The organism is Klebsiella sp. WP4-W18-ESBL-05, from assembly GCF_014169075.1.
Lineage (GTDB): Bacteria > Pseudomonadota > Gammaproteobacteria > Enterobacterales > Enterobacteriaceae > Kluyvera > Kluyvera ascorbata_B.
Map to the genome: position 1 here is coordinate 1,428,644 of NZ_AP022057.1, position 57,671 is coordinate 1,486,314.

Consider the following 57,671-nt stretch of genomic DNA (forward strand, 5'->3'; position numbering starts at 1 on the left):
GTGTGGCATTCGCCTTCGTTGAGATAAAAAATGCCGCAAAGGGGGGCGCGGTGCAAGCGTTTTAGCCGCTGTGGGATAAAAAGTGCAACAGGAGTTATTGGATGTTGAAAAATGGTGATTCTATAAGCGAAGTTTTTGACGATTATTCAATAATTCGTGCTTTTTATTAGATGGTGTGATTTTAATGGCGGGTAAATGCAAAAAACCACGTCCGGGGACGTGGTTTTGTTTAGATAATATCGATTTCCGCGACTGACGGATAAATCCAGGATGGCCTGAATGGCATATTGTCGATGTCATCAACGGTAGAGACGCCAGAGAGGACCAGAATCGTTTCCAGCCCGGCCTGGAATCCGGCCAGAATATCGGTGCGTAGATTATCGCCAACGATCACCGTTTGCTCTGAGTGCGCCTGCATCTTGTTAAGCGCGGCGCGAATGATCCACGGACTTGGCTTGCCCACGACGAAGGGTTTGCGGCCAGAGATTTTTTCAATGCCTGCGCAAAGCGCGCCGCATGCCGGATAGTATCCGCGCCCGTGCGTGTCGGGGTTCGTGGCGATGAAGCGTGCACCATTGGCCACGAAGAACGCCGCTTTGTGCATCATTTCCCAGTTAAACGAGCGGGTTTCGCCAACGATAACGAAGTCCGGGTTGACGTCAGTAATGGTGAATCCGGCTTTATACAGTTCATGAATCAGTGCGCCTTCGCCCACCACATAGGCTTTTTTCCCTTCCTGACGACGCAGAAAATCGGCCGTGGCCATGGCGGAGGTATAAAACACGCTGTCAGGAACGTCGATGCCGGCGGTCGCGAAACGGTTTGCTAAATCCTGGCCCGTCTGTGAAGGGTAGTTGGTCAGGCAGAGAAACGGCATACCTTTATCCAGCACGCGCGCGACGAACTCTGCCGCGCCCGGCACCGCAACGTTATCGTGCATCAGCACGCCGTCAATATCACAGATTACATTCTGAATGGTCATGGACTACCTGGCGTTTGTTTTAAAGAGGCGTAATTATACACGTTATCCTTCAGGCTGCCTTGTCGTTGGCCTGTTCTCTCATTCTTTACGCTTGTTTTCTCAGCTCTTCGAACCATTCAGGATGTTTTTCTAAGGTCTTAAACAGCAGAATGAGTGGCTTGGGGGGCGCAATTCGCCCCGTTTCATAACGGCTAAAGGCGTTTGCGCCGCCGCCAAATATTTCTGCTGCCTGGCGCTGATCGAGTTCCAGACTTTTTCGTACGCGGGCGATGAACGCAGGGTCAACCTCACGAGCATTGACCTGGCGGTTAAATTCCACCATGCCAGCCATATACGCATCGCCTTCACCTTTGCCAAAGATAATTTCACCGCAGGCGTCACAGTACTGGCCTTTTACGCCGTAAAAAGTTGTTTTATTCCCTTTGTATTCATAGGGGATATTGCGACATTCATGCTTGAGTTCCGCACCACCACAAAGAGGACATTTCATGCTATAGCTCCTTAAATGACACTATCAGGAGGTTGCCTGATACGATGAATTTTATGTATAGAGGCTGCCCTCTGTAGATCGGGCGATAGACCTCATGCCAGATGGTGTGGTCATGATGCGCCGTCATGCTTTTGTAAAAATCGCTGGTGTTCAGTGCCATAACAACCTCAAGGAGGTCCTGTTTTGACCGAAATCCGATTTGAGACGCGCTGATTAACGCTGTATTTGTGATGCTGACAAGACCATTACGGGCCATGTTTTTTAGGATGCTTAATCGGGTATGCGGCGTTCTCTTTTCCATAAGATTAACCTAAATGCCAAATTTGGCAAATAGGTTAATGGAGGCGAGCGGTGTGTCCAGATACGCTGATATAAAGATTTGCGCCACATCAACAGTTGCAACGCATTACTTGCCGGTTTGCGACTACCCTTCCAGCAAATGCTGTAGCAGGATACCGTTCAACATCGCGCGTTTGACCAGCGCAAAAGCGCCGATAGCCGAGCGGTGGTCGAGGGTTGAACGCACAACCGGTAGATTCTTGCGAAAGGCCTTTAAAACCTGCGTGTTGATGCAGCCTTCAATGGCGGGCAACAGTACGCGGTCGGCCTCGATGATTTCACCGGCAATCACCACTTTCTGCGGGTTAAACAGGTTGATGGCAATGGCGATGGTTTTTCCCAGATGGCGACCAACGTGTTCAATGACTTCGGTCGCTAGCGGGTCGCCTTTATTGGCGGCTTTGCAGATGGTTTTGATATGGCAGTCATCAAGCGTAACCCGGCTCTGATAGCCCTGTTCGAGCAGATGACGTACGCGTTGTTCGATAGCGGCGTTGGCGGCAACGGTCTCCAGACAGCCGAAGTTGCCGCAGTGACAGCGTTCACCGAGCGGGTCGACCTGAATATGACCAATTTCACCGACGTTACCATTACGGCCGATAAAAATGCGCCCGTTGGAGATAATGCCCGCACCGGTGCCGCGATGCACGCGCACCAGAATGGAGTCTTCACAGTCCTGGCTTGCACCAAAGTAGTGCTCGGCCAGCGCCAGGCTGCGGATATCGTGGCCGACAAAGCAGGTCACTTTAAAACGTTTTTCCAGCGCTTCAACCAGCCGCCAGTTCTCTACCGGAATATGCGGCATATAGCGAATCACGCCGCTCTCCGGGTCAACCAGACCGGGTAAAATGACGGAAATCGCAATCAGCTCGCGGATTTTACGCTGGCACGATTCAATAAAGGTGGCGATGGTATTAAGCAGCGCATGTTCCAGCGTCTCCTGGGTGCGCTCCGGCAGCGGATAATGTTCTTCTGCGACGGCTTTACTGCTCAGATCGTACAGCGTCAGCGTCGTGTCGTGACGGCCCAGGCGCACACCAATCGCGTGGAAGTTGCGGGTTTCGGTGATGATAGAGATAGCGCGGCGGCCTCCGGTGGAGGCCTGCTGATCGACTTCTTTGATCAGCCCGCGTTCAATAAGCTGACGCGTGATTTTGGTCACGCTGGCGGGAGCAAGCTGGCTTTGCTCGGCAATCTGAATACGCGAGATTGGCCCATGCTGGTCAATCAGGCGGTAAACGGCCGCGCTGTTTAGCTGTTTTACGAGGTCAACATTACCAATTTGAGCTTGTCCGCCTGATGTCATACTTTCTCTTACTTAGTAACGACCTCGTTGCCATTAACGATGGTCTTGATGATGTTAAAGTCGTGCGTAAATGCGGTCAGGTTCGCGACTTTGCCTGGCCCAATGCTGCCAAGGCGTTTGTCGACGCCAATGGCGCGGGCAGGGTAGAGCGTCGCCATGCGCAGCACTTCGTCCAGCGCGATATTCGCGTGCTCGACCAGATTGCGTACACCTTCGATCATCGTCAACGATGAGCCGCTGAGGGTACCGTTCTCATCTACGCAGAGCCCATTGCGGTAGTATATTGTTTTACCGGCAAAAATGAACTGCTCAATATTGGCACCTGCCGGCGCGGTGGCGTCGGTGACCAGGCACAGCTTATCGCCTTTCAGGCGCTTGGCGTTACGGATATTAATAAAGTCGACGTGCAGACCGTCGGCGATAATTCCGCAGTAAATTTCGTTGGCATCGAGAATGGCGCCGGTCAGGCCTGGTTCACGGCCGGACATATACGGCATCGCGTTAAACAGATGCGTAGCAAAGGTAATACCCGCGCGGAAACCGATGCGCGCTTCTTTCGCCGTGGCGTTAGAGTGACCGGCAGAAACCACGATACCGGCATTTGCCAGCGCGGTAATGACTTCCGGTTCTACCATTTCGGGTGCCAGGGTGACTTTGGTGATGACGTCGGCGTTATCGCAAAGGAATTTCACCAGCTCAGCATCCGGCTTGCGCACGAAGTCCGGATTGTGGGTGCCTTTTTTCACCAGGTTCAGCCACGGGCCTTCAAGGTGCAGGCCCAGCGCCTGGTTCGGGTGTTTAGCGAGATACTCACGCATCACGCGCACGCCCTGTTTCATCAGATCGTCGCTGGTGGTGATAAGCGTCGGCAGGAAGTTTGTGCAGCCCGACTTTTCGTTGGCTTTTTGCATAATTTCCAGCGTTTCAACGGTAACCGCCTCGGCGGTATCGTTGAACTGTACGCCGCCGCAGCCGTTAAGCTGAACGTCGATAAAGCCCGGGGCGATAATGGCGCCATTAACGGAACGCTGTTCGACGTTCGCGGGTACATCAGCCAGTGGGCAAACACGTTCAATAAGGCCATTGGCGATGATAATCGCATGGTCATCCAGAATTTCGTGACCGGTAAAGATCCGGCCATGGGTTAATGCATACATTACGACCCCCGGTATTCAAAAATGTTGTCCCGCGACGGAGCGCGGGACGATAATACATTACAGACCTTTAATATTTTCAGCTTCTAATTCAGTGAAATATTTCAGGGTCTTCACCTTCAGTTCCATCGTGGACGGTTCGTCACAGACGATCAGTGATTTCGGGTGCAGCTGCAGACAGGTAATGGTCCACATGTGGTTAACGTTGCCTTCTACCGCCTGCTGCAGCGCCAGCGCTTTCGTTGCGCCCTGCACCAGAATCATCACTTCTTCGGCATCCAGCAGAGTACCCACGCCCACGGTCAGCGCATATTTAGGCACCAGCGCTACGTCGCCATCGAAGAAGCGAGAGTTGGCTACGCGCGTTTCGTGAGTCAGCGTTTTGATACGGGTACGCGAAGAGAGCGAAGACGCTGGCTCGTTGAACGCGATGTGACCGTCGTTACCCACGCCGCCCATAAACAGGTGGATTTTACCGTAAGAGCGGATTTTTTCTTCGTAGCGGCGGCATTCGGCATCCACGTCCGGCGCGTTACCGTTCAGCAGGTTGATATTTTCTTCAGGAATATCGATGTGATCGAAGAAGTTACGGTGCATGAAGCTGTAGTAGCTTTCCGGATGCTCTTTCGGCAGGCCAACATATTCGTCCATGTTGAAGGTGACGACGTGCTTGAAGCTAACCTGGCCCGCTTTATGCATTTCGACTAAGACTTTATAAGTCGCCAGCGGGGTACCGCCGGTTGGCAGGCCGAGGACAAACGGGCGGTCGGCGGTGGGTTTAAACGCATTGATGCGGTTAACGATGTGGCGAGCAGCCCATTTGCCGACTTGTTCAGCGTTAACGAGAGGAATCAGTCTCATTCTTCACCTCAAAATGTAAAATGTAAGAAGTTGGCGGATGGCGTCTCCGTGCACTCTCTAAGCGTAACCTGTTTGCATCGATAGGGAGCAATCCGTTTTGATTTTTTGAATGATAAAATAAGTTTTCAGTGTTAGCCAGTAAAAGGGAGTGGTGATAACAATATTTGGTGACTGTAGTCACAAAAAACACGTGTTTAATTTGCGATACGAATTAAACTTTCACACACTCTGATGCCTGAACAGGTGTGTATGCAGTTTACAAGACATCACAGTGTCATGCTTTTTTACACAATAAAAAATGGCTTAAATGAGCCGTGTCGGGGTCTCGTAGGGGGAATAAGATGAATATTTTAGGTTTTTTCCAGCGACTAGGTAGGGCCTTACAGCTCCCTATCGCCGTGCTGCCGGTGGCGGCGCTGTTGCTGCGATTCGGTCAGCCAGATTTACTGAACGTTGCGTTTATTGCGCAGGCCGGTGGGTCTATCTTTGATAACCTGGCGCTAATCTTCGCTATCGGTGTGGCATCCAGCTGGTCGAAAGACAACGCGGGTTCGGCAGCGCTGGCGGGCGCAGTAGGTTATTTCGTATTGACCAAAGCAATGGTTACCATCAACCCAGCGATTAACATGGGGGTACTGGCCGGTATCATCACCGGTCTGGTTGCGGGTGCGACGTACAACCGTTGGGCGGGCATCAAACTGCCTGACTTCCTGAGCTTCTTCGGCGGTAAACGTTTCGTGCCGATCGCCACCGGTTTCTTCTGCCTGGTACTGGCTGCTATCTTCGGCTACGTGTGGCCGCCGGTGCAGAACGCCATCCACGCAGGTGGTGAATGGATCGTGGGCGCTGGCGCGCTGGGCTCCGGTATCTTTGGTTTCATTAACCGTCTGCTGATCCCAACCGGTCTGCATCAGGTGCTGAACACTATCGCCTGGTTCCAGATTGGTGAATTCACCAACGCGGCGGGTGCGGTCTTCCACGGTGACATCAACCGCTTCTATGCGGGTGACGGCACTGCGGGGATGTTCATGTCCGGCTTCTTCCCGATCATGATGTTCGGTCTGCCGGGTGCGGCGCTGGCGATGTACTTCGCAGCACCGAAAGCACGTCGTCCGATGGTTGGCGGTATGCTGCTGTCCGTCGCGGTCACCGCGTTCCTGACCGGTGTGACCGAGCCGCTGGAATTCCTGTTCATGTTCCTGGCACCGGTACTGTACCTCCTGCATGCGATTCTGACCGGCGTAAGCCTGTTTATCGCTACGCTGCTGGGTATCCACGCGGGCTTCTCCTTCTCCGCTGGCGCCATCGACTACGTGTTGATGTACAGCCTGCCGGCAGCAAGTAAGAACGTCTGGATGCTGGTGGTAATGGGTCTGGTGTTCTTCGTTATCTACTTCGTACTGTTCAGCGTGGTTATCCGCATGTTTAACCTGAAAACGCCGGGCCGTGAAGATAAAGACGACAGCGTGGTAACTGAAGAAGCAAACAGCAACACCGAAGAAGGCTTGAACCAGCTGGCCACTAACTACATTGCCGCCGTAGGGGGCACTGACAACCTGAAAGCGATTGACGCCTGCATTACCCGTCTGCGCTTGACCGTTGCTGACTCTGCGAAAGTGAACGATGCCGTATGTAAACGTCTCGGCGCCTCCGGCGTAGTGAAACTGAACAAGCAAACCATCCAGGTTATCGTGGGTGCGAAAGCGGAATCTATCGGCGACGCCATGAAGAAAGTGGTTGCGCGTGGCCCGGTTGCCGCAGCGGCAGCGGACAGCGCTACACCGGCAGCACCGGCGGCGGCAAAACCGCAGGCTGTGGCGAATGCCGCAACCGTAGAAACCCTGGTTTCTCCGATTACCGGTGATGTGGTGGCGCTGGAGCAGGTACCTGATGAAGCGTTCGCCAGCAAAGCGGTTGGTGACGGCGTCGCGGTGAAACCGACGGACAAAATTGTCGTTTCCCCGGCTGCGGGCACCATTGTGAAAATCTTCAACACTAACCATGCGTTCTGTCTGGAAACAGACAAAGGTGCGGAAATCGTTGTCCATATGGGTATCGATACCGTTGCGCTGGAAGGGAAAGGCTTTAAACGCCTGGTTGAAGAAGGTGCGGAAGTGACGGCAGGCCAGCCTATCCTGGAAATGGATCTGGACTTCCTGAACGCGAACGCGCGTTCAATGATTAGCCCGGTGGTGTGCAGCAACAGCGATGATTTCGGCGGCCTGGTGATTAAGGCTGAAGGTCACGTCGTTGCAGGGCAAACGCCGCTGTATGAGATTAAAGGTAAGTAATCGCTCCTGAGTAAAGTAGATTAATGCCTTAAGCGGCGGGGGGAGATCCTCCGCCGCTTTTTTTTGTCGTAAATCCCCCCATATACACCAGAGAGACGCCATTTTTGTGCAACTAATAGTTGTCTCTTAGCGCCGCTTATAAGATCATGTGCCGTTATACGTTGTTTACGCTTTGAGGAATCCAAGATGAGTGAGGCTGAAGCCCGCCCGACTAACTTTATTCGTCAGATCATTGATGAAGATCTGGCTACCGGTAGGCACACCACGGTGCATACTCGTTTTCCGCCAGAGCCGAATGGTTATCTGCACATCGGCCATGCGAAATCCATCTGCCTGAACTTCGGCATTGCGCAAGACTACCAGGGCCAGTGCAACCTGCGTTTCGATGACACCAACCCGGTCAAAGAAGACATCGAATACGTTGACTCCATCAAAAATGACGTCGAGTGGTTAGGTTTTCACTGGTCTGGCAACGTTCGCTATTCCTCGGATTACTTCGATCAGCTGCACGCATACGCGGTAGAGCTCATCAATAAAGGCCTGGCCTACGTTGACGAACTGACCCCAGAACAGATCCGCGAGTACCGCGGCACGCTAACCGCACCGGGTAAAAACAGCCCGTTCCGCGATCGCAGCGTGGAAGAGAACCTGGCGCTGTTCGAAAAAATGCGTACCGGCGGCTTTGCGGAAGGTACCGCCTGTCTGCGCGCGAAAATCGATATGGCGTCGCCGTTTATCGTCATGCGCGATCCGGTGCTGTACCGCATTAAATTTGCCGATCACCACCAGACCGGCACCAAGTGGTGCATCTACCCGATGTACGACTTTACCCACTGCATCAGCGATGCCCTGGAAGGCATTACCCACTCGCTGTGTACGCTGGAATTCCAGGACAACCGTCGTCTGTACGACTGGGTACTGGACAACATTTCCATTCCGGTTCACCCGCGTCAGTATGAATTCTCGCGCCTGAATCTGGAATACACCGTGATGTCCAAGCGCAAGCTGAACCAGCTGGTCATGGAAAAACACGTAGAAGGTTGGGACGACCCGCGTATGCCGACCATCTCCGGTCTGCGTCGTCGTGGCTACACCGCCGCGTCCATCCGTGAGTTCTGTAAACGCATCGGCGTGACCAAGCAGGACAACACCATTGAGATGGCATCGCTGGAATCCTGCATTCGCGAAGATCTGAACGAAAATGCGCCGCGCGCGATGGCGGTTATCGATCCGGTTAAGCTGGTTATCGAAAACTACCCGCAGGGCGAAAGCGAAATGGTCGCCATGCCTAACCATCCGAATAAGCCGGAGATGGGCAGCCGCGACGTGCCGTTCAGTGCGGAAATCTGGATCGATCGCGCCGACTTCCGTGAAGAAGCGAACAAACAGTACAAGCGTCTGGTGATGGGCAAAGAAGTTCGCCTGCGTAACGCCTACGTCGTGAAAGCAGAACGCGTGGAGAAAGATGCTGAAGGCAATATCACCACCATCTTCTGCACCTACGATGCCGATACCCTGAGCAAAGATCCGGCCGATGGTCGCAAGGTGAAGGGCGTGATTCACTGGGTGAGCGCCGCGCATGCGCTACCGGTAGAAATTCGTCTGTATGACCGTCTGTTCAGCGTGCCGAATCCGGGCGCTGCGGAAGACTTCCTCGCGGTGATGAACCCTGAGTCGCTGGTCATCAAGCAGGGCTATGCCGAACCGTCTCTGCAGGCCGCAGAGGCCGGTAAAGCGTATCAGTTTGAGCGTGAGGGGTACTTCTGTCTCGACAGCCGCTACACCACCGCGGATAAGCTGGTCTTTAACCGTACCGTCGGTTTACGTGATACCTGGGCGGGCTAAGCTCAGTCAGCAGAATAAAAAACGCCGCTTTTGCGGCGTTTTTTTTACGCCAGAATCAGGAGGGCAATTTTGTCCCCGTATCGTTCATGATGACTTATCATTTCGCAGAGCGAATTAATAGTAATATCCTGGGTCTGATACGTTCGTTTTTTTTCACAACTCCCATCACACATTCTGAATGTAAACGGTCTCATTAACATTCCACTCAGGCCCCGCAAGGGTTGGCGTAGATAAATGTTAATAACGCATTACGTTACACATTGAAACCAAATATGTGCGCTTTGTCATAATCCTGCACTCTTGTTGCGGAAAAGGATTGATAATTCGCGTCGCGAAAAATAGTCTATCCGTGTACTAAATATCTTTTTCCAGAAGTTCATTTTTTTTAAGTTTTATTTTTTGCCTCTGCTTTGCGGCGGCATTTTAAAAGTCAAAGAGGATATAACTATGCGTACGTTTAGTGGCAAACGTAGTACGCTGGCGCTGGCTATCGCCGGTGTGACAGCTCTCTCAGGTTTTGCAATGACCCCGGAAGCCAAAGCGGAAGGGTTTATTGATGATTCAACATTGACCGGTGGCGTCTATTACTGGCAGCGTGAACGTGACCGTAAAGATGTGACCGACCACGACAAATATAAAACCAACCTTTCCCACTCCACCTGGAACGCTAACCTTGATTTCCAGTCTGGCTATGCGGCTGACATGTTCGGTATTGATATTGCGGCGTTTACCGCAATTGAAATGGCGGAAAGCAGCGAAAGTGGCCACCCGAACGAAATTGCCTTCTCGTCGAAAAACAAAGGTTACAGCGAAGATTACAGCGGCGATAAGAGCGGTATCAGCCTGTATAAAGCGGCAGCTAAATTTAAACTGGGCCCAACCTGGGCACGTGCCGGTTACATTCAGCCAACCGGTCAAACCCTGCTGGCGCCGCACTGGAGCTTTATGCCGGGTACCTATCAGGGTGCTGAAGCCGGGGCGAATTTCGACTACGGCGACAACGGTGCGCTGAGCTTCTCGTACATGTGGACCAACGAGTATAAAGCGCCGTGGCACCTGGAGATGGACGACTTCTATCAGGCCGATAAGAAGACCAAGGTTGATTATCTGCACTCCGTTGGTGCGAAATATGATTTCAAAAACAACCTGGTGCTGGAAGCGGCATTCGGTCAGGCGGAAGGGTATGTTGATCAGTACTTCGCCAAAGCCAGCTACAAGTTTGATATTCCTGGCGGCCCGCTGACCACCAGCTACCAGTTCTACGGTACGCGCGACAAGGTTAACGACGGCAGCGTAAACGATATCTATGATGGCACCGCCTGGCTGCAGGCGCTGACATTCGGCTACAAGCTGAACGAAGTCTTTGACTTCCGCCTGGAAGGGACCTGGGTTAAGGCCGACGGTCAGCAGGGTTACTTCCTGCAACGTATGACCCCGACCTACGCATCGTCCAACGGTCGTCTGGATATCTGGTGGGATAACCGTTCTGACTTCAACGCCAACGGCGAAAAGGCGGTCTTCTTCGGTACCATGTATGACCTGAAGAACTGGAACCTGCCGGGCTGGGCAGTAGGGGCTTCCTATGTCTATGCATGGGATGCGAAGCCAGCGACCTGGCAGAGCAACCCGGATGCTTACTACAACAAAAACAACACTATCAGAGAGTCTGCATACAGTCTGGATGCGATGTACACCGTACAGGAAGGCCGCGCGAAGGGTACGCTCTTCAAACTGCACTTCACTCAGTATGACAACCACTCCGATATCCCGAGCTGGGGCGGTGGTTACGGCAACATCTTCCAGGATGAGCGCGACGTGAAATTCATGGTTATCGCTCCGTTCACTATTTTCTGATGCATGATGCGGCAGGGGGAGACCTCTGCCGCCGCTAAGAGGCTCATCGTATGAAAAAACTGATTATGGTTGCTCTGATGGCCGCAGGGCTGACCGCCTGTGTTCAGCCGCCAGCGCCAAAAGAAGACAGCAAACTGAAGGATGCCTACAGCGCCTGTATCAACACCGCGCAGGGTAATCCGGATAAAATCGAAGCCTGCCAAAGCGTGCTGAACGTGCTGAAACAAGAGAAGCAGCACCAGCAGTTTGCTAACCAGGAAAGCGTGCGCGTGCTGGATTATCAGCAGTGCATTCAGGCAACCCGTACCGGTAACGACCAGGCGGTAAAAGCCAAATGCGATAAAATGTGGCAGGAAATTCGCAGCAACAATACTCCTGCGCAAAAATAAATATTCCGCCACGCTAATCAATGAAAAAACCGCTGCTTGCAGCGGTTTTTTTATGGCCAATATCTGACGGCAGGCGAAAAAAAACCAGCGGATAGCGCTGGTTTTTAACGAAGACGACGCGTTATTTTTCTACGGCGTCGTGAGCGTGTTCATCTTCACGGCAGTCGCCTTCAGCGCAGTGGCCGTACAGATAAAGACTATGGTTAGTCAGGCGAATACCGTGCTTCGCGGCGATTTCACGCTGGCGAGCTTCAATGGAATCATCGCTGAACTCGATCACTTTCCCGCAATCAAGGCAGATCAGGTGATCGTGGTGATGCTGCTGGGTCAGTTCGAAAACGGATTTGCCGCCTTCAAAGTTATGACGGGTAACGATGCCAGCATCGTCAAACTGGTTCAGGACGCGGTAAACCGTCGCCAGACCAATTTCTTCACCCATGTCGATCAGGCGTTTGTATAAGTCTTCCGCACTGACATGGTGGTTGTCCGGCCCCTGAAGCACTTCCAGGATCTTTAACCGTGGAAGTGTGACTTTCAGGCCAGCCTTCTTTAATGCGGTATTATTGTCAGTCATGCGGAATCTGTCCTGTTGCTAAACGATTAACTTCCATCAGCGAAAGTATCACAGAGAATTCACCCGTTTTAATGCGTCTCATTATAGAATGACCCTATTGAAATGAAAACAGCAAGACTTGGGTAAACTAAGCTTTCAAAAACGAGGCTTCATCGACAAACTCCCGATGAGACCGCGCTAAATCAGAAGATATTGTACAGGTATGCGCTAAAAAGTTAAAAAAATGTAGCTATTATTTTGATTGCTTTTACCTATTAATGAGGCGCAATTTCATAATTGCGCCTCATTATCATCAGGCGTTTTTAATTTCGTCCAGGTGCAGTTCTTCCGCGACCTGTTTAACCCATTTTTCAACGCGCTCTGCGGTCAGCTCCGGCTGACGATCTTCGTCAATGGCCAGACCGACAAAGTGGTCGTCATCGGCCAGACCTTTAGAGGCTTCAAAATGGTAGCCCGCGGTCGGCCAGTGGCCGACGATGGTGGCGCCGTTTGGTTCAATGATGTCACGGATGGTGCCCAGCGCATCGCAGAAGTATTCCGCATAATCTTCCTGATCGCCGCAGCCGAACAGCGCAACCAGCTTACCGTTGAAGTCCACTTCTTCCAGTGATGGGAAGAAATCATCCCAGTCGCACTGTGCTTCACCGTAGTACCAGGTCGGGATACCCAGCAGCAGGATATCGTAGCCCGCCAGGTCTTCTTTGCTGCTCTTGGCAATGTCGTGAACGTCTGCGACATCTTTACCAAGCTGTTTTTGAATCATTTTTGCGATATTTTCGGTGTTCCCGGTGTCGCTACCGAAGAAGATGCCAACGATTGCCATGAGTAAAATAACCTCTTGAAACTTAATGATATGGTGGTGGCTTATTGCCCACAGATAAGGGCAATCATAGCAGAACAGAGAAGCGTGCGGAAACAGCTATCGTGCCGGACTGCACACTCTGCTACATGAAAGTGTGTTCTGGGGGATTTTTCAGACGTTCCCCTGTCCGTGCAACAGGGCTAACTGGCTCATCAGAATTTCTTCGATGAGTTCGCTACGGCTCATGTCACGGGCAGTTGCCAGCTCGTTAAGCGCATCAACGGCGTCGCTGTTCAGTTTGAGCTCGACGCGCTTAAGCCCGCGAACTTTATCGCGTTTGAGCTGATTGCGCTTATTAATGCGGAGCTGTTCGTCACGCGAAAGCGGATTGGTTTTGGGTCTTCCCGGCCGACGCTCATTTGCGAACAAATCTAATGTCGTACGGTCCGTTTGTTCTTTTGCCATGGTTCAGAGTGACTTCGGGGAAACAAGCTACCGGGCGGTGCCCGATGCAGACAGCGCGCAATCATACAACAGTGGGGCCCGCACGCCAACGACCACGGCCATTCTGACGCGCGGTCGATGCATTTTTAATCACTCTGCGAGGTAGCGGCGGATGGCACGCAGTACCGCATCCGGTTTTTCCGCGTGCACCCAGTGCCCTGCACCGGCAATGACGTGCGCTCTGGCCTGCGGGAACTGGGCGAGCAGATCGGCGCGGTAGGCTTCCGTAACGTACGGCGAGTTGCCGCCGGGAATAAACAGTGCCGGATGATCCCAGGCCGGAATGGCCTCCCAGCCCACGATATGCGGGTATTGTTCCCACAGCACCGGTACGTTAAAGCGCCAACCGCCGTCAACGAACGACTTCAGCAGGAATTGAATGACGCCTTCTTCATGCAAATACTCGCGCATGACCGTTGCCGCTTGTTGGCGAGTGGCAACTCCGGCGCTGGTGACGGCGTTAATGGCGGCAAAAATCTCATCGTGACGGCGCACGTGGTAGTCCACCGGCGCAATATCGATCGCGACCAGGCGGTCAATCCGCTCCGGAGCCAGCGCGGTCATCGCCATGACGGCTTTACCGCCCATGGAATGGCCAATCAGCGTGGCTTTTTCAATCTGGTTGGCGTCCAGGGTATCCAGCAGATCCTGCGCCATGGCCGGATAGTTCATCTCGTCGGCGCGAGGCGACAATCCGTGGTTACGCATATCGACCTGAATGATGTCGTGGTCAGAAACCAGGTCACGCGCCAGGATGCCCAGGTTATCCAGGCTGCCGAACAGGCCGTGAACCAGAACGATGGGGGAATTATTGTGCAGGTTTTGTGCAGTTTGCGCTCGGAAATTCAATTTCATAGCAAAGTTCTTTTTTTCGCATTGTCGGGTTAGGGTATCATGTTGAGCATTCTAACGCGCAGGGGGAAGTGAGGAACTCATCCGAATTTTGCCGTCCCCCTGGTTTGGCGCTACCCGCTGTTGGGTTTTGACTTTATAATCCCAATAAACTGTATACAGAAAAATAATTGCACCGGATTAAGATGAAAACGATCGAAGTTGATGACGAGCTCTATCGCTATATTGCAGCCCACACTCTGCGCATTGGCGAGAGCGCGTCCGACATTTTACGGCGTATGCTGAAATTCTCCGCCGCTTCCCAGCCGGCAGCCGCTGCTGTCGCGCCGGTCGTCAAAGCCGAACCCGTTGCCGCTCCGGCTCCGGCGGCTACCCCCGTTGCTGAGGTAAAAGCGGTCAAAACCGCCAAAGATAAAGTTCGCGCCATGCGCGAGCTGCTGCTTTCTGACGAATACGCTGAGCAGAAAAAGGCGGTAAATCGCTTTATGCTGGTGCTGACCACGCTCTATTCGCTGGACAACCAGGCGTTCGCCGAAGCCACCGAATCCCTTCACGGCCGTACCCGCGTCTACTTTGCCGAAAATGAGCAAACGCTGCTGAAAAACGGCAGCCAGACCAAACCGAAACAGGTTCCGGATACGCCATACTGGGTTATCACTAATACCAATACGGGCCGTAAATGCAGCATGGTCGAACACATCATGCAGTCAATGCAATTCCCGGCGGAATTGATTGAAAAGGTTTGCGGTACCATCTAATACTGACAATCTAACCCTTGCATAAGAAGGACCAGGCAATGGCAAACCATACCCGTGCGGGTCAACCCGCACAGCAGAGTGATTTGATCAACGTCGCTCAACTGACTGCGCAGTACTACGTGCTGCAGCCGGACGTGAGCAATGCGGAACATGCGGTGAAATTCGGGACCTCCGGTCACCGCGGTAGTGCAGGTCGTCACAGCTTCAATGAAAAGCATATTTTGGCCATTGCCCAGGCGATTGCTGAAGAGCGCGCGAAAAACGGAATTTCGGGCCCATGCTTCGTCGGGAAGGATACGCACGCGCTCTCTGAGCCGGCGTTTATCTCCGTTCTTGAAGTGTTAGCCGCCAATGGGGTGGATGTTATTGTGCAGGAAGACAATGGTTTCACGCCGACACCGGCGGTTTCCAACGCTATCCTGGTACACAATAAAAAAGGCGGCCCGCTGGCTGACGGCATTGTGATTACGCCGTCCCACAACCCGCCGGAAGACGGTGGCATCAAGTACAACCCGCCAAACGGTGGTCCGGCTGATACCAACGTCACTAAAGTGGTTGAAGACCGCGCCAATGCGCTGCTCGCCGCCGATCTGGCTGGCGTTAAGCGTATTTCTTATGATGCCGCGCTGGCCTCGGGTCACGTGAAAGAAGTGGATCTGGTGCAGCCGTTTGTTGAAGGGCTGGCGGATATCGTCGATATGGCGGCTATCCAGAAAGCCGGTCTGACGCTGGGCGTCGATCCTCTCGGCGGCTCCGGTATTGAATACTGGAAACGTATCGCGAAGCACTACAACCTGAACCTGACTATCGTCAACGATCACGTTGACCAGACGTTCCGCTTTATGCACCTCGACAAAGACGGCGCTATCCGTATGGACTGTTCCTCCGAGTGTGCGATGGCTGGCCTGCTGGCGCTGCGCGATAAGTTTGATCTGGCGTTCGCCAATGACCCGGACTACGACCGTCACGGTATCGTGACTCCGGCAGGGCTGATGAACCCGAACCACTACCTGGCGGTGGCCATCAACTACCTGTTCCAGCACCGTCCTCAGTGGGGCAAAGAGGTCGCGGTCGGTAAAACGCTGGTCTCTTCCGCTATGATTGACCGCGTGGTGAACGACCTGGGGCGTAAGCTGGTAGAAGTACCGGTGGGCTTCAAATGGTTTGTTGACGGTCTGTTTGACGGTAGCTTCGGCTTTGGCGGTGAAGAGAGCGCGGGCGCGTCTTTCCTGCGTTTCGACGGCACGCCGTGGTCAACCGATAAAGACGGCATCATCATGTGCCTGCTGGCGGCAGAAATTACCGCCGTTACCGGTAAGAATCCGCAGGAGCACTACAACGAGCTGGCCGCACGCTTCGGTGCGCCGAGCTACAACCGTTTGCAGGCTAGCGCAACGTCCGCACAGAAAGCGGCGCTGTCTAAGCTCTCTCCGGAAATGGTAAGCGCCAGCACGCTGGCGGGCGATCCGATCACCGCTCGTCTGACGGCTGCGCCGGGTAACGGTGCGTCAATCGGCGGTCTGAAAGTCATGACTGACAACGGCTGGTTCGCTGCGCGTCCGTCCGGTACGGAAGATGCCTACAAAATTTACTGCGAAAGCTTCCTTGGCGCTGAGCATCGTCAGCAGATCGAGAAAGAAGCGGTTGAAATTGTTAGCGAAGTACTGAAAAACGCCTGATGGCGCTTCGCTTATCTGGCCTACGTCTCCTGTAGGCCTGTACTCTGAGGAGCCGAAAGGCTCCTTTTTTGATCACGCGGTGTGCTGATGGCAGGTTAAGGTCTGGCAATCGAGACGCACGACGCAAACAGCCTTCATCATGTCCTCCCGATAGTCAAAGGATTGCCCCGGCGCCGACTGACGCATGATCGCGTCCAGCCCGCGTATCATCTCTTCACGGTCATGTAAGATAGTCGCCCGGCCGCTGGCGATGATACTGGAATACGCGAAGCTAAAATCACAGGCCTCTGGTGCCGGAATTAACCCGTGATCGCCATCGATTTCAAGGCTGATGTGCGGGTCTTTACGCAGTAAACGCATCTTTTTTCCGGTGCGGGCACCGTGGAAAAAGAACGTCCAGCGTTCGTCCTCATAGGTATAACCAAAGTTGACCGGCACAATATACGGGCTGCGCTCGTCGTTAAGCGCGATGCGGCAAATTTGCTGGCGTTGAATCAGGGGAATGATTTTTTCTGCGGTGCTGATGATGCGTTCGGGATTGCTCATGATGGCTGTCTTATCACAAAGAAGGGGCCGGGCTGCAGGGGGACTACAGCCCGGCCGGATGATTAACCGTGTTTGTTTTTCAATTCAAAGCGCGGTGATACCAGACCGTACAGCGTCCAGCCGAGGAAGGTCACGATGGAACCGTACAGCATCGCTTCTTCGCCGGAAGAGAACAGGGCGTAGAAGCTGTACATCGCGCCGATAAACGCCACGATGTTAGCCATACGCGCTTTGCCCGCCGGTACGTTTGCCATCCGCTGGATAATCGCCAGCGCCGCCATCGACAGGATGTACGGAATGATGTTGGTCACCACCGCCAGGTTAACCAGTACGTTAAACTGGTTGTTCAGCGACGGGCTGATGGTCATCAGCGATAGGCCAGACTGAATAATCACAATCACCAGCATGCCTTTCACCGGTGCATCTGCATGGCTGACCTGTGAAAAGACTTTCGGGAAGTAGCCTTCGTCCGCAGAGGATTTGAAGACCTGGGCGATGGTGAACTGCCAGCCGAGCAGCGAACCGCAGCAGGACATCACCATCAGCGCCATGATCACTTTACCGACTTCCGGCGTGAACATCTGCGCAAAGGCCAGGCCAAACGGTGCGGTTGAGTTGGCCAGATCCATGTTTGGCACAATCCCGGCAATCACGTTGGTGGAAATGATGTAAATCACCGCAGCCCCCAGCGTCCCGCCGAGTACGGCGATCGGGACGTTACGTTCCGGGTTTTCAACCACGTCGGCGTTGGCGCAGGCCGATTCCAGACCGAGGAAGGCCCACAGCGTCATGGCGATAGACGAGCCAACGGCGCTAAAGAACGGTACATGGTGCGGGTTCCAGGATTCGACATACATGGTCGGGCTGAACCAGAACCAGCCGATGACGCACAGGCCGACAACCGGGATAATCACCCCCCAGACGGTAATGCTGCTGATCTGCCCGGTAATACGTGCACCGCCAAAGTTGGCGACCGTACAGATCCACAGGACACCGATGGTGGCCAGCCCGATTTGCACCGGGCTCAGCGTGGCACCGAAGAGCTCGGTGCCGTAACCCACAGCGGAGATAGCAATCGCCACGTTGGCAATCAGCAGTGAAACCCCGTAGGTATAGTTGGCCATAAAGTTGCCAGACTTACCAAAGGCATGCTCGGCGTAGCCGCCCATGCCCCCGGATTTCTTACTGAACATCCCGCACTTAGCGAAGGCCCAGGCCAGCGCCATCGAACCGACGGCGGTGACCAGCCAGGAGATAATGGAGATGGTGCCGACTTCAGCGAGTTTGGTGGGCAGCATAATGATACCGGAGCCCATCATGTTCACCATCGTCAGGATGGTGAGCTGAACAACACCCATCTTATTTTTGGCTGTGCTCATAATTTCTCCCCTTTCAGCAGCGCCGGTTGCGGCTGCTGAGTCTTAATCACGTTGCACCACACTTCTTTGCGGCCATCATGTTCCTGGATATATACCCCTTGCAGTTCTGGCGCGAAGCCCGGCAGCAGGTTGATCCCTTCTTCCAGCGCTTTGAAGTAGCGCAGTACGGAATCACCCCAGATTTCGCCCGGGACAACGCACAGCACGCCAGGAGGATACGGCAGAGCACCTTCTGCGGCGATTTTGCCTTCCGCCATGGACAGCGGCACCAAATCGACTTCGCCACGGATATAAGCGAAGTTGGCCTCCTGCGGGTTCATGCTGACGCGCGGGAAGTGTGATTTACGGAACATCTCTTTCTGCAGTTGTTTCACGTTATGGCGGGCGTACAGGTTATGCATTTCCTGGCACAGTTGGCGCAGAGTGTAGCCTTCGTAACGATCTTTATGCTGCCCGTACAGCGACGGCAGAACGTCTTTCAGCGGCGCATCGGCTTCCAGCAGCGTTTCAAAGCGCACCAACAGCGCAACCAGCTGCTGCAGTTTGGCCATATCTTCGGCCGGTGTCAGCAGGAACAGGATAGAGTTGAGGTCGCATTTTTCCGGCACTACGCCGTGTTCGCGCAGGTAGTTCGCCAGAATGGTTGCCGGTACGCCGAAGGTGTCGTATTCGCCGTTGCCGTCAATCCCCGGCGTGGTCAGCAGGAGTTTGCAAGGGTCGACGAAATACTGATGTTCGGCGTAGCCTTCAAAACCATGCCAGCGTTCGCCCGGTACGAAGTGGAAGAAGCGCAGATCGTTAGCAATCTGCTCGGTCGGCCAGGACTGCCACGGTTTGCCGTCAACGTCGTTAGGCACAAACGGGCGAATATGGCGGCAGTTGTCGAGAATCAGCTTACGTGCTTCGATACCGTTCGCGACGCAGTCCATCCACATATTGCGGCCGGCCTGGCCTTCATGCATTTTGGCGTTCACGTCCAGCGCGGCAAACAGCGGGTAGAACGGGCTGGTGGACGCGTGCATCATAAAGGCGTTGTTCAGACGTTTGTGCGGAACATAACGCTGCTGGCCTTTAATATGGCTGTCTTTTTTATGAATTTGCGAGGTCTGGGAGAAACCAGCCTGCTGTTTATGCACCGACTGGGTGACCAGAATACCCGGATCGTTCTCGTTGAGTTCAAGCAGCAGCGGCGAGCAGTCGGCCATCATCGGAATAAACTGTTCGTAGCCTACCCACGCGGAGTCGAACAGGATGTAATCGCACAGGTGACCAATTTTATCAACGACCTGACGTGCGTTGTAAATGGTGCCGTCGTAGGTCCCTAACTGAATGACCGCCAGACGGAACGGGCGCTCGTTGCGCGCGCGGTTCGGTGCAACTTCGGCAACCAGCTCACGCAGGTAGCGTTCTTCGAAGCAATGGGCATCAATACCGCCGATAAAGCCGTACGGGTTACGTGCGGTTTCCAGATACACCGGCGTTGCACCAGCCTGCAGCAGCGCGCCGTGGTGGTTTGATTTGTGGTTATTACGGTCAAACAGCACCAAATCGCCCGGGGTCAGCAGCGCATTCAGCACCACTTTGTTAGACGAAGAGGTCCCGTTCAGTACGAAGTAGGTTTTATCCGCGTTAAAGACTTTGGCTGCGTGCTGTTGGGCAATGCACGGTGCGCCTTCGTGGATCAGCAGGTCACCCATCGCGACGTCGGCGTTGCACAGGTCAGAGCGGAAAAGCGTTTCACCAAAGTATTCAACGAATTGGTTACCGGCAGGGTGACGGCGGAAGAATTCACCGCCCTGGTGCCCCGGGCAGTCAAATGCGCTGTTGCCCTGTGCTACGTAGTCGACCAGTGCGCTGAAGAACGGCGGGCGCAGATTCACTTCATATTTGTGCGCAGCGGCTTCCAGCTGGCGGCCGTAGAAGTCGTTACGGGTTTCATCGTGCTCAAATACCCCTTGAATACGTGAGAGATATTCAGAAGGAACGATTTGATCTTTATTAATAGCAATGAAGACGGGCAGGTTATAACCCGTGGCATCTATTTCATCGAGTTTACCGCACTCAACGTCTTCAATTGATAATACGGCGGCCGCGACATCAATAAAGTGGGTGTCACAGGTGTTGATAATACTGCGCTGGGTAGTAAAGCAGTCCGGGCATGAACGACTTACGGCAATTTTTAATTCAGACATTTTTCGACTCTTCATTTTAGGTAATAGCAGTCCGTCAATTACTCGAAAGAGAAATTGATATCGCCGGAAAAAAAGCAAGACGATCCCGCTGACAATAAAATCAGGGCGTTGCTTTTTTCAGAATATGGCAAACCCTACCGGTCCGGTGGCCGGAAGAAACAGGTTTGTCAGAGCGAGCGCTGGCAGCAGGCGGTATGCCTGTATTTACAAGGAAATACTGCGAGGCGCCCGAAGTCGGAAGACTTATCGGGCGTTAAAGAAGTGAAAGTCGAAGCTATTACGGTGGGCAAACATCATAATATGTGTTGTCCGCCGGATATGGGGCATTTGTCGGTTATTGTTTTCCATTTCGTATCCCTCCGATGAATATCTTAAGGCGGAGTCATTTTATCTCTGATAAGGCGCAAAACTGTGAGGTTGATCAACAATAGGAGATCATTCATAAAATAATCAATTATTGGTAGGTGGTGTGCCAGGATAAAATGCTGTTTTGTTGAGATGTTGTAAACAACTTGTATTTTATTTATTTAAAGTAGAATTAAGCCACGCCATTTAAATATGCGGGTGGCTTACGTTAATTCTTAATAAAATAAGTATGTGATAGTAGGGTTATTATGAATAATTATTCATAACATAAAACGATAGCCAATACCGGTTTCGGTTAATAAATGCTGAGGGCGCGCGGGATCGATTTCCAACTTCTGGCGAAGGTGCCCCATATAAATGCGCAAATAATGACTATGTTCCACCGCATTCGGCCCCCACACCTGGCTCAGTAGCTGCCGTTGAGTGAGCACTTTTCCAGCATTGTTGAGTAACACCGCCAGCAGGCGGAACTCAATAGGGGTGAGGTGAATTTCTTCACTGCCGCGGGTTATGCGTCGTGAAGCCAGGTCCACGGTGATATCAGAGAAGGTCACTTGTGGATCGTGCGGCTGCGTGCTGGCATGGCGGCGCAGGGCCACGCGCAGTCGTGCCTGAAGCTCGCCGATGCCAAATGGTTTACTCAGATAGTCGTCGGCGCCGGCGTCCAGTGCGGCAATTTTATCGTGCTCTTCGCTGCGTGCGGACAGCACAATAATCGGCACCGGGCTCCACTGGCGAATATCGCGGATAAAATCGAGACCGTCACCGTCGGGCAGGCCAAGGTCAAGGATCACTAAATCCGGCTTACGCGTCGCCGCTTCCAGCAGACCGCGTTGCAGGGTATCGGCATCGAACACGCGCAGGTCTTCTGCTTCCAGCGCGGTGCGCAGAAAACGGCGGATAGCCTGTTCATCTTCAACAATCAGAACGCTGGTCACAGCTCCTCGGGTCCCTCTTCAAGTTCAGGTGGTTTTTCTAGTGGAAGTGTAACACGAAAACAGGCTCCCCCTTCCGGGCGGTTGCTGGCCGACAGCGTGCCGCCGTGGATCTCAACGATTGCCTGGCAAATGGCCAGACCTAGCCCGACGCCGGGAATCGCCGACTCTTTGTTGCCGCGGGCAAATTTGGCGAAAATTAGCTGCTCCTGGCCGAGAGGAATACCCGGCCCGCTGTCCCAGACGTCGAGCAGCAGACGGTTATTCTCAGTGGTGGCGCGAATGCCGATTTGTGCCTCGCTGCCTGCGTACTTCACGGCGTTTTCCAGCAGATTGTTCAGCACCCGCTCGAATAACGGGCCATCGAGGTGGACCAGCATGAGCGGGTCGGGTAGGGCGAGCGCGATCCGGCGGCCGCCGAGCGTGGGCTCTAGCGTGCGCAGCGCGCTGCCGACGACCTCTTCCAGCGTCAGCCATTCCTTATGAAGATTAAACCCGCCGGACTGAATGCGCGCCATATCCAGCAGGTTATTGACCAGCCGCGTGGTGTTCAGCACGTGCTGGCGAATTTCGTTTGCCTGTGGCGCGTAGGGCGAGCCGCTGCTGGCCAGATCGAGCGTCAAAATTTCCGCCTGTCCGAACAGCACGGTTAGCGGCGTGCGCAGATCGTGCGACAGAGCGGCCAGTAGGGAGTTGCGCAGGCTTTCACGTTCGCTGATAAGCCTGGACTGCTCCTCGCTTGCCGTCAGCGCCAGCCGCTCCAGCGCGCTGGCGACCAGCAGGGTGAACGTTTCCAGCAGCCGCTGTTGTTCCGGCACCATTAACTGGCGCAGATTATTGGGTTCCACCACCACCAGCCCGTGGGTTTTATCGGCGCTGCGCAGCGGCAGAATCAGATAAGGTACGCCGGGGAGGGTATCGGTTCCGGCCCCGGCGGGCAGCCCTTTGTCAAAACTCCAGTGGGCAATGGCTTCATCCCACGGCGTCATGCCCTCCTGATGGTTAAGCGCCGCCAGCTTACCGTGCTCATCCGGCAGCAGTACCTGGCTGCGGGCGTGGAACGTCGAGCGGATATACTGCTCGCAGGTCACGGCGATATCGCGGGCATTACGCCCGACCGCCAGCGTTTTGGACATCTCGTAGAGGTGTCGCGTTCGCTGCTCGCGGTAGCGGGCAACGCGTGCCTGGTAACGTACTCCAGCGGTCAGATTACCGATCACCAGCCCCACCGTCAGCATGACCCCGAAGGTCAACAGATACTGTACGTCGGACACGGCCAGGGTGCCGCGCGGCGCCACGAACACTAAGTCAAAGCTCACGACGTTGATGACCGTGGCCAGTACCGAGGGCCAGCGGCCGTAGAACAGGGCCACGATCACCACGCCGAGCAGGTAGAGCATGACGAGGTTAGCGGCTTCAAAGGCCACCAGCCACTGCGCGGCAATAAAGGTAATGGCCGCGCACAGCGCGAGCGCCACCGCGCAGCCGCGAATCTGTACGCGCCATTTATCCCGCCATGGCCGCCGATCGTGCGGGCGATCCGGCAGAGGCAGCGGCGTTTCATCCACGCCGATAACCAGCAGATCCAACTCTGGAGCATGGCGTGAGAGGCGATCGCCGAAGCGTTCGCCGCGCCACCATTGACGCTTTTGTTGGCGACCAATCACAATTTTGCCGAGATTATGCTCGCGGGCGTAGCGAATCACCGCGGCTTCTTCGGAGGGATCGGAGAGCGTAGCGGTTTCAGCTCCCAGCTCCTGCGCCAGGCGCAGCGATTTAAGGATTGCCCGTCGCTGAGGTTCCGGCAAACGGTGCAGCGCAGGGGTCTCGACGTAAACCGCGTGCCAGGCGCTGCCCAGACGAGCAGCCAGGCGGGCAGCGGTACGTACCAGCTTCTCGCTACCGGCATGGTGGCCGATGCACAGCAGAATGGCATCGTGGGTATGCCAGACTTTTTCCTGTCCCTGCGCGTCACGCCAGGCGCGCATTTGTTCGTCCACGCGTTCGGCGGTGCGGCGCAGCGCCAGTTCGCGCAGGGCAATCAGGTTCCCTTTACGGAAGAAATTTTCGATGGCCCGCTCGGCCTGGCCGGCAAGATAGACCTTGCCTTCATTCAGCCGCTGGCGCAGATCGTCGGGCGGTAGATCCACCAGCACCACTTCATCTGCGGCGTCAAAGAAGGGATCGGGTACCGTTTCCCGCACCTGAATCCCGGTTACCCCACTGACCACGTCGTTGAGGCTCTCAAGGTGCTGAACATTGACGGTGGTAAACACATCAATTCCGGCGTCCAGCAGTTCATCGATATCCTGCCAGCGTTTAGGGTGACGTGAACCGGGGGCATTGCTGTGGGCCAGCTCATCCATCAGCACCAGCGCCGGGCGACGGGCGAGGGCTGCGTCGAGGTCAAACTCGCTGACGTAGCGGCCGCGATAGGCGGTGCGCTTTGGTGGCAGCATGCTCAGGCCGTTGAGCATCGCGGCGGTTTCTTTACGTCCGTGGGTTTCGACCACGCCCGCCAGCACGTCCAGCCCCTGTGCGCGCAGCCGCTGCGCCTCAGCCAGCATGGCCCAGGTTTTACCGACCCCGGCGCAGGCGCCGAAGAAAATCTTCAGCTTGCCGCGGTGCGCATCGGCGGTTTGTTCCAGCAGGCGATCCGGGTCAGGACGCAGCGGCTCATCGGTCATCATTAATTATCCTTGTGGGCATCCAGCGCCATATTCAGCTCAACAATATTTACCACAGGTTGACCGAGAAAGCCGAGCAGCGGCTTATGGGTTGCGGCCTGAACCTGCTGCATGAGCCACTGCGGCGAAAGGTGGCGCGCTTTGGCAATGCGCGGTACCTGCCATAACGCAGCGGCGGGCGTCAGGTGTGGGTCTAGTCCGCTGGCGGATGCGGTCACCAGTTCAACCGGAACCCGGCTGCTGGCGTCCGGATTGGCAGCACGTAGCGCGGCAATTCGGTCGGTAAACAGCTTATCCAGCGCCGGGTTACTGCCCGCCAGGTTACTACCGCCGGAGGCCATCGGGTTATCCGGCGTATCGGCGGTGGCGGAAGGGCGGCCCTGGAAATAACCAGGATCGGTAAAGGACTGGCCGGTAAGCCGCGAGCCGCGAATATCGGTATGGTCAAAAATCAGCGAGCCGTTAGCCTGAGTATGGAACAACCACTGCCCCAGCGCGGTGGTCACGAGCGGATAAATACCGCCGGTGATAACCGCGAGGAACAGGAAGATAACAACGGCAGGACGCAATGCAGACATGGTTTTTTCCTCACACCAGACCCAGCAGGGTTAACAGTAAATCAATGAGTTTGATGCCGATAAACGGCACTACCAGCCCGCCGGCGCCGTAAATCCACAGGTTGCGGCGTAGCATTGCTGATGCCGACAGCGGGCGGTAGCTCACCCCTTTTAGCGCCAGCGGCAGCAGGAACACGATGATCAGCGCGTTAAAAATGACGGCGCTGAGAATCGCAGAGTCCGGCGAGTGCAGACGCATAATGTTCAGCACTCCCAGCTGCGGCCAACTGGCGGCAAAGGCGGCGGGAATAATGGCGAAGTATTTCGCCACGTCGTTGGCGATACTGAACGTGGTCAGCGAGCCGCGGGTCATCAGCATTTGCTTGCCAATGTGCACCACCTCAATCAATTTGGTCGGGTTAGAGTCCAGGTCGACCATATTGCCCGCCTCTTTGGCCGCCTGAGTCCCGGAATTCATTGCCACCGCAACGTCGGCCTGGGCTAACGCCGGGGCGTCGTTGGTGCCGTCGCCGGTCATTGCCACCATGCGGCCTTCGGACTGGTACTGGCGAATCAATGCCAGCTTGGCTTCTGGCGTGGCTTCAGCAAGGAAGTCGTCAACGCCCGCTTCGGCGGCGATGGCCGCGGCGGTCAGCCGGTTGTCGCCGGTGATCATCACCGTTTTAATGCCCATCTTACGCAGTTGAGCGAAGCGTTCTTTAATACCGCCTTTGACAATATCCTTCAGCGCTATGACCCCAAGCACGCGCGCGCCTTCGGCGACGACCAGCGGCGTGGCACCAAGGCTCGCGACGCTTTCCACTTTCTGTTCGACATCAAGCGGGAAGCGGCCGCCGTTGCTTTCAATATGACGGCGAATAGCATCAACGGAACCTTTGCGAATCATACGGTTGTCGATGTTTATCCCGCTCATCCGGCTCTGTGCGGTAAACGGGACGAAGGTCGCGTGCAGCGCCTGCACGTCGCGTTCGCGCAGGTTGAAGCGCTGTTTTGCCAGCACCACGATGCTGCGTCCTTCCGGGGTTTCATCCGCCAGCGATGACAGCTGAGCGGCATCGGCCAGCGTTTTTTCGTCTACGCCTTGTGCTGGAAGGAACTGCGATGCCTGGCGGTTGCCCAGCGTAATAGTGCCGGTTTTATCCAGCAGCAGCACGTCGACATCGCCCGCCGCTTCCACGGCGCGACCGCTGGTGGCGATAACGTTAGCGCCCAGCATGCGACTCATCCCGGCAACGCCGATAGCCGATAGCAGACCACCAATGGTGGTGGGGATCAGGCATACCAACAGCGCGACCAGCACGGTGACGCTTATTGGCGTACCGCTCCAGGCGGAGAACGGCCAGATGGTGGCGGTCGCCAGCAGGAAGACGATAGTCAGCGCCACCAGCAAAATGGTCAGGGCAATTTCGTTCGGCGTCTTACGACGCTGCGCACCTTCCACCATCGCAATCATGCGATCGAGGAACGTCTCCCCCGGGTTGACGCTACAGCGCACCACCAGCCAGTCGGAGAGGATGCGCGTCCCGCCGGTGACCGAGGCGAAGTCGCCACCGGATTCACGAATAACCGGTGCGGATTCGCCGGTAATGGCGCTTTCGTCTACCGATGCGCCACCCTCGATGACTTCGCCGTCGCAGGGAATAATGTCGCCTGCTTCAACCAGCACCACGTCGCCTTTGCGCAGATCGTCGGCCGGGATGTGATCCATTGCGGCACCGTAGCGAGCCTCACGCAATTTGCGGGCAAAAGCCGTTTTTTTGACCCCTTTCAGGCTGTTGGCCTGCGCCTTACTGCGGCCTTCGGCCATGGCTTCGGCAAAGTTGGCAAACAGTACGGTAAACCACAGCCACAGGGCGATGGCGCTACTAAAGCCCACGTTGCCAGGCAGGGCACCCAGCGCCATGGCGGCGGCCAGCGCGCTGGTCAGCACGCTGCCAATCCAGACGATAAACATGACCGGATTACGCCACTGCACGGTGGGGCTGAGTTTTTTCACGGCGTCGATCAACGCCTGGCGAACCAGAGACGGTTCAAACAGGCCCAGTTGTTTGCGACTCATAACCAATTGCTCCGCATGACTCAAAACAGGGAAAGATGTTCCGCTACCGGGCCAATCGCCAGGGCGGGAATAAAGGTCAGTGCGCCCACCAGCAGCACGGTGCCGATCAGCAGGCCAATAAACAGGGCATCGTGTGTCGCCAGCGTGCCTGGCGTAGCGGGCTGGATTTTTTTATTCACCAGCGAACCGGCAATTGCCAGCACCGGGAGAATCACGCCGAAGCGGCCAACAAACATGCACACCGCCAGCAGGCAGTTCCAGAATGGCGTGTTGGCGCTTAAGCCCGCGAAGGCGCTGCCGTTGTTATTCGCGGCCGACGAAACGGCATACAGCACCTCGCTAAAGCCGTGCGAACCGGGGTTGGCCATGGCGCTACGTCCGGCATCGGTCATCATCGCCAGCGCGGTGCCGAGCAGCACCAGCGTTGGGGTGACCAGAATCGCCAGCGCGGTCATTTTCATCTCCGGTACGTCGATTTTTTTGCCGAGGTATTCGGGGGTGCGACCAATCATCAGCCCGGCGATAAACACCGCCAGCAGGACGAACAGCAGCATGCCGTACAGACCGGAGCCCACGCCGCCGAAGACCACTTCACCAATCTGCATCAGCCACAGCGGGATCATGCCGCCCAGCGCGGTAAAGGAGTCATGCATCGCGTTTACCGCACCGCAGGAGGCTGCGGTTGTCACCACCGCGTACAGGCTGCTGGCAAGGATGCCGAAGCGGCTCTCTTTCCCTTCCATATTGATACTGCTGTCGGCACCGAACGCGAGCAGGTGTGGGTTACCGCGGGTTTCCGCCCACATCACCACCGCCACGCAGACCACGAAAATAATCGTCATCGCCCACAGAATCGCCCGGCCCTGGCGGTTGTCGCCTACCGACTCGCCGAAAGCAAAGCACAGCGCCGCCGGGATCAGGAAGATCGCCAGCATCTGCACGAAGTTGGTCAGCGCCGTCGGGTTTTCAAAGGGGTGTGAAGAGTTAGCGTTAAAGAACCCGCCGCCGTTGGTGCCCAGCATTTTAATGGCCTCCTGTGAGGCGACGGGGCCCATCGGCAGCAGCTGATGCGCACCTTCCAGCGTGGTAAACGGCTGGTAGGGCAGGAAGTTCTGTAACGTGCCTTGCTGAATAAAGAACAGCGCTAACAGCAGTGAAATGGGCAGCAGCAGCCACAGGGTAATACGGGTGATATCGACCCACGCGTTACCCAGCGTACTGACGCTATGGCGGGCAAAAGCGCGCACCAACGCAAACAGCACGGCGATGCCGGTGGCGGCAGAGAGGAAATTCTGTACCGTCAGACCAGCCATCTGGCTGAAATAGCTTAGCGTGGTTTCACCGCTGTACGACTGCCAGTTGGTGTTGCTGACGAAGCTCACGGCGGTGTTCAGCGCCAGGTGCCATGACAGGCCCGGCAGCTGCTGTGGGTTAAGCGGCAGATAGCCTTGCAGCATTAGCATGGCAAACAACGCCGCCAGACCGCAAAGGTTCAGCAGTACGATGGCCATGGCATAGCGTCGCCAGCTCATTTCCTGGCCGGAAATGCCGAGGATGCGCCACAGAACGCTTTCCGTCCGGGCCAGACCCGGCAGCGGCGCATTGCCGATCATCGTCGCCAGCATCTTGCCGAGCGGGCGAGCGAGAATAAACAGCACCAGCAGGAAGCTGGCAACGAGTAGAAATCCCTGAGCAGCCATCACAGCGCCTCCGCCTTCAAAAGGGCATAAACCAGATACGCCAGTAACAGGAACACCAGCACCACGCCGGCTATTACGCCTGTAGTCACAATCCACCTCCGGACGATTGAGTTATTGCGCTAAGCGTAGGTTTTCAGGTGCAAAGATTTCGCAAAAATTGCCGGGCGGGGTGTAAAAAAAGTATAAAAATAACAAATCCACAATTTAACTAATGGTTAGTATTAATTTAACAACCACGTAACTAAGTTACGCGGTGAATGTAAATAAACACAAAACAAACCGAAATTAGTGGTCGGATGAGTAGTAAAATTACACAAAAAGCGGTACGATTTTAAACAGATTACCAAGCATGATTTTCCGGCGAAGATTGCCGGCCAACTTAGGGGAGAGAATATGGAACTGTACAAAAAATATCCTGCACACGTCGTGTTAATGCGCCGTACTTTCGCCGTGGTGGCGGGGATTCTGGCGCTGCCGGTGATGCTGTTCTGGAAAGACCGCGCCCGTTTTTACAGCTATCTGCACCGCGTCTGGTCGAAAACCAGTGAGAAACCGGTATGGATGGAACAGGCTGAAGAGGCCGCCTGCGACTTTTATTAATCGTGTCGCAGCGAAAAAAAACACGCAAGCCGCTCCTGCAAAGGGGCGGCTTTTTGCATTTGCAGTGATGCAGGCCTGATAAGTGCAGCGCCATCAGGCAGGTGTGGTATCAACGTCGAAAGGTGTTGTGAAATAATTGGTGTAATATGAATGTATTAGTTAAATATATTCAGGATTTTTATGCCTACGCATCTGGTCTGGTTCCGCGCTGATTTGCGCCTGCATGACAACCTCGCCCTTGCCGCTGCCTGCCGCGATCCGCACGCGCAGGTGCTGGCATTGTATATTGCCACCCCGCAACAGTGGGCGGCGCACGCCATGGCCCCCCGCCAGGCCGCCTATCTTGCCGCGCAGCTGAACGCGCTTCGTCAGGCGCTGGCAGAGAAAAATATCCCGCTGATTTTCCACGAGGTGGCTGATTTTGCCGCCAGCATTGAGGTGGTGCGCAGCGTCTGCAAACGGCATGCGGTCACGCACCTTTTCTACAACTATCAGTATGAGTTCAACGAGCGTCAGCGCGATCGCCAGGTGGAACACTCGCTGGTGGATACCGTCTGTCAGGGGTTTGATGACAGCGTGATCCTGCCACCGGGGGCGGTGGTGACCGGCAATCACGAGATGTATAAAGTGTTTACGCCGTATAAAAACGCCTGGCTACGACGGCTGCGTGAGCACCTACCGGAGTGCGTTCGTGCGCCAGCGCCAAGAAATGCGCCTGCGGTAATAGCTGGGCCGGCGATAACATTGACCTATCCGCAGCAGCCGTTTGATCCGGCGCTGTTTCCTGCCGATGAAAACACGGCGATTCAACGGCTGCGTCAGTTCTGCCAGCAGGGCGCATCTGAGTATGAATCTCAGCGTGATTTCCCGGCGATTGAGGGGACCAGCCGTTTATCCGCGTGCCTGACCGTTGGCGTACTGTCACCGCGTCAGTGTCTGCATCGCCTGCTGGCCGAGCAGCCAGCGGCACTGGACGGCGGTGCGGGCAGCGTGTGGCTAAACGAACTGATCTGGCGTGAGTTTTATCGCCATCTGATGACTTATTATCCTCGGCTCTGTCAGCACCAACCGTTTATCAAGTGGACAGATAATGTCCGCTGGCACGACGCCCCGGCGGCGCTGACGGCCTGGCAGCGCGGGCAAACCGGCTATCCGATCGTCGACGCCGCGATGCGCCAGCTCAATGCTACTGGTTGGATGCATAACCGCCTGAGAATGATCGTCGCCAGCTTCCTGGTGAAAGACCTGCTGATCGACTGGCGGGAAGGGGAGCGCTACTTTATGTCGCAACTGGTGGATGGCTGCCTGGCGGCTAACAACGGCGGCTGGCAGTGGGCGGCCTCAACCGGTACCGATGCAGCGCCCTATTTTCGTATCTTTAACCCGACAACCCAGGGCGAACGTTTTGATAAAAGCGGGGCGTTTATCCGTCAGTGGCTGCCGGAACTGGCGGCGGTGCCGGACAGCGCGATTCATCAGCCGTGGACGTGGGCTGAGAAGCAGGGAAGGGGATTGGATTATCCGCGGCCCATCGTTAATCACAGTGAAGCGAGGGTTGCCACGCTTGCCGCCTATGAAGCTGCGAAGAAAAATGAGGCCTGATTTTCAGGCCTCATAGACAGGGTTACGCGTCAACCGCCAGGCGGCGTTGGCGAACTTTCACCGAGTGGTACAGCCAGATAACCATGACGACGCCGACGCAGGCCAGCGCGCCCCAGGTAATCTGGCTAAAGACGTCAATATAGGCATTGATGGAGTAGTCTGCCGCACCGGCGGAATCAAACGAGGCCTGCGAGGTCTGGTCGGCAATAATGCCCGCCACATAGTTGGCCACCGCGCCGGAGAGCAGCATGTAGATGCCGGTCAGTACACCGGTGACGCCCGGGATCTGAATACGGGTAATCTGCGACATGGCCACCGGGTCGATAAACAGCTCCGCAAAGCCCATCACCGACAGCCCCAGCAGCATCAGCGGCATGGAGGAGTGCCCGTAGCTGGCAGACCAGCGGGCGCTGAGGGTCAGAATACAGAACCCGGCGCTCATCAGCCCCAGGCCCAGCGCATACTTGCCCCAGATCCGTAGATCGCGGTTGCGGGTCACCTGCTCTTTAATCAGCCACGCCAGTACCACGCCGCAAAGCATGACCGCAAAGGCATTCACCGACTGGAACATGGCGGTCGGCACTTCGTAGCCCAGCACGTTACGGTTAACGAAACGGTCAATATACAGGCTGATTGAGCTGCCGCCCTGCTGGGCAAAGGCCCAGAACAACAGGCTGAAGAAGGTCAGCACCACAATCAGGCGCAGGTCTTTACGCTGTTCAGCCGTTTCGGCGCGACGGTAAATTTTCGCCAGTACCGCCAGGCCGATAATCGAAGCCGCGATCAGCGCATAGACCGACCATTCCTGCCAGAACAATACCGTAATAAACAGCGGTGCAACGGCCAGCAGTACCAGCAGCCAGCCCCAGTTGGGCAGCAGGAAGCTGCGCGCGCACAGTACTTCTTTGTTGACCCCGCGGGTGTGAGCGAAGTGGCGACGGCCGCTGATAAAAATGACCAGCCCGGCCAGCATGCCGACGGCAGCCAGCGTAAAGCCCATCGCCCAGCTATACTGCTCTTGCGCGAAACCACAGGCGATAGGCGCCACGATTGACCCGACGTTACCCGCCGCGTACATCAGCGAGAAACCGCCGTCACGGCGCGGATCGGTGGGTTCATACAGCTCGCCTAACAGGCAGCTGACGTTGGATTTAAACAGCCCGTAGCCGCAGACAATAATGGCCAGCGACAGATACAAGAACATGGGGGCCACTTCGCTGGCACCCAGTACCATATGCCCGATGACCATCAGCAGCGCGCCGAGCATCACCGCCATGCGGTTACCCAGCACTTTATCGGCCAGATAGCCGCCGAGAATCGGCGTGACGTAAACCAGTGAACAATAGGCGCTGAACAGCTCGTAGGCGTGAGTATCGTTGTACTTCAACTGGTTGGTGAGATACAGAATCAGCAGCGCGCGCATGCCGTAGAAGCTGAAGTATTCCCAGATTTGCAGGGCGACAACGTAGTAAATTGCCTTCGGCTGCGATTGTGATTTATTCATTGCACATTTAACCTCGAAACCCGGCAACGGCCTGCTGCGTAAGGCTTTGTTTCATTTATGTAATAATGCGTATAAAAGCGTATTATCTTTGTAATATGCGGTATGGTTGCATAAATATACATGAAGTTGCTCACATTGAAACAGGCAAATCGTGTTATTCAGGCATTTATTGTGCGTAGTTAAGCGGCGTTCCGGCGGATGTCAGGCATTGTGTATCGACGTAGCGGCAAAGTGACGCTATTTTATTCTGCTTAACAGCATTGATGGCTAAGGGAGCGAAAATGAAAAATACCGAGCTAGAACAACTGATTAATGAAAAACTTGGCAGCGGTGCCTTTAGCGATTATGCACCTAATGGCCTGCAGGTCGAGGGGCGTGAAACGGTACAGAAAATTGTGACCGGCGTGACCGCCAGTCAGGCATTGATTGATGAAGCCGTACGCCAGCAGGCGGATGCGGTTATAGTCCATCACGGTTATTTCTGGAAGGGCGAGTCGCCGGTGATTCGCGGCATGAAACGCAACCGCCTGAAGGCGCTGCTGGCAAACGACATCAACCTCTATGGCTGGCATCTGCCATTGGACGCACATCCAGAGCTGGGGAATAACGCCCAGCTGGCGCACCTGCTCGGTATTAACGTGATGGGTGAAATTGAACCCCTGGTGCCGTGGGGGGAACTGTCGATGCCGGTTTCAGGGCTTGAGCTGGCGTCGTGGATAGAAGTGCGTCTGGGGCGTAAACCGCTGTGGAGCGGCGATACCGGGCCGGAAAAAGTCTCCCGCGTGGCCTGGTGTACCGGCGGCGGACAGGGATTTATCGATAGCGCAGCGCGTTTCGGCGTGGATGCCTTCATTACCGGTGAAGTGTCAGAACAAACCATTCATTCTGCTCGCGAGCAGGGGCTGCATTTTTATGCTGCGGGCCACCATGCGACCGAACGCGGCGGTATTCGTGCGTTGAGCGAATGGCTCAATGAAACCACCGATCTGGATGTCACCTTTGTTGATATCCCTAATCCGGCCTGATTAACGGGGGGCATAAAGTGCAGCGAGCGCGTTGTTATCTGTTAGGGGAAACCGCCGTCGTGCTGGAGCTGGAACCGCCGGTCACGCTGGCGGCGCAAAAGCGCGTATGGCGATTGGCCCAGCGTCTGGCGGCGATTCCGGACGTGGTGGATGCGATTCCCGGAATGAATAATATTACCGTAACTCTGCGCCATCCGCAGACCCAGGCGCTGGACGCCATTGAGCGCCTTCAGCGCTGGTGGGAAGAGAGTGAGGCGCTGGAGCCTGATTCGCGGCAAATCGATATCCCGGTGGTCTACGGCGGAGAAAGTGGCCCTGACCTACCCGAGGTGGCCCGCCTGAGCGGCCTGACGCCAAAGCAAGCCGTAGAACTTCATGCGTCGGTGGACTACGTCGTGTGGTTTCTCGGCTTCCAGCCAGGTTTTCCTTACCTTGGTGGCCTGCCGGAGCGCCTGCATATGCCGCGTCGCGCGGAGCCCAGGCTGAAAGTGCCCGCCGGTTCGCTCGGCATTGGCGGCGCGCAAACCGGTATTTATCCGCTGTCGACGCCCGGTGGCTGGCAGCTGATTGGTCGCACGCCTCTGGCGCTGTTTTCGCCGAACCGTGAGGATCCTATTCTGCTGCGCCCCGGGGATACGGTGCGCTTTGTGCCGCAAAAGGAGGGAATATGCTAAAGGTGATACGTGCGGGCATGTATACCTCAGTGCAGGACGCCGGGCGTGATGGGTTGCGACAGTCCGGCGTGAGCCGCTGCGGCGCGATGGATAAGCCGGCGCTGATAACGGCCAATTTGCTGGTGGGCAACGATGCTAACGCTGCGGCGCTGGAGATTACGCTGGGGGCGGCAACCTTTCAGTTTGCCCGCGACGGTTGGTTTGCGTTAACCGGCGCGGGCTGCGAAGCCACCCTGGACGGTGCGGCGGTATGGAGCGGTTGGCGACACTGGGCAACGGCAGGGCAGACGCTGATGCTCGGGCGCCCTCAGCACGGCATCCGTAGCTACCTGGCGCTGGCGGGCGGTATTGATGTGCCGATGGTGCTGGGCTCACGCAGTACCGATCTGAATGCTGGCGTCGGCGGTCTTGAGGGGCGATGTCTGCGCGATGGTGACGTGCTGCCGCTGGCAACGCAGCAGCGTACTTTCCGCGCGCCGCGCGGCGTAAAGCCGCTTCTCGCCAGCAATCGCATCCGTGCGCTGCCGGGGCCGGAGTATCATGAGTTCGATGACGTTTCGCAGGAGGCGTTCTGGCGCTCACCCTGGCAGCTCAGCCCGCAAAGCAACCGCATGGGCTATCGGCTTAAAGGGCAACCGCTGACGCGCGCTCATGCGCGCGAGCTGCTGTCGCACGGGCTGGTGCCGGGCGTCGTGCAGGTGCCGCATAACGGCCAGCCGATCGTGCTGATGAATGATGCGCAGACCACCGGCGGCTATCCGCGTATCGCCTGTATTATTGAGGCCGATATGTTCCAGCTAAATAGCTGCGCCTAATACCGCTACACTTTTGCCTGACCATGTTTTCCTCCGGGGAATGGGCTGGCGGTTTCCATAAAATGGCGGACCTTTTTCAGTAACTGCCACATTGAGCGGCACTGATGATTACGGGTTATCGTGTCATGAAGTGCCTGCCATAGCCGTTCCACATGATTCACCCACGGCGAGTAAACCGGCTGGTAAATTACCCTGAACTTGGGATTTGCTTTCAACCAGCGCTGTGTTTCGCGGCTTTTATGGATAATGTAGTTATCAACGATCAGCGTGATTGTTTTCGCCCGCCGGTAAGTGGCTTTCAGGTGCTTCAGCAGAGCGATAAACAGCGCTGAACTTTTGCTGTTGCCGCCCACGTAGCTGACTTTACCCGTGCCACTGTGCAGTGCGCCGGCCAGATAGTATTTTTCGTTCTGCCCCGGCGTCACTACCCGTTTCTGCTGTCCGCGCAACTGCCAGTCCGCACCGATTTTAGGATTAAGGTGGATATCCACTTCATCTTCATAAAATACCGGATGCTCTGCGCTGCATTCATCCAGCGCTTTGTGGATTACCGCCATCTTTTCATCTTTATGTGGGTCACGGATACGCAGAGTTGGCGCGGCCCTGCGCCATACAAGCCCCGCAGATGGCAACCAGCGGCGAACGGTTCCTGCATGTAACTGGCAACCGGTTATCTCATTGATTTTTATTGCCAGTAATTCGGTGCTCCAGCGTGAACGTTGATAACCAAAATCGCCGGGAGAATGCTTTATCAGCTCACGTAACAGGGTGCAGATATGTTCAAAAGGCCAGCGTCGGGAGCGCCCTGCGGGTAAGGATTTCAGGCCTTCAATACCTGAGTGCGTAAACCAGTTAATCCAGCGACCAACGGATGAACGGGCACAACAGAGAGTTCTGGCAACATCGCTGACCCGTTCACCCCGATGAAGCATCAGCATGGCCGTGAGTCTGCGGGCATGATTTTTATCACGCGTTTTATGAATAGCTTTCTGCATCAGGCGTCGTTCGCCACGGGGTATTGGTACTATGATCGGCATCGCTCAGTCCGGTTGGTGATTTTGGTTGGTTTGGCGATTGATCAGATCGCACAATCCGGGCTGAGTTCCCTTTCAGTGATCTACTATTCCGCGCAGCTATTTAGCGCAAATTCCGCTGGGTCAGCCGATACATTTTGTCCGCTGCTCGCTGGAAGAGGCGCTGAAAGCTCGCGATGACCAGCAGCGTTATCTGGCGCAGCTTAGCTGGCGGCTGAATGAGGAAGCATGACGGCGGAGACGCGTCTCCTGTAATGAAACCGGCGCGAGGGGAATATGCGCCGGTTTATTATTTATGCCTTGAATGTAATCTTTGGGAATAATATTTGAATATTATTTATTTATTCTGATTTCATCATGCGATAAAGACCTTTTGTAGCGTTGCTCTTAAGGTTGTGCTTATATCCACACTGTCTGAACAGTAATCCAGGGATGGAATATGATGTTTAATATTGTCACGCCGCTGGCGGTTTTTTTTGCCTGCGAAATAGCTGAGCGGCAGTTTAATTTATTTCCCAGTAAGTCGATCTATCATACGGTTTATGGGCTGGTTTTAGTATGGCTGCTGTTGGCTATTATTCTTCATTTTATGACCACGCGCAGGTCGGAACAAACGACGCCGTTTGCCATCGCCAAGCTTTATAATACTCGCCCGGTCTACCCGCTACGTACCGACAACGAACGTCTTGCCGCCTGCGCTGAGGCGCTGTATCTGATTAGCGAAACGGCGAGCCCTCACCCATCTATTAGCTATATAAATTCACTGGAGCAGCTGGATTTAAATAATGTTGAAGATATTAAAGACGCGCGGCTATTAATGAGTTCGGCCTGGAATATTGATGGCGATCGGGCATTACGCAAAATGCTGAATAAACTCATCACCCGCGCCACCTCAGGTGCAAATATACCGATGGCGACGATCGCAGGTAAGGAGCGATATATCGCCTTTTTGCAACATCAGGGGCTGCCGTTCCAGGACATCGATGCGTGCCCGATTACCGGTTTCGATTTGGTTCGGGCTTCGTGTCTGGTCAGGATTGGCTTTTCCGTTGGCTATATTGATGAACAGGAAGCGCGATCGTTTCTGAATATCGTCGGTGAACTTATTGCGCGGCAATTCACGTCGTGGGAGCAGCTGACTGCCTCATATCTGGTCATGTATCTGGAGTGGAACGGCGGAGTGAAAGGGCCGCTCGGCGTTCTGCTTTCCTGGTTTGGCCCGCGCAACCGGATTTTGGGGGCCCGGCTGCTGCTGGAGGATGACGCGTCGCCATTTCGCCGCGCATCTTTTCAGCCTTACGCCTCCTGAACGGCCGAAATTGCCGCTTGCGCCAATAAGACAGGACGCTCAGGATAATAGGCGTGATGGTTTAGCAGAAGGAGACAGGCATGCCTGAGGGCCCAGAGATCCGCCGTGCGGCGGATAGCCTTGAAGCGGCAATCAAAGATCAACCTTTGACCGAGGTGTGGTTTGCATTCCCTGAACTTGCGACCTACGCGCCGGGCCTGGTGGGGCAGCGCGTAACGCGTGTAGAAACCCGCGGCAAGGCGCTGCTGACGCACTTTTCCAGCGGGCTGACGCTCTATAGCCATAATCAGCTCTATGGCGTGTGGCGCGTGGTTAACGCCGGTGAAATCCCACAAACGACGCGCGTGCTGCGCGTGAAGCTGCAAACGGCAGACAAAGCCATTCTGCTTTACAGTGCCTCAGATATCGAAATGCTGACGGCTGAGACGCTGAAAACGCACCCGTTTTTACTGCGCGTTGGCCCCGATGTGCTCGACATGAGCCTGACGCCACAGGCGGTTAAAGCACGCCTGTTGTCGGCAAAATTCCGTCATCGCCAGCTCTCCGGGCTGCTGCTTGATCAGGCGTTTCTTGCCGGGTTGGGTAACTATCTGCGGGTTGAGGTGCTGTGGCAGGTTGGCTTAACCGGCAATCACAAGGCCTCACAGCTTGATGAACAGCAGCTTGAGGCGCTGTCGCATGCGCTGCTCGATATTCCTCGCCTTTCCTACAACACGCGCGGCCTGGTGGATGATAATAAACACCACGGCGCGCTGTTTCGCTTTAAAGTGTTTCACCGCGACGGCGAGACCTGTGAGCGCTGCGGTGGGGTGATTGAGAAGACGATGCTGTCATCAAGACCGTTTTACTGGTGTCCTGGCTGCCAACACTAGGCGAGCGGGCGTGTGTTGTGTCGGTCGCCGTCATCCGCCAATCAGCCACGCGTTGCCTGATGGCGCTTCGCTTATCAGGCCGTCAGGATAGCCATAAAAAAAGCGCCCTCAGGCGCTTTTTTACGTTCAAACGCTCAATTATTTCTTGAGGTCTGATTTGAAGTCGCGCTGTTCGTAGCCGGTGTACAGCTGACGCGGACGCGCAATCTTCATGCCGTCGGTGTGCATTTCGTTCCAGTGGGCAATCCAGCCAATGGTGCGCGCCATCGCGAAGATAACGGTGAACATCGAAGACGGAATACCCATCGCTTTCAGGATGATGCCGGAGTAGAAATCGACGTTCGGGTACAGTTTCTTCTCGATGAAGTACGGATCGTTGAGCGCAATATGCTCCAGCTCCATGGCCACTTCCAGCAGATCGTCTTTGGTGCCCAGTTCTTTCAGTACTTCATGGCAGGTTTCACGCATCACGGTGGCACGCGGGTCGTAGTTTTTGTACACGCGGTGGCCAAAGCCCATCAGGCGGAAAGAGTCGTTCTTGTCTTTCGCGCGACGGACGAATTCCGGAATGTGCTCAACGGAGCTGATCTCTTCCAGCATCTTGAGCGCTGCTTCGTTGGCGCCGCCGTGCGCAGGCCCCCACAGAGACGCGATACCCGCAGCGATACAGGCGAACGGGTTCGCGCCGGATGAGCCTGCCGTACGGACGGTGGAGGTAGACGCGTTCTGTTCGTGGTCAGCGTGCAGGATCAGAATGCGGTCCATGGCGCGTTCCAGCACTGGGTTCACTTCGTAGTCTTCGCAAGGCGTCGCGAACATCATACGCAGGAAGTTACCGGCATAGGAGAGATCGTTGCGCGGATATACGAACGGCTGACCGATAGAATATTTGTAACACATCGCCGCCATGGTCGGCATTTTCGACAGCAGGCGGAAGGCTGCAATTTCACGATGACGCGGGTTATTGACGTCCAGAGAGTCGTGATAAAACGCGGCCAGCGCACCGGTGATCCCGCACATCACCGCCATCGGGTGAGAGTCGCGACGGAAGGCGTGGAACAGACGGGTAATCTGCTCGTGGATCATGGTGTGGCGAGTGACGGTGGTGGTGAACTCGTTGAATTCGGCCTGGTTCGGTTTTTCGCCGTACAGGAGGATGTAGCATACTTCGAGGTAGTTAGATTCGGTGGCTAACTGATCGATAGGGAAGCCGCGGTGCAGCAGGATGCCCTCGTCGCCATCAATAAAAGTAATCTTAGACTCGCAAGATGCGGTAGAGGTAAAACCAGGGTCAAAAGTAAAAATGCCTTTTGAACCGAGAGTACGGATATCAATAACATCCTGACCGAGCGTGCCTTTCAGCACATCAAGTTCAATAGCAGTATCACCCGATAGAGTGATTTTTGCCTTTGTATCAGCCATTTACGGTCTCCTTAGCGCCTTTTTGCTTAAGACTGCCGGATGCCGGATTTGCAATTCAAAAAATAGTTCGACGGTGCCAGTTTGTTATTTGGCTCACGGCTCTGCTGTAGAGATGCAACAAGGGTACAGAGCAAGGGCGCTTGACGGTGCACGTCTAATCTACAGTGAAACAACAGCAAATCAGGGTCTTAGCAATCCAATGATTCAAACCTGAACAAACACTAATAACTTTACTGATAGGTTGGGTCAACCCCATCACACTGTTACATAACTTATTATCAGGTGAAAGAGTGACCCCATAACTTTTGAGCATTATATGCTTTTACAGGTGATGGTTGTAACAATAATGTTTAATATTTGTCAAATCACGTGATTAATTTTTAAAAAATTGTTTTAATCGTGAGCGTGATCACTGTTCTGCATAAAACCAGACAAACTATATGTAGGTTAATTGTAATGATTTTGTGAACGGCCTATACTGCCGCCAGGTCTCCGGAACACCCTGCAATCCCGAGCCACCCAGCGTTTTAACGTGTCGATTTAGCATCTGTGAGCAGATTTAACCATGACGCGAAGTTATAGAAAGGACGCTGCTTGACCCGCCTGCAGACCGGAGGAAGGAAATAATAAGAACAGCATGTGGGCGTTATTCATGATAAGAAATGTGAAAAAACAAAGACCTGTCAATCTGGATTTGACAACGATCCGGTTCCCTATAACAGCGATAGCGTCCATTCTTCATCGCGTTTCCGGCGTGATTACGTTTGTGGCGGTGGGCATTCTGCTTTGGCTGCTGGGCACCAGTCTCTCTTCCCCGGAAGGCTTCCTGACCGCTTCCTCTATCATGAGCAGTTTCTTCGTTAAATTCATTATGTGGGGCATCCTCACTGCGCTGGCCTACCACGCGGTTGTGGGTATTCGTCACGTGTTAATGGATTTCGGTTATATCGAAGAAACCCTCGAGGCCGGTAAGCGCTCTGCCAAAATTTCTTTCGTTATTACTGTCGTGCTTTCAATTCTTGCAGGAGTCCTCGTATGGTAAGCAACGCCTCAGCATTAGGACGCAACGGCGTACATGACTTCATCCTCGTTCGCGCCACCGCTATTGTCCTGACTCTGTACATCATCTACATGGTGGGCTTTTTTGCGATTCACGGTGAAGTCACCTGGGAAATCTGGAGCGGTTTCTTTGCCTCTGCGTTCACTAAAGTGTTCACCCTGCTGGCTCTGTTCTCCATCTTGATTCATGCCTGGATCGGCATGTGGCAGGTGTTAACCGACTACGTTAAACCGCTGGCGCTGCGCCTGACGCTGCAACTGATGATTGTTGTTGCGCTGCTGGTTTACGTTATCTATGGATTTGTTGTGGTGTGGGGTGTGTGATGAAACTGCCAGTCAGAGAATTTGATGCTGTAGTGATTGGTGCCGGTGGCGCAGGTATGCGCGCGGCGCTGCAAATTTCCCAAAGCGGCCAGACCTGTGCGCTGTTGTCTAAAGTGTTCCCGACCCGTTCCCATACCGTATCAGCGCAGGGTGGCATCACCGTGGCGCTCGGTAATACCCATGAAGATAACTGGGAATGGCATATGTACGACACCGTAAAAGGGTCGGACTATATCGGTGACCAGGACGCGATTGAATACATGTGTAAAACCGGTCCGGAAGCGATTCTGGAGCTGGACCATATGGGGCTGCCGTTCTCCCGTCTGGAGAATGGGACCATCTATCAACGTCCGTTTGGCGGCCAGTCGAAAAACTTCGGCGGCGAGCAGGCAGCACGTACCGCCGCAGCGGCTGACCGTACCGGTCACGCGCTGTTGCATACTCTTTATCAACAGAATTTGAAAAACCACACCACGATTTTCTCCGAGTGGTATGCGCTGGATCTGGTGAAAAATGCCGATGGCGCGATTGTGGGTTGTACTGCCCTGTGTATCGAAACCGGCGAAGTGGTTTACTTCAAAGCCCGTGCCACCGTTCTGGCGACCGGCGGTGCAGGGCGTATTTATCAGTCCACCACTAACGCCCACATCAATACCGGTGACGGCGTGGGTATGGCTATCCGTGCCGGTGTGCCGGTGCAGGATATGGAGATGTGGCAGTTCCACCCGACCGGTATTGCCGGCGCGGGCGTTCTGGTCACAGAAGGCTGCCGTGGTGAAGGTGGTTATCTGCTGAACAAACACGGCGAGCGCTTCATGGAGCGTTATGCGCCGAATGCGAAAGACCTGGCGGGTCGTGACGTGGTGGCGCGTTCCATCATGATCGAAATCCGTGAAGGTCGTGGCTGTGACGGCCCATGGGGTCCACACGCCAAGCTGAAGCTGGATCATCTGGGTAAAGAAGTGCTGGAATCCCGTCTGCCGGGCATTCTGGAGCTGTCTCGTACCTTCGCACACGTTGACCCGGTTAAAGAACCAATCCCGGTTATCCCAACCTGCCACTACATGATGGGCGGTATTCCGACCAAAGTAAGCGGTCAGGCGCTGACCGTGAACGAGCAGGGCGAAGATGTGGTGATTCCTGGTCTGTTCGCGGTAGGTGAAATTGCCTGCGTATCCGTTCACGGCGCCAACCGCCTGGGCGGTAACTCGCTGCTGGATCTGGTGGTATTTGGTCGTGCCGTTGGCCTGCATCTGCAGGAATCCATTGCCGAGCAGGGCGTACTGCGTGATGCAACCGAAGAAGAGATCGACGCTTCTCTGGAACGCCTGAACCGCTGGAACGGTAATCGTAACGGTGAAGACCCGGTTGAAATCCGCAAAGCGCTGCAGGAATGTATGCAACACAACTTCTCGGTGTTCCGTGAAGGTGATGCGATGGCAAAAGGTCTGGAGCAGCTGAAGGCTATCCGCGAGCGCCTGAAAAATGCGCGCCTGGACGATACTTCCAGCGAGTTCAACACCCAGCGCGTAGAGTGCCTGGAGCTGGATAACCTGATGGAAACCGCTTACGCCACCGCGGTGTCGGCAAACTTCCGTACCGAAAGCCGTGGCGCACATAGCCGCTTCGACTTCCCGGAACGTGATGATGAAAACTGGCTGTGCCATTCCCTGTATCTGCCAGAGTCGGAATCCATGACGCGTCGTAGCGTCAATATGGAGCCGAAACTGCGTCCGGCATTCCCGCCGAAGATTCGTACTTATTAATGCGGAGACAGGAAAATGAAACTCGAGTTTTCAGTTTATCGTTATAACCCGGACGTAGACGATGCTCCGCGCATGCAGGATTACACCCTGGAAGCGGAAGAAGGTCGCGACATGATGCTGCTGGATGCGTTAATCCAGCTGAAAGAAAAAGATCCGAGCCTGTCGTTCCGCCGCTCCTGCCGTGAAGGGGTTTGTGGTTCGGACGGTCTGAACATGAACGGGAAAAACGGTCTGGCATGCATTACGCCGATCTCCGCGCTGAATCAGCCGGGCAAGAAAATTGTTATCCGTCCGCTGCCTGGATTGCCGGTGATCCGCGATTTGGTGGTAGACATGGGGCAATTCTACGCACAGTATGAGAAGATTAAGCCTTACTTGTTGAATAATGGGCAAAATCCTCCGGCTCGTGAGCATCTGCAGATGCCGGAGCAGCGTGAGAAACTCGATGGTCTGTACGAGTGTATTCTCTGCGCATGCTGTTCGACCTCTTGCCCGTCGTTCTGGTGGAACCCGGACAAGTTTATCGGCCCGGCAGGCCTGCTGGCTGCGTATCGCTTCTTAATTGATAGCCGTGATACCGAAACCGACAGCCGCCTGGAAGGGTTAAGTGACGCTTTCAGCGTATTCCGCTGCCATAGCATCATGAACTGCGTCAGTGTATGTCCGAAAGGTCTGAACCCGACGCGCGCCATCGGCCACATTAAGTCGATGCTGCTGCAACGTAGTGCGTAAGTAGTCATTGTTGCCGGATGGCGACGTACCGTCTTATCCGGCCTACATCCCCCGTAGGCCTGATAAGCGAAGCGCCATCAGGCAACAAACATGCAGGAAACCTTTAAAAACTGCCAAATCTACTTTCTCTGAGCAGAAAGGGTGAGAGTCCAAAAAACTCTAAAGACAGTTTCTAAAGGTTCCTTCGCGGGCCAGTGCAAATACAAGAGCTCGCAAGTGAACCCTGGGACGTGTGCTTTACCGGCGTACGTCGTAGTTATCCACGGCGAAATAAGCATAAAATGCTTAAGGGATCACGATGCAGAACGGCGCAATGAAAGCCTGGCTGGACTCTTCTTACCTCTCTGGTGCGAACCAGAGCTGGATAGAACAGCTCTATGAAGACTTCTTAACCGATCCTGACTCTGTCGACGCTCACTGGCGTTCAATGTTCCAGCAGTTACCTGGTACCGGAGTCAAACCGGATCAATTTCATTCCAAAACGCGTGATTATTTCCGTCGTCTGGCGAAGGATGCCTCACGTTACTCTTCTTCGATTTCCGACCCTGACACGAATGCGAAGCAGGTTAAAGTCCTGCAGCTTATCAACGCTTACCGCTTCCGTGGTCACCAGCATGCGAATCTCGATCCGCTGGGACTGTGGCAGCAGGAGCGAGTGGCTGATTTAGATCCCGCTTTCCACGATCTGACCGAGGCCGACTTCCAGGAGAGCTTTAACGTAGGTTCTTTTGCCATCGGCAAAGAGACGATGAAGCTCGGCGATCTGATTGATGCCCTCAAACAGACCTACTGCGGCCACATTGGCGCGGAATACATGCACATTACCAGCACCGAAGAAAAACGTTGGATTCAACAGCGTTTTGAAGCGGGGCATGCCACCTTTAGCGCAGAAGAGAAAAAGCGCTTCCTGAGCGAACTGACCGCGGCGGAAGGCCTGGAACGCTACCTGGGCGCGAAATTCCCGGGCGCAAAACGCTTCTCGCTGGAAGGCGGCGACGCGCTGGTACCGATGCTCAAAGAGATGATCCGCCATGCGGGCAAGAGCGGTACCCGTGAAGTGGTGCTGGGTATGGCGCACCGCGGTCGTCTGAACGTGCTGATCAACGTACTGGGCAAACAGTCCCAGGAGCTGTTTGACGAGTTCTCCGGCAAACATAAAGAACACCTCGGCACCGGTGACGTGAAGTACCACATGGGCTTCTCTTCTGACATCGAAACCGAAGGCGGTCTGGTACACCTGGCGCTGGCGTTTAACCCGTCGCACCTCGAAATCGTGAGCCCGGTCGTCATGGGTTCCGTTCGCGCGCGTCTGGACCGACTGGACGAGCCGAGCAGTAATAAAGTACTGCCTATCACCATTCACGGCGATGCGGCAGTGACCGGGCAGGGCGTGGTTCAGGAAACCCTGAACATGTCCAAAGCGCGGGGTTACGAAGTGGGCGGTACCGTTCGCATCGTTATCAACAACCAGGTGGGCTTCACCACCTCTAACCCGCTGGACGCGCGTTCTACGCCGTACTGCACCGACATCGGTAAGATGGTTCAGGCGCCGATTTTCCACGTTAACGCGGACGATCCGGAAGCCGTGGCCTTCGTGACCCGTCTGGCGCTGGACTTCCGTAATACCTTCAAGCGCGACGTGTTCATCGACCTGGTGTGCTACCGCCGTCATGGCCACAACGAAGCCGACGAGCCAAGCGCAACCCAGCCGCTGATGTACCAGAAAATCAAAAAGCATCCGACCCCGCGCAAACTCTACGCTGACAAGCTGGAAGCGGACAAAGTCGCGACGCTGGAAGATGCCACTGAAATGGTTAACCTGTATCGCGACGCGCTGGACGCGGGCGAATGCGTGGTGAAAGAGTGGCGTCCAATGAACCTGCACTCCTTTACCTGGTCGCCGTACCTCAATCATGAATGGGACGAAAGTTACCCGAACAAGGTTGACATGAAGCGCCTGCAGGAGTTGGCTAATCGTATCAGCACCGTGCCGGAAGGCGTGGAAATGCAGTCGCGCGTAGCGAAAATCTACGGTGACCGTCAGGCCATGGCGGCTGGCGAGAAGCTGTTCGACTGGGGCGGCGCGGAAAACCTGGCGTACGCCACGCTGGTTGATGAAGGCATCCCGGTGCGTCTGTCTGGTGAAGATGCCGGTCGTGGTACCTTCTTCCATCGTCACGCGGTGATTCATAACCAGACCAACGGTTCGACCTACACCCCGCTGCAGCACGTGCACAACGGCCAGGGCGATTTCAAAGTGTGGGACTCCGTGCTGTCTGAAGAAGCGGTACTGGCATTTGAATACGGCTATGCGACGGCTGAGCCGCGCACGCTGACCATCTGGGAAGCGCAGTTTGGCGACTTCGCCAACGGTGCGCAGGTGGTGATTGACCAGTTTATCTCCTCCGGTGAGCAGAAGTGGGGCCGTATGTGTGGCCTGGCGATGCTGCTGCCGCACGGCTACGAAGGACAGGGCCCGGAGCACTCCTCCGCGCGTCTGGAACGTTATCTGCAGCTTTGCGCACAGCAGAACATGCAGGTTTGCGTACCGTCGACCCCGGCACAGGTTTATCACATGCTGCGTCGTCAGGCGCTGCGCGGGATGCGCCGTCCGCTGGTGGTCATGTCGCCGAAGTCGCTGCTGCGCCACCCGCTGGCGGTTTCCAGCCTGGATGAGCTGGCGAACGGTACCTTCATGCCGGCGATTGGTGAAATTGACGATCTGGACCCGAAAGCGGTGAAACGCGTGGTGCTGTGTTCTGGTAAGGTTTACTACGACCTGCTGGAACAGCGCCGTAAGAACGATCAGAAAGATGTCGCTATCGTGCGTGTTGAACAGCTGTACCCGTTCCCGCACCAGGCGGTACAAGAAGCACTGAAACCTTATGCACACGTGCATGATTTTGTCTGGTGCCAGGAAGAGCCGCTCAACCAGGGCGCCTGGTACTGCAGCCAGCATCATTTCCGTGATGTGATTCCATTTGGGGCCGCTCTGCGCTATGCAGGTCGCCCGGCCTCCGCCTCACCGGCGGTAGGGTATATGTCCGTTCACCAGAAGCAGCAACAAGATCTGGTCAATGACGCGCTGAACGTCGATTAATTAAGGATACATAATGAGTAGCGTAGATATTCTGGTTCCCGACCTGCCTGAATCCGTAGCGGATGCCACCGTCGCCACCTGGCATAAAAAACCGGGCGATGTGGTTGTGCGTGATGAAGTGCTGGTAGAAATCGAAACTGACAAAGTGGTACTGGAAGTACCGGCGTCGGCAGATGGCATCCTTGATGCCGTTCTGGAAGATGAAGGTACCACCGTCACTTCCCGTCAGATCCTGGGCCGCCTGCGTGAAGGCAACAGCGCGGGTAAAGAAACCAGCGCCAAAGCTGACAGCAAAGAGTCAACGCCGGCTCAGCGCCAGCAGGCTTCTCTGGAAGAGCAGAACAACGAAGCGCTCAGCCCGGCGATCCGTCGCCTGCTGGCTGAGCACAACCTCGAAGCCAGCGCCATTAAAGGCACCGGCGTCGGCGGCCGTCTGACTCGTGAAGACATCGAGAAGCACCTGGCAAAAGCACCGGCGAAAGCCGCTGCTGCGCCGGCACCGGCTGCTGCCGCTCCGGTTGCGCCGCTGGCTGGTCGCTCTGAGAAACGCGTACCGATGACCCGTCTGCGTAAACGCGTGGCCGAGCGTCTGCTGGAAGCGAAAAACTCTACCGCGATGCTGACGACCTTCAACGAAGTGAACATGAAGCCAATCATGGACCTGCGTAAGCAGTACGGTGACGCGTTTGAAAAACGTCACGGTATCCGTCTGGGCTTTATGTCCTTCTACGTGAAGGCCGTAGTGGAAGCGCTGAAACGCTATCCGGAAGTGAACGCGTCCATCGACGGCGATGACGTGGTTTATCACAACTACTTCGATGTGAGCATGGCGGTTTCTACGCCGCGCGGCCTGGTGACACCGGTCCTGCGTGATGTTGATGCACTGGGTATGGCTGACATTGAAAAGAACATCAAAGAGCTGGCGGTTAAAGGCCGTGACGGCAAGCTGACCGTAGAAGATCTGACCGGCGGTAACTTCACTATTACCAACGGCGGCGTATTCGGCTCCCTGATGTCTACCCCGATCATCAACCCGCCTCAGAGCGCGATTCTGGGTATGCATGCCATTAAAGACCGCCCGATGGCGGTGGATGGCAAAGTGGAAATTCTGCCGATGATGTACCTGGCACTGTCCTATGACCACCGTCTGATCGATGGGCGCGAGTCTGTGGGCTTCCTGGTCGCCATTAAAGAGTTGCTGGAAGATCCAACCCGTCTGCTGCTGGACGTGTAGCCAATAAGAGTACCACCTGCCCTGTAGGCCGGATAAGGCGTTTACGCCGCCATCCGGCGTTGATGCGATGCCTGATGGCGACGCTCGCGCGTCTTATCAGGCCTACAGGTTTAAGATAATGATTACCTGAAGGATGGATAGAACACATGAACTTACATGAATATCAGGCAAAACAACTCTTTGCCCGCTATGGCTTACCGGCTCCGGTGGGTTATGCCTGTACTACTCCGCGCGAAGCAGAAGAAGCCGCTTCAAAAATCGGCGCTGGCCCGTGGGTAGTGAAATGTCAGGTTCACGCTGGTGGCCGCGGTAAAGCGGGCGGTGTGAAGGTTGTTAACTCGAAAGAAGACATCCGCGCTTTCGCTGAACATTGGCTGGGCAAACGTCTGGTGACTTACCAGACGGACGCACACGGCCAGCCGGTTAACCAGATCCTGGTTGAAGCGGCTACCGACATCGGTAAAGAGCTGTACCTGGGCGCGGTCGTCGATCGTAGCTCCCGTCGCGTGGTCTTTATGGCCTCTACCGAAGGCGGCGTGGAAATCGAAAAAGTGGCGGAAGAAACCCCGCACCTGATCCACAAAGTGGCGCTCGATCCGCTGGCTGGCCCGATGCCTTACCAGGGTCGCGAACTGGCGTTCAAACTGGGTCTGGAAGGTAAACAGGTTCAGCAGTTCACCAAGATCTTCATGGGTCTGGCGACCATTTTCCTGGAGCGCGACCTGGCGCTGATCGAAATCAACCCGCTGGTTGTCACCAAACAGGGTGACCTGATCTGCCTCGACGGCAAGCTGGGCGCTGACGGCAACGCGCTGTTCCGCCAGGCCGATCTGCGTGAAATGCGCGATCAGTCGCAGGAAGATCCGCGTGAAGCGCAGGCTGCACAGTGGGAACTGAACTACGTTGCGCTGGACGGCAACATCGGTTGCATGGTTAACGGTGCGGGCCTGGCAATGGGCACCATGGACATCGTTAAGCTGCACGGCGGCGAACCGGCTAACTTCCTCGACGTTGGCGGCGGCGCAACCAAAGAGCGCGTGACCGAAGCGTTCAAAATCATCCTCTCTGATGACAATGTTAAAGCCGTTCTGGTTAACATCTTCGGCGGTATCGTACGTTGCGACCTGATCGCTGACGGTATCATCGGCGCGGTAGCTGAAGTGGGCGTTAACGTCCCGGTTGTCGTCCGTCTGGAAGGCAACAACGCCGAACTCGGCGCGAAAAAACTGGCTGATAGCGGCCTGAATATTATTGCAGCGAAAAGTCTGACGGATGCAGCTCAGCAGGTTGTTGCCGCAGTGGAGGGGAAATAATGTCAGTTTTAATTAATAAAGATACCAAGGTTATCTGTCAGGGCTTTACCGGTAGCCAGGGGACTTTCCACTCCGAACAGGCGATTGCTTACGGTACGCAGATGGTTGGCGGCGTAACGCCAGGCAAAGGCGGCACCACGCACCTGGGCCTGCCGGTGTTCAACACCGTGCGTGAAGCGGTAGAAGCGACGGGCGCGACCGCTACCGTTATCTACGTTCCGGCACCGTTCTGCAAAGACTCCATTCTGGAAGCGATCGATGCAGGCATCAAACTGATCATCACCATCACCGAAGGCATCCCTACGCTGGATATGCTGACCGTGAAGGTGAAGCTGGATGAAGCGGGCGTGCGTATGATTGGCCCGAACTGCCCAGGCGTTATCACCCCGGGCGAATGTAAAATCGGTATCATGCCGGGCCACATTCACAAGCCGGGTAAAGTGGGCATCGTTTCCCGTTCCGGTACGCTGACTTATGAAGCGGTTAAGCAGACCACCGACTACGGTTTCGGCCAGTCCACCTGTGTGGGCATCGGTGGTGACCCGATCCCGGGTTCTAACTTTATCGATATCCTGAAACTGTTCCAGGAAGATCCGCAGACTGAAGCGATCGTTATGATCGGTGAGATCGGCGGTAGCGCAGAAGAAGAAGCCGCTGCGTACATTAAAGATCACGTGACCAAGCCGGTTGTCGGTTACATCGCGGGCGTCACCGCGCCGAAAGGCAAGCGTATGGGCCACGCTGGCGCCATCATCGCAGGCGGTAAAGGTACGGCAGACGAGAAATTCGCTGCGCTGGAAGCCGCGGGTGTGAAAACCGTTCGTAGCCTGGCCGATATCGGCGAAGCGCTGAAATCAATTATCAAGTAATCCTCTCTGCTCCCTACGCGAATTCCTGACGCATACAGGAAGTAGGGAGCCTTATATGTCTGGTTTCGACATGGTTGGCCGCCCCTGGGCGGCCTTTTTTAATGGCGCCGTCTGGCGACCAGCGTAAATTTATAGTCGTCGCTCTTAAAGGTATTGCGGCTATATTCAAAGATTCGCCCATCCTGCAAAAAGCCGCGCGATACTTTTTCCAGCACCGGTTTGCCCGGCATAATTCCCAGAATAGCCACCGTTTCTTCGTTGGGGATCACTGGGATAAGTTCCTGTTCGCTACGATCGATAACCATTTTTTTGATCGCTTCAATAAAGTGATATTTAGAATTCTCCATCACTTCCCAGGTCAGGTCGGGGAAAAGGGCGAGTGGCATCCACGTTTCTTCAAGGGTGACCGCCTTTTGCTTGATAAACCGCACGCGCTTAACGTGCCAGACCTTATCGTCGGCGGCCAGCTGCAGCTGCTCGGCCAATGCTTCACCGGCCGCGATGACTTCAAACACTTTCACTTCGCTGTGGGTTTCGACGTGTCGGTCGGCGAGCTTCTCGTAAAAGCTGGTGAGCTGGTAGATATCGTAGTTGACGCGCTCTTCTTTCACATAGGAGCCGCTTCCCTGAATGCTTTCAATAATTTCCTGCTCGGTAAGCAGCTTGAGCGCCTGTCTGACGGTCACACGGCTGACCTGAAAAGCTGCCTGTAACGCTGATTCGGTTGGCAACGCGTCGCCCGGTTTTAGCTCACCGCGCGTAATTTGCCCCCGCAGTGCGTCGGCAATCTGGCGATACATCGGTTTTTTACTCATCGCTTTTCGCTTTTGTATGAATTGGTTAAGACCTTTTTAGCTGATTATGCCGACATCTCAATAATAGTAAACAATACAAATTAAATACAAATTATTGGCTATTAGTGAAATTGATCACTTAAATGTATTATTTTGTCTGCCACAATCGCCGCACAACATAACGACAATCCTCTGAGGATCATCATGAACCTGACGACCCTGTCTCACCCTCGTGCTGTCTGTTTACAGGCATGTTTTACCGATCGCGATGACGCGATTCGCCAGCTGGCACAGCGGCTGGCTGAACTGGGCAACATTACCGATATCGATGCCTATCTGGCGGAAGTTTTTCACCGGGAATCGCAGGGGCCAACGGCACTTGGCGAAGGTCTGGCGGTGCCGCACGGCAAAACGGCGGCGGTAAAAGAGGCGGCATTTGCGGTCGCCACGCTGAGCAAACCGCTAGCATGGGATGGGGTAGATGGCCCTGAACCGGTCGAGCTGATTTTTCTGCTGGCCATCCCGCCAGCGCAAGCGGGATCCACCCATATTCAGATCCTGACGGAACTCACCACCCGGCTCGCCGATGACGACGTGCGGCGCCGCGTGATGGCTGCCGACAGCGCCGAAGCGTTGCTGGCAGCGCTGGCGGCTCAGCCAGAGAAGGCGGCGATTGAACTGGACGCCGAGGCGCCCACCATCGTCTGCGTGACCGCTTGCCCGGCGGGCATTGCGCACACCTATATGGCGGCAGAGTATCTGGAGAAAGCCGGGCGGCGCATGGGCGTCAATGTGGTGGTGGAAAAGCAGGGAGCCAACGGTATTGAAGGCCGCCTCACCGCGCAACAGCTCAACGATGCCCGGGCCTGTATTTTCGCGGCAGAAGTGGCCATTAAGGAGAGCGAGCGCTTTCGCGGTCTGCCGTCTCTTTCCGTTCCGGTTGCGGAACCGCTGCGCCACGCCGAGGCGCTGATTGAACGCGCGTTGGCGCTGGAGCCCCTGAAAGGGGAGAGGCACGCCCAGCCGCAGTTGGAGCAGAAAAAAAGTGTGAAAACCGAGCTTAAACAGGCATTGCTGAGCGGCATTTCATTTGCTGTTCCGCTGATTGTCGCCGGTGGGACCGTGCTGGCGGTGGCGGTACTGCTGGCGCAGATTTTTGGCCTGCAGCACCTTTTTGATTTGGAGAACTCCTGGCTGTGGATGTACCGCAAGCTGGGTGGTGGCATGTTGGGAACGCTGATGGTGCCCGTGCTGGCTGCCTATACGGCTTACTCGTTGGCCGATAAACCGGCGCTGGCACCCGGCTTTGCCGCCGGGCTGGCGGCCAATATGATTGGCGCCGGTTTTCTGGGCGCCGTCGCCGGGGGGCTGATCGCGGGTTACCTGATGCGCTGGGTCAAAAACCATATCCGGCTGAGCGCGCGTTTTAACGGTTTTCTGACGTTCTACCTTTATCCGGTTATCGGCACGCTGGCGGCGGGCAGCCTGATGCTGTTCGTGATTGGTGAACCCGTGGCATGGATTAACAATTCGCTCACCGCGTGGCTGAACGGGTTATCCGGTGCCAATGCTCTGCTGCTGGGCATGATCCTCGGTTTTATGTGCTCGTTCGATCTCGGTGGTCCGGTAAACAAAGCAGCTTATGCCTTCTGCCTGGGGGCTATGGCCAACGGCGTATATGGCCCGTACGCCATTTTTGCTTCAGTCAAAATGGTTTCTGCCTTCACCGTGACGGCGTCCACCCTGCTGGCACCGCATCTGTTTAAACAGTTTGAGATCGAAACCGGTAAATCGACCTGGCTGCTCGGTCTGGCCGGAATTACCGAAGGGGCGATTCCGATGGCTATTGAAGATCCGCTACGCGTGATTGGTTCTTTTGTCCTGGGGTCGATGGCGACCGGCGCGATTGTCGGCGCGATGGGGATCGGTCTTTCCACGCCGGGCGCAGGGATTTTCTCTCTCTTTTTACTTCAGCATGCCGGAATCGGCGCTTTTACTGCGGCGGCGGGCTGGTTTGGCGCCGCGCTGGTTGGGACGTTTATCTCGACCATGGTGCTGTTGCTCTGGCGTCGTCAGGCGGTAAAGCAGGGAAAATACACCACCGATAGCGTGATGCCGTAAGCACTTACTTAACAGGAAACGAAGATGAAAGCAGTATCTCGCGTTCACATTACGCCACATATGCACTGGGACCGTGAATGGTATTTCACTACCGAAGAGTCACGTATTTTACTCATCAACAATATGGAAGAGATCCTCTCCCGCCTTGAACAGGACGCTGATTACAAGTACTACGTGCTGGACGGGCAAACGGCCATACTTGAAGACTACTTCGCCGTGAAGCCGGAAAATCGCGAACGCGTGAAATCGCTGGTACAGGCCGGTAAATTGATCATTGGACCCTGGTATACGCAAACCGACACCACCCTTGTCTCTGGTGAATCTATCGTGCGTAATCTGATGTACGGCATTCGTGACTGTATGGCGTTTGGCGAACCGATGAAGATTGGCTACCTTCCGGATTCGTTCGGTATGTCCGGGCAGCTACCGCATATTTATAACGGCTTTGGTCTGACCCGCGCGCTCTTCTGGCGCGGCTGCTCTGAGCGCCATGGCACCGATAAAACGGAGTTTTTATGGCAAAGCCGGGACGGAAGTGAAGTGGTCACCCAGGTGCTGCCGTTGGGCTACGCGATTGGTAAGTACTTACCGGAGGACGAAGCCGGGCTGCGTAAACGGCTTGATGGTTACTTTGATGTGCTGGAAAAAGCCTCGGTCACCCAAGAGATCCTGCTGCCCAACGGCCACGACCAGATGCCACTGCAACAAAATATCTTCGCCGTGATGGAGAAGCTGCGCGATATTTATCCGCAGCGGCAGTTTGTCATGAGCCGTTTTGAAGATGTCTTTGAGCGCATTGAAGCGCACCGCGACGTGTTGGCGACCCTACAGGGCGAGTTTATCGACGGCAAATACATGCGCGTTCACCGGACTATTGGCTCTACGCGTATGGATATCAAAATCGCCCATGCGCGCATTGAGAATAAAATCGTCAATATTCTGGAACCGCTAGCCACGCTGGCCTGGAGCCTGGGCTTTGAATATCACCATGGCCTGCTCGAGAAAATGTGGAAAGAAATTTTAAAAAACCACGCTCATGACAGCATTGGCTGCTGCTGTAGCGACAAAGTCCATCAGGAGATTGTCTCGCGTTTTGTACTGGCCGAAGACATGGCGGATAACCTGATTCGTTTTTATATGCGCAAGATTGCCGACAACATGGCGCACAGCGCAGAAGATAAACTGGTGATGTTTAACCTGATGCCGTGGCCGCGCGAAGAGACGATCAACACCACGATTCGCCTGCGGGCCAGCCAGTTCCGCCTGGTTGACGGCAAAGGTCATGACATTCCCTATTTTATTCGCCAGGCGAGGGAGATCGATCCCGGGCTTATTGACCGGCAAATTGTGCACTACGGGAATTACGAGCCCTTTATGGAGTTTGATATTCAGCTTCACCAAATCCTGCCGTCGATGGGCTACCGCACGCTGTACGTTGAGCCGCACGTCGCGGGAAACCTGGTGAAGCCTTCACCAGCGGCGACATCGCTGCTCGAAAACGCCTTCTGGCAAATTGAGATGAATAGCGACGGAACGCTACGACTGCATGATAAAGACAGCGGAATCGTTTATGACCGGGTGCTGGAAATCGAAGACGGCGGTGACGATGGTGATGAATATGACTATTCGCCTCCGCGAGAGGAGTGGGTGCTGACGAGCGTGCAAACGCCTTTTGACTACGAGGTCATCCACGATGCCTGGCAAAGTCGGGTGATTATTCGTTATCAGATGGCGGTGCCAGCAAATCTTAACGCGCGTGCGGCGCGCCAGCGTAACGGTGAGCTTGGCATCGAAGTGGAGGTGACCCTCAGCCACAATAGTCGGCGTATTGACGTGGAGGTCAGGCTGGATAATCAGGCTGACGATCACCGCGTTCGGGTGCTGATTCCGACGCCTTTTCACACGCGGGAAGTGCTGGCCGATACGCAGTTTGGCTCAATAATGCGCCCGGTTCGCGATGAGGCAATGGCTTACTGGCAAGAAGAGGGGTGGAAGGAAGCGCCGATCCCGGTATGGAATTTACTCAACTATGCCGCTCTTCAGGAAGGGCGTAACGGGCTAGCCGTTTTTAGCGAGGGGCTACGCGAGTTTGAAGTACTCGGCGAGGAGAAAAAAACCTTCGCCCTGACGCTGCTTCGTGGCGTAGGGGTATTGGGTAAAGAAGATCTGCTTCTACGCCCTGGTCGTCCCTCGGGAATTAAACTGCCGGTGCCTGATTCGCAGATGCGTGGCCCGCTTCATGGGCGGTTTAGCCTGTTCAGCTATAGCGGGACGCCGCTGAATATCGGCCTGGCTCAGCAGGCAAGATCCTGGCTGACCCCCATTCAGTGCTATAACAAAATTCCGTGGGATGCGATGAAGCTGAATAAAAGCGGGGCGATTGTGCCCGAAAGCTACAGTCTGCTCAGCATGTCGCCGGTAGGCTGCCAGCTCAGTGCGCTAAAAAAGGCCGAGGATCGCGATGAGATTATTTTACGTTTGTTCAATCCGTCCGACAGCCAGTGTAGTGAGGCCGCTGTGTCATTCAGCCAAGGTGTGGCGGCGTGCCGGGAAACGGGAATGGATGAAATCCCGTACCCGGATCCGGATGCCACAAAGGTCATCGCCGGCATCTTCCATCCATGTCAGTCGCGTACTTTTAGCGTTAAGCCTGGCTGATGGTGTGGAGGGTAACGTCAGCGAGCCTGCTGGCGTTGCCCGCTTGCCTGTTTTTTGTTCGATTGATGAGTAAGGGCTCAGACGTTTATACCCGGCTGGCATCCGTTCAGAAGGGATGAATGTTGCATTAATAATTTATTTGGTTAAAAACTTGTTAATTATCATTCAGACAGATGTCAGCATTGGAAAAAAATGACGGAAGGTCTACTTTAATCTATACGGGCATTATTGGCCTGTTCCCAGCATGCCTCGTTAAATTTAATTACCACACCATTCAATCTCACTTCATTTGATAACCATCAATGCCAGAATAAAAACACATCATTAACATTATATTCATCATGACGTTCAATTAAAAACATAATTAACAATATTGCGTGAAGTTGATTTAAATCAATATGTAATCACTGGATATAAGGTGTCAAAACGGATAAATTGTCGTGGATCAAATTGGCCTAAAACAGTGTGATTCGCTATAAATTGATCACCGTCGAAAAACGTAAAACTTCTCCAATAAAAACCTGTTTATTGTAAGGGTTTTACAGCGTAATATATTTTAGGGATCAATTGAGTTTTTTATTAACAGGTTTGTAACTTTCACTTATTGCTGTTTCCTGTTGACGACAAGGGGCTGCTGTAGGGAAGGGGACAAATAAATTTGTATTGGGGCATGTGTTTGAATCCCGGGTAACGGGTTCAATCTCGGAGTCTTCATGCGATGAGCAAGGAGTCATGATGTTAGATATAGTCGAACTGTCGCGCTTACAGTTTGCCTTGACCGCGATGTACCACTTCCTGTTTGTTCCGCTGACGCTGGGTATGGCGTTCCTGCTGGCAATCATGGAAACGGTCTACGTCCTTTCCGGCAAACAGATTTATAAAGATATGACCAAGTTCTGGGGCAAGTTGTTTGGTATCAACTTTGCGCTGGGTGTGGCTACCGGTCTGACCATGGAGTTCCAGTTCGGGACTAACTGGTCCTACTACTCCCACTACGTGGGCGATATCTTCGGTGCGCCGCTGGCCATCGAGGGTCTGATGGCCTTCTTCCTCGAATCTACCTTTGTAGGTCTGTTCTTCTTCGGTTGGGATCGTCTGGGTAAAGTCCAGCATATGGCGGTCACCTGGCTGGTGGCGCTTGGCTCCAACCTCTCCGCGCTGTGGATTCTGGTAGCGAACGGTTGGATGCAGAACCCGATTGCTTCCGATTTCAACTTTGAAACCATGCGTATGGAAATGGTCAGCTTCTCTGAGCTGGTCCTGAACCCGGTTGCGCAGGTGAAATTCGTTCACACCGTCGCTTCCGGCTACGTGACCGGCGCGATGTTCATTCTGGCCATCAGCTCCTGGTATATGCTCAAAGGTCGCGACTTCGCGTTTGCCAAGCGCTCCTTTGCGATTGCCGCTAGCTTCGGTATGGCGGCAATTCTTTCCGTTATCGTACTGGGCGATGAATCCGGTTACGAAATGGGTGACGTGCAGAAAACCAAACTGGCCGCTATTGAGGCCGAATGGGAAACGCAGCCGGCGCCGGCCGCCTTTACTCTGTTTGGTATTCCGGATCAGGATGCGCAGGAAAACCGCTTCTCGATTCAAATTCCTTACGCGCTGGGCATCATCGCCACCCGTTCCGTTGATAAACAGGTGACGGGCCTGAAAGATCTGATGGTGCAGCACGAAGAGCGTATCCGTAACGGTATGAAAGCCTACTCTCTGCTGGAG

The 57,671-nt window shown here is 55.0% G+C and carries 47 protein-coding genes and 2 pseudogenes (1 of these 49 cut by a window edge); 25 read left to right on the top strand and 24 right to left on the bottom strand.

Annotated elements, in window-relative coordinates:
* Window positions 1-229 precede the first annotated feature (229 nt).
* The 6 genes from H7R58_RS06895 to nagB all read right to left on the bottom strand — a co-directional run bounded on the left by H7R58_RS06895 (window position 230) and on the right by nagB (window position 5,132).
* Window positions 230-982: an HAD-IIA family hydrolase gene (locus H7R58_RS06895; RefSeq protein WP_106924677.1), complete on the bottom strand. Its 753-nt coding sequence runs from the start codon at window positions 980-982 to the stop codon at window positions 230-232.
* A gap of 85 nt (window positions 983-1,067) precedes the next feature.
* Entirely contained in the window at window positions 1,068-1,472 is a 405-nt protein-coding gene (locus H7R58_RS06900) for a type II TA system antitoxin MqsA family protein (protein ID WP_106924676.1), read from the bottom strand.
* A gap of 1 nt (window position 1,473) precedes the next feature.
* Window positions 1,474-1,773, bottom strand: coding sequence for a type II toxin-antitoxin system MqsR family toxin (locus H7R58_RS06905; protein WP_106924675.1), 300 nt, complete (start codon window positions 1,771-1,773; stop codon window positions 1,474-1,476).
* Window positions 1,774-1,896: 123 nt separating this feature from the next.
* Entirely contained in the window at window positions 1,897-3,117 is a 1,221-nt protein-coding gene (gene nagC, locus H7R58_RS06910; RefSeq protein ID WP_182928313.1) for a DNA-binding transcriptional regulator NagC, read from the bottom strand.
* A gap of 8 nt (window positions 3,118-3,125) precedes the next feature.
* Window positions 3,126-4,274, bottom strand: coding sequence for an N-acetylglucosamine-6-phosphate deacetylase (gene nagA, locus H7R58_RS06915; protein ID WP_106924673.1), 1,149 nt, complete (start codon window positions 4,272-4,274; stop codon window positions 3,126-3,128).
* A 57-nt stretch (window positions 4,275-4,331) separates the two neighbouring features.
* On the bottom strand, window positions 4,332-5,132 hold the full coding sequence (nagB, locus tag H7R58_RS06920; RefSeq protein ID WP_106924672.1) for a glucosamine-6-phosphate deaminase: 801 nt from the start codon (window positions 5,130-5,132) through the stop codon (window positions 4,332-4,334).
* A gap of 341 nt (window positions 5,133-5,473) precedes the next feature.
* Between nagB and nagE the strand changes: the two genes are divergently transcribed.
* The 4 genes from nagE to chiQ all read left to right on the top strand — a co-directional run bounded on the left by nagE (window position 5,474) and on the right by chiQ (window position 11,511).
* Window positions 5,474-7,423 (top strand): PTS N-acetyl glucosamine transporter subunit IIABC, encoded by a 1,950-nt coding sequence (gene nagE, locus H7R58_RS06925; RefSeq protein ID WP_182929285.1) that lies wholly within the window; start codon window positions 5,474-5,476, stop codon window positions 7,421-7,423.
* Between the two features lie 186 nt (window positions 7,424-7,609).
* The gene (gene glnS / locus H7R58_RS06930) at window positions 7,610-9,268 is read left to right on the top strand and encodes a glutamine--tRNA ligase (RefSeq protein WP_182934680.1); all 1,659 of its coding nucleotides are present in this window, start codon (window positions 7,610-7,612) and stop codon (window positions 9,266-9,268) included.
* A 447-nt stretch (window positions 9,269-9,715) separates the two neighbouring features.
* Window positions 9,716-11,122 carry a chitoporin ChiP gene (gene chiP, locus H7R58_RS06935; protein WP_106924668.1) on the top strand — a complete coding sequence of 469 codons (1,407 nt, stop codon included), beginning with the start codon at window positions 9,716-9,718 and terminating at the stop codon, window positions 11,120-11,122.
* Between the two features lie 50 nt (window positions 11,123-11,172).
* Window positions 11,173-11,511 (top strand): ChiQ/YbfN family lipoprotein, encoded by a 339-nt coding sequence (gene chiQ / locus H7R58_RS06940; RefSeq protein WP_106924667.1) that lies wholly within the window; start codon window positions 11,173-11,175, stop codon window positions 11,509-11,511.
* 121 nt (window positions 11,512-11,632) lie between these two features.
* Here chiQ and fur read toward each other — a convergent pair whose 3' ends face one another.
* The 4 genes from fur to ybfF form a co-directional block, all read right to left on the bottom strand.
* Window positions 11,633-12,085, bottom strand: coding sequence for a ferric iron uptake transcriptional regulator (gene fur, locus H7R58_RS06945; RefSeq protein ID WP_106924666.1), 453 nt, complete (start codon window positions 12,083-12,085; stop codon window positions 11,633-11,635).
* 292 nt (window positions 12,086-12,377) lie between these two features.
* Window positions 12,378-12,908, bottom strand: a complete 531-nt coding sequence (fldA, locus tag H7R58_RS06950) for a flavodoxin FldA (RefSeq protein WP_064548295.1) — start codon at window positions 12,906-12,908, stop codon at window positions 12,378-12,380.
* A 150-nt stretch (window positions 12,909-13,058) separates the two neighbouring features.
* Window positions 13,059-13,352, bottom strand: coding sequence for a LexA regulated protein (ybfE, locus tag H7R58_RS06955; RefSeq protein ID WP_106924665.1), 294 nt, complete (start codon window positions 13,350-13,352; stop codon window positions 13,059-13,061).
* Between the two features lie 129 nt (window positions 13,353-13,481).
* The gene (ybfF, locus tag H7R58_RS06960; protein ID WP_182929284.1) at window positions 13,482-14,246 is read right to left on the bottom strand and encodes an esterase; all 765 of its coding nucleotides are present in this window, start codon (window positions 14,244-14,246) and stop codon (window positions 13,482-13,484) included.
* A 182-nt stretch (window positions 14,247-14,428) separates the two neighbouring features.
* Here ybfF and seqA point away from each other — a divergent pair, with 182 nt between their 5' ends.
* Window positions 14,429-15,001 (top strand): replication initiation negative regulator SeqA, encoded by a 573-nt coding sequence (gene seqA, locus H7R58_RS06965; RefSeq protein ID WP_182929283.1) that lies wholly within the window; start codon window positions 14,429-14,431, stop codon window positions 14,999-15,001.
* A gap of 38 nt (window positions 15,002-15,039) precedes the next feature.
* A complete protein-coding gene (gene pgm / locus H7R58_RS06970) occupies window positions 15,040-16,680 on the top strand; it encodes a phosphoglucomutase (alpha-D-glucose-1,6-bisphosphate-dependent) (RefSeq protein ID WP_106924662.1) in 1,641 nt (546 codons plus the stop codon).
* A 72-nt stretch (window positions 16,681-16,752) separates the two neighbouring features.
* On the opposite strand, the gene H7R58_RS06975 is transcribed toward pgm, so the two are convergent.
* The 10 genes from H7R58_RS06975 to kdpF form a co-directional block, all read right to left on the bottom strand.
* Window positions 16,753-17,226, bottom strand: coding sequence for a pyridoxamine 5'-phosphate oxidase family protein (locus tag H7R58_RS06975; protein ID WP_106924661.1), 474 nt, complete (start codon window positions 17,224-17,226; stop codon window positions 16,753-16,755).
* A gap of 62 nt (window positions 17,227-17,288) precedes the next feature.
* Complete coding sequence (gene potE / locus H7R58_RS06980) at window positions 17,289-18,605, bottom strand: putrescine-ornithine antiporter (protein WP_182934681.1); 1,317 nt, start codon at window positions 18,603-18,605, stop codon at window positions 17,289-17,291.
* On the bottom strand, window positions 18,602-20,797 hold the full coding sequence (speF, locus tag H7R58_RS06985) for an ornithine decarboxylase SpeF (protein ID WP_106924659.1): 2,196 nt from the start codon (window positions 20,795-20,797) through the stop codon (window positions 18,602-18,604). Before speF ends, potE begins: the two co-directional genes overlap by 4 nt.
* A gap of 243 nt (window positions 20,798-21,040) precedes the next feature.
* On the bottom strand, window positions 21,041-21,145 hold the full coding sequence (speFL, locus tag H7R58_RS06990) for a leader peptide SpeFL (protein ID WP_106924658.1): 105 nt from the start codon (window positions 21,143-21,145) through the stop codon (window positions 21,041-21,043).
* A gap of 278 nt (window positions 21,146-21,423) precedes the next feature.
* Window positions 21,424-22,101, bottom strand: a complete 678-nt coding sequence (gene kdpE, locus H7R58_RS06995; protein ID WP_106924657.1) for a two-component system response regulator KdpE — start codon at window positions 22,099-22,101, stop codon at window positions 21,424-21,426.
* Window positions 22,098-24,785: a two-component system sensor histidine kinase KdpD gene (kdpD, locus tag H7R58_RS07000; RefSeq protein WP_182930661.1), complete on the bottom strand. Its 2,688-nt coding sequence runs from the start codon at window positions 24,783-24,785 to the stop codon at window positions 22,098-22,100. The genes kdpE and kdpD overlap by 4 nt, the downstream gene beginning before the upstream one ends.
* A 2-nt stretch (window positions 24,786-24,787) precedes the next feature.
* Window positions 24,788-25,363, bottom strand: a complete 576-nt coding sequence (gene kdpC, locus H7R58_RS07005; RefSeq protein ID WP_106924656.1) for a potassium-transporting ATPase subunit KdpC — start codon at window positions 25,361-25,363, stop codon at window positions 24,788-24,790.
* 10 nt (window positions 25,364-25,373) lie between these two features.
* Window positions 25,374-27,422, bottom strand: a complete 2,049-nt coding sequence (kdpB, locus tag H7R58_RS07010; protein WP_106924655.1) for a potassium-transporting ATPase subunit KdpB — start codon at window positions 27,420-27,422, stop codon at window positions 25,374-25,376.
* A 20-nt stretch (window positions 27,423-27,442) separates the two neighbouring features.
* Complete coding sequence (gene kdpA, locus H7R58_RS07015; RefSeq protein ID WP_182929282.1) at window positions 27,443-29,122, bottom strand: potassium-transporting ATPase subunit KdpA; 1,680 nt, start codon at window positions 29,120-29,122, stop codon at window positions 27,443-27,445.
* Window positions 29,122-29,211: a K(+)-transporting ATPase subunit F gene (kdpF, locus tag H7R58_RS07020; protein ID WP_077625464.1), complete on the bottom strand. Its 90-nt coding sequence runs from the start codon at window positions 29,209-29,211 to the stop codon at window positions 29,122-29,124. Before kdpF ends, kdpA begins: the two co-directional genes overlap by 1 nt.
* 304 nt (window positions 29,212-29,515) lie before the next feature.
* Here kdpF and H7R58_RS07025 point away from each other — a divergent pair, with 304 nt between their 5' ends.
* Entirely contained in the window at window positions 29,516-29,722 is a 207-nt protein-coding gene (locus H7R58_RS07025; RefSeq protein ID WP_106924653.1) for a YbfA family protein, read from the top strand.
* Window positions 29,723-29,902: 180 nt separating this feature from the next.
* On the top strand, window positions 29,903-31,324 hold the full coding sequence (phrB, locus tag H7R58_RS07030) for a deoxyribodipyrimidine photo-lyase (RefSeq protein WP_106924652.1): 1,422 nt from the start codon (window positions 29,903-29,905) through the stop codon (window positions 31,322-31,324).
* Between the two features lie 22 nt (window positions 31,325-31,346).
* On the opposite strand, the gene dtpD is transcribed toward phrB, so the two are convergent.
* Window positions 31,347-32,828, bottom strand: coding sequence for a dipeptide permease DtpD (gene dtpD, locus H7R58_RS07035; protein WP_182929281.1), 1,482 nt, complete (start codon window positions 32,826-32,828; stop codon window positions 31,347-31,349).
* A 281-nt stretch (window positions 32,829-33,109) separates the two neighbouring features.
* On the opposite strand from dtpD, the gene H7R58_RS07040 reads away from it, so the two are divergent.
* The 3 genes and pseudogenes from H7R58_RS07040 to H7R58_RS07050 all read left to right on the top strand — a co-directional run.
* Window positions 33,110-33,853: a type 2 GTP cyclohydrolase I gene (locus tag H7R58_RS07040; RefSeq protein WP_106924650.1), complete on the top strand. Its 744-nt coding sequence runs from the start codon at window positions 33,110-33,112 to the stop codon at window positions 33,851-33,853.
* 17 nt (window positions 33,854-33,870) lie between these two features.
* Window positions 33,871-34,527 (top strand): 5-oxoprolinase subunit PxpB, encoded by a 657-nt coding sequence (gene pxpB / locus H7R58_RS07045; RefSeq protein ID WP_182929280.1) that lies wholly within the window; start codon window positions 33,871-33,873, stop codon window positions 34,525-34,527.
* Window positions 34,521-35,327: pseudogene (locus H7R58_RS07050) on the top strand (biotin-dependent carboxyltransferase family protein); the annotation flags it as partial. The gene pxpB and the pseudogene H7R58_RS07050, both read left to right, overlap by 7 nt.
* 20 nt (window positions 35,328-35,347) lie before the next feature.
* Here H7R58_RS07050 and H7R58_RS07055 read toward each other — a convergent pair.
* Window positions 35,348-36,379 (bottom strand): IS630-like element ISEc33 family transposase, encoded by a 1,032-nt coding sequence (locus H7R58_RS07055; RefSeq protein ID WP_001395480.1) that lies wholly within the window; start codon window positions 36,377-36,379, stop codon window positions 35,348-35,350.
* 97 nt (window positions 36,380-36,476) lie between these two features.
* On the opposite strand from H7R58_RS07055, the pseudogene H7R58_RS07060 reads away from it, so the two are divergent.
* From H7R58_RS07060 to nei, 3 genes and pseudogenes are all read left to right on the top strand, one after another.
* Window positions 36,477-36,608: pseudogene (locus H7R58_RS07060) on the top strand (allophanate hydrolase subunit 2 family protein); the annotation flags it as partial.
* 207 nt (window positions 36,609-36,815) lie between these two features.
* On the top strand, window positions 36,816-37,685 hold the full coding sequence (locus tag H7R58_RS07065; protein ID WP_182929278.1) for a DUF1266 domain-containing protein: 870 nt from the start codon (window positions 36,816-36,818) through the stop codon (window positions 37,683-37,685).
* Between the two features lie 80 nt (window positions 37,686-37,765).
* A complete protein-coding gene (nei, locus tag H7R58_RS07070; RefSeq protein WP_182929277.1) occupies window positions 37,766-38,557 on the top strand; it encodes an endonuclease VIII in 792 nt (263 codons plus the stop codon).
* 138 nt (window positions 38,558-38,695) lie between these two features.
* On the opposite strand, the gene H7R58_RS07075 is transcribed toward nei, so the two are convergent.
* On the bottom strand, window positions 38,696-39,979 hold the full coding sequence (locus tag H7R58_RS07075; RefSeq protein ID WP_106924645.1) for a citrate synthase: 1,284 nt from the start codon (window positions 39,977-39,979) through the stop codon (window positions 38,696-38,698).
* Between the two features lie 637 nt (window positions 39,980-40,616).
* Here H7R58_RS07075 and sdhC point away from each other — a divergent pair.
* From sdhC to sucD, 8 genes are all read left to right on the top strand, one after another.
* Window positions 40,617-41,021 carry a succinate dehydrogenase cytochrome b556 subunit gene (gene sdhC, locus H7R58_RS07080; RefSeq protein ID WP_181357960.1) on the top strand — a complete coding sequence of 135 codons (405 nt, stop codon included), beginning with the start codon at window positions 40,617-40,619 and terminating at the stop codon, window positions 41,019-41,021.
* Window positions 41,015-41,362 (top strand): succinate dehydrogenase membrane anchor subunit, encoded by a 348-nt coding sequence (gene sdhD / locus H7R58_RS07085; protein WP_182929276.1) that lies wholly within the window; start codon window positions 41,015-41,017, stop codon window positions 41,360-41,362. The genes sdhC and sdhD overlap by 7 nt, the downstream gene beginning before the upstream one ends.
* Window positions 41,362-43,128, top strand: a complete 1,767-nt coding sequence (sdhA, locus tag H7R58_RS07090) for a succinate dehydrogenase flavoprotein subunit (protein ID WP_106924644.1) — start codon at window positions 41,362-41,364, stop codon at window positions 43,126-43,128. Before sdhD ends, sdhA begins: the two co-directional genes overlap by 1 nt.
* A 15-nt stretch (window positions 43,129-43,143) precedes the next feature.
* Window positions 43,144-43,860 (top strand): succinate dehydrogenase iron-sulfur subunit SdhB, encoded by a 717-nt coding sequence (gene sdhB, locus H7R58_RS07095; protein ID WP_064548333.1) that lies wholly within the window; start codon window positions 43,144-43,146, stop codon window positions 43,858-43,860.
* Window positions 43,861-44,158: 298 nt separating this feature from the next.
* Window positions 44,159-46,960: a 2-oxoglutarate dehydrogenase E1 component gene (gene sucA / locus H7R58_RS07100; RefSeq protein ID WP_182929275.1), complete on the top strand. Its 2,802-nt coding sequence runs from the start codon at window positions 44,159-44,161 to the stop codon at window positions 46,958-46,960.
* 13 nt (window positions 46,961-46,973) lie between these two features.
* A complete protein-coding gene (gene odhB / locus H7R58_RS07105; RefSeq protein WP_106924642.1) occupies window positions 46,974-48,194 on the top strand; it encodes a 2-oxoglutarate dehydrogenase complex dihydrolipoyllysine-residue succinyltransferase in 1,221 nt (406 codons plus the stop codon).
* Window positions 48,195-48,340: 146 nt separating this feature from the next.
* Entirely contained in the window at window positions 48,341-49,507 is a 1,167-nt protein-coding gene (gene sucC, locus H7R58_RS07110) for an ADP-forming succinate--CoA ligase subunit beta (protein WP_003022927.1), read from the top strand.
* On the top strand, window positions 49,507-50,376 hold the full coding sequence (gene sucD, locus H7R58_RS07115; RefSeq protein WP_006809578.1) for a succinate--CoA ligase subunit alpha: 870 nt from the start codon (window positions 49,507-49,509) through the stop codon (window positions 50,374-50,376). The genes sucC and sucD overlap by 1 nt, the downstream gene beginning before the upstream one ends.
* A 98-nt stretch (window positions 50,377-50,474) precedes the next feature.
* Here sucD and H7R58_RS07120 read toward each other — a convergent pair whose 3' ends face one another.
* Window positions 50,475-51,191 carry a GntR family transcriptional regulator gene (locus H7R58_RS07120; RefSeq protein ID WP_182929274.1) on the bottom strand — a complete coding sequence of 239 codons (717 nt, stop codon included), beginning with the start codon at window positions 51,189-51,191 and terminating at the stop codon, window positions 50,475-50,477.
* 183 nt (window positions 51,192-51,374) lie between these two features.
* Here H7R58_RS07120 and mngA point away from each other — a divergent pair, with 183 nt between their 5' ends.
* From mngA to cydA, 3 genes are all read left to right on the top strand, one after another.
* On the top strand, window positions 51,375-53,291 hold the full coding sequence (gene mngA, locus H7R58_RS07125; RefSeq protein WP_182929273.1) for a PTS 2-O-a-mannosyl-D-glycerate transporter subunit IIABC: 1,917 nt from the start codon (window positions 51,375-51,377) through the stop codon (window positions 53,289-53,291).
* A gap of 24 nt (window positions 53,292-53,315) precedes the next feature.
* A complete protein-coding gene (gene mngB / locus H7R58_RS07130) occupies window positions 53,316-55,949 on the top strand; it encodes a mannosylglycerate hydrolase (RefSeq protein ID WP_182929272.1) in 2,634 nt (877 codons plus the stop codon).
* 735 nt (window positions 55,950-56,684) lie between these two features.
* A protein-coding gene (gene cydA / locus H7R58_RS07135; RefSeq protein WP_106924638.1) for a cytochrome ubiquinol oxidase subunit I crosses the window boundary here: on the top strand, window positions 56,685-57,671 show its 5' portion. Its footprint extends 582 nt past the window's final position; 987 of the gene's 1,569 nt are visible here — the first part of the coding sequence; its start codon is at window positions 56,685-56,687; its stop codon lies off the right edge, out of view.

Excerpts from the sequence above, each read along its gene's own strand:
- H7R58_RS06895 (WP_106924677.1), bottom strand. The coding sequence starts at position 982 with ATGACCATTCAGAATGTAATCTGTGATATTGACGGCGTGCTGATGCAC.
- H7R58_RS06900 (WP_106924676.1), bottom strand. The coding sequence starts at position 1,472 with ATGAAATGTCCTCTTTGTGGTGGTGCGGAACTCAAGCATGAATGTCGC.
- H7R58_RS06905 (WP_106924675.1), bottom strand. The coding sequence starts at position 1,773 with ATGGAAAAGAGAACGCCGCATACCCGATTAAGCATCCTAAAAAACATG.
- nagC (WP_182928313.1), bottom strand. The coding sequence starts at position 3,117 with ATGACATCAGGCGGACAAGCTCAAATTGGTAATGTTGACCTCGTAAAA.
- nagA (WP_106924673.1), bottom strand. The coding sequence starts at position 4,274 with ATGTATGCATTAACCCATGGCCGGATCTTTACCGGTCACGAAATTCTG.
- nagB (WP_106924672.1), bottom strand. The coding sequence starts at position 5,132 with ATGAGACTGATTCCTCTCGTTAACGCTGAACAAGTCGGCAAATGGGCT.
- nagE (WP_182929285.1), top strand. The coding sequence starts at position 5,474 with ATGAATATTTTAGGTTTTTTCCAGCGACTAGGTAGGGCCTTACAGCTC.
- glnS (WP_182934680.1), top strand. The coding sequence starts at position 7,610 with ATGAGTGAGGCTGAAGCCCGCCCGACTAACTTTATTCGTCAGATCATT.
- chiP (WP_106924668.1), top strand. The coding sequence starts at position 9,716 with ATGCGTACGTTTAGTGGCAAACGTAGTACGCTGGCGCTGGCTATCGCC.
- chiQ (WP_106924667.1), top strand. The coding sequence starts at position 11,173 with ATGAAAAAACTGATTATGGTTGCTCTGATGGCCGCAGGGCTGACCGCC.
- fur (WP_106924666.1), bottom strand. The coding sequence starts at position 12,085 with ATGACTGACAATAATACCGCATTAAAGAAGGCTGGCCTGAAAGTCACA.
- fldA (WP_064548295.1), bottom strand. The coding sequence starts at position 12,908 with ATGGCAATCGTTGGCATCTTCTTCGGTAGCGACACCGGGAACACCGAA.
- ybfE (WP_106924665.1), bottom strand. The coding sequence starts at position 13,352 with ATGGCAAAAGAACAAACGGACCGTACGACATTAGATTTGTTCGCAAAT.
- ybfF (WP_182929284.1), bottom strand. The coding sequence starts at position 14,246 with ATGAAATTGAATTTCCGAGCGCAAACTGCACAAAACCTGCACAATAAT.
- seqA (WP_182929283.1), top strand. The coding sequence starts at position 14,429 with ATGAAAACGATCGAAGTTGATGACGAGCTCTATCGCTATATTGCAGCC.
- pgm (WP_106924662.1), top strand. The coding sequence starts at position 15,040 with ATGGCAAACCATACCCGTGCGGGTCAACCCGCACAGCAGAGTGATTTG.
- H7R58_RS06975 (WP_106924661.1), bottom strand. The coding sequence starts at position 17,226 with ATGAGCAATCCCGAACGCATCATCAGCACCGCAGAAAAAATCATTCCC.
- potE (WP_182934681.1), bottom strand. The coding sequence starts at position 18,605 with ATGAGCACAGCCAAAAATAAGATGGGTGTTGTTCAGCTCACCATCCTG.
- speF (WP_106924659.1), bottom strand. The coding sequence starts at position 20,797 with ATGTCTGAATTAAAAATTGCCGTAAGTCGTTCATGCCCGGACTGCTTT.
- speFL (WP_106924658.1), bottom strand. The coding sequence starts at position 21,145 with ATGGAAAACAATAACCGACAAATGCCCCATATCCGGCGGACAACACAT.
- kdpD (WP_182930661.1), bottom strand. The coding sequence starts at position 24,785 with ATGACCGATGAGCCGCTGCGTCCTGACCCGGATCGCCTGCTGGAACAA.
- kdpC (WP_106924656.1), bottom strand. The coding sequence starts at position 25,363 with ATGTCTGCATTGCGTCCTGCCGTTGTTATCTTCCTGTTCCTCGCGGTT.
- kdpB (WP_106924655.1), bottom strand. The coding sequence starts at position 27,422 with ATGAGTCGCAAACAACTGGGCCTGTTTGAACCGTCTCTGGTTCGCCAG.
- kdpA (WP_182929282.1), bottom strand. The coding sequence starts at position 29,122 with ATGGCTGCTCAGGGATTTCTACTCGTTGCCAGCTTCCTGCTGGTGCTG.
- H7R58_RS07025 (WP_106924653.1), top strand. The coding sequence starts at position 29,516 with ATGGAACTGTACAAAAAATATCCTGCACACGTCGTGTTAATGCGCCGT.
- phrB (WP_106924652.1), top strand. The coding sequence starts at position 29,903 with ATGCCTACGCATCTGGTCTGGTTCCGCGCTGATTTGCGCCTGCATGAC.
- dtpD (WP_182929281.1), bottom strand. The coding sequence starts at position 32,828 with ATGAATAAATCACAATCGCAGCCGAAGGCAATTTACTACGTTGTCGCC.
- H7R58_RS07040 (WP_106924650.1), top strand. The coding sequence starts at position 33,110 with ATGAAAAATACCGAGCTAGAACAACTGATTAATGAAAAACTTGGCAGC.
- H7R58_RS07055 (WP_001395480.1), bottom strand. The coding sequence starts at position 36,379 with ATGCCGATCATAGTACCAATACCCCGTGGCGAACGACGCCTGATGCAG.
- H7R58_RS07065 (WP_182929278.1), top strand. The coding sequence starts at position 36,816 with ATGATGTTTAATATTGTCACGCCGCTGGCGGTTTTTTTTGCCTGCGAA.
- nei (WP_182929277.1), top strand. The coding sequence starts at position 37,766 with ATGCCTGAGGGCCCAGAGATCCGCCGTGCGGCGGATAGCCTTGAAGCG.
- H7R58_RS07075 (WP_106924645.1), bottom strand. The coding sequence starts at position 39,979 with ATGGCTGATACAAAGGCAAAAATCACTCTATCGGGTGATACTGCTATT.
- sdhC (WP_181357960.1), top strand. The coding sequence starts at position 40,617 with ATGTGGGCGTTATTCATGATAAGAAATGTGAAAAAACAAAGACCTGTC.
- sdhD (WP_182929276.1), top strand. The coding sequence starts at position 41,015 with ATGGTAAGCAACGCCTCAGCATTAGGACGCAACGGCGTACATGACTTC.
- sdhA (WP_106924644.1), top strand. The coding sequence starts at position 41,362 with ATGAAACTGCCAGTCAGAGAATTTGATGCTGTAGTGATTGGTGCCGGT.
- sdhB (WP_064548333.1), top strand. The coding sequence starts at position 43,144 with ATGAAACTCGAGTTTTCAGTTTATCGTTATAACCCGGACGTAGACGAT.
- sucA (WP_182929275.1), top strand. The coding sequence starts at position 44,159 with ATGCAGAACGGCGCAATGAAAGCCTGGCTGGACTCTTCTTACCTCTCT.
- odhB (WP_106924642.1), top strand. The coding sequence starts at position 46,974 with ATGAGTAGCGTAGATATTCTGGTTCCCGACCTGCCTGAATCCGTAGCG.
- sucC (WP_003022927.1), top strand. The coding sequence starts at position 48,341 with ATGAACTTACATGAATATCAGGCAAAACAACTCTTTGCCCGCTATGGC.
- sucD (WP_006809578.1), top strand. The coding sequence starts at position 49,507 with ATGTCAGTTTTAATTAATAAAGATACCAAGGTTATCTGTCAGGGCTTT.
- H7R58_RS07120 (WP_182929274.1), bottom strand. The coding sequence starts at position 51,191 with ATGAGTAAAAAACCGATGTATCGCCAGATTGCCGACGCACTGCGGGGG.
- mngA (WP_182929273.1), top strand. The coding sequence starts at position 51,375 with ATGAACCTGACGACCCTGTCTCACCCTCGTGCTGTCTGTTTACAGGCA.
- mngB (WP_182929272.1), top strand. The coding sequence starts at position 53,316 with ATGAAAGCAGTATCTCGCGTTCACATTACGCCACATATGCACTGGGAC.